The organism is Flavobacterium indicum GPTSA100-9 = DSM 17447 (genome assembly GCF_000455605.1).
Lineage (GTDB): Bacteria > Bacteroidota > Bacteroidia > Flavobacteriales > Flavobacteriaceae > Flavobacterium > Flavobacterium indicum.
The window spans coordinates 576715-634385 of sequence record NC_017025.1 but is presented as its reverse complement, the minus strand read 5'-3'; the positions used below and the strand labels follow the sequence as shown (position 1 = coordinate 634385).

50 protein-coding genes, 1 pseudogene and 1 riboswitch (1 of these 52 running past the window's edge) are annotated in these 57671 nt (G+C 31.1%); of the genes and pseudogenes, 17 read left to right on the top strand and 34 right to left on the bottom strand.

The features are described from left to right. Window positions 1-962, top strand: the 3' end of a protein-coding gene (locus KQS_RS02655; protein WP_014387668.1) for a M3 family metallopeptidase. 1063 nt of this gene lie to the left of the window's left edge; only the last 962 of its 2025 coding nucleotides appear in the window; its start codon lies beyond the left edge, outside the window; its stop codon occupies window positions 960-962. Between the two features lie 58 nt (window positions 963-1020). Here KQS_RS02655 and KQS_RS02650 read toward each other — a convergent pair whose 3' ends face one another. Next, entirely contained in the window at window positions 1021-3999 is a 2979-nt protein-coding gene (locus KQS_RS02650; protein WP_014387667.1) for a M4 family metallopeptidase, read from the bottom strand. A gap of 122 nt (window positions 4000-4121) precedes the next feature. Between KQS_RS02650 and KQS_RS02645 the strand changes: the two genes are divergently transcribed. The 5 genes from KQS_RS02645 to KQS_RS02625 are packed head-to-tail and all read left to right on the top strand — an operon-like array spanning window position 4122 to window position 6371. Further along, complete coding sequence (locus KQS_RS02645; protein ID WP_014387666.1) at window positions 4122-4625, top strand: GbsR/MarR family transcriptional regulator; 504 nt, start codon at window positions 4122-4124, stop codon at window positions 4623-4625. A 54-nt stretch (window positions 4626-4679) separates the two neighbouring features. Continuing rightward, window positions 4680-5123, top strand: a complete 444-nt coding sequence (locus tag KQS_RS02640) for a hypothetical protein (protein ID WP_014387665.1) — start codon at window positions 4680-4682, stop codon at window positions 5121-5123. A 2-nt stretch (window positions 5124-5125) separates the two neighbouring features. Beyond that, complete coding sequence (locus KQS_RS14155) at window positions 5126-5470, top strand: hypothetical protein (RefSeq protein ID WP_014387664.1); 345 nt, start codon at window positions 5126-5128, stop codon at window positions 5468-5470. 12 nt (window positions 5471-5482) lie between these two features. After that, window positions 5483-5869: a hypothetical protein gene (locus KQS_RS02630; RefSeq protein WP_014387663.1), complete on the top strand. Its 387-nt coding sequence runs from the start codon at window positions 5483-5485 to the stop codon at window positions 5867-5869. 52 nt (window positions 5870-5921) lie between these two features. Then, on the top strand, window positions 5922-6371 hold the full coding sequence (locus KQS_RS02625; protein ID WP_014387662.1) for an SRPBCC family protein: 450 nt from the start codon (window positions 5922-5924) through the stop codon (window positions 6369-6371). Here KQS_RS02625 and KQS_RS02620 read toward each other — a convergent pair. Next, window positions 6357-7121, bottom strand: coding sequence for a UbiA prenyltransferase family protein (locus KQS_RS02620; RefSeq protein WP_242400770.1), 765 nt, complete (start codon window positions 7119-7121; stop codon window positions 6357-6359). The genes KQS_RS02625 and KQS_RS02620 overlap by 15 nt on opposite strands. Window positions 7122-7345: 224 nt before the next feature. On the opposite strand from KQS_RS02620, the gene gcvP reads away from it, so the two are divergent. From gcvP to KQS_RS02585, 7 genes are all read left to right on the top strand, one after another. Further along, the gene (gene gcvP / locus KQS_RS02615) at window positions 7346-10189 is read left to right on the top strand and encodes an aminomethyl-transferring glycine dehydrogenase (protein WP_014387660.1); all 2844 of its coding nucleotides are present in this window, start codon (window positions 7346-7348) and stop codon (window positions 10187-10189) included. A gap of 113 nt (window positions 10190-10302) precedes the next feature. Next, a complete protein-coding gene (locus tag KQS_RS02610) occupies window positions 10303-10677 on the top strand; it encodes a group III truncated hemoglobin (protein ID WP_014387659.1) in 375 nt (124 codons plus the stop codon). A 131-nt stretch (window positions 10678-10808) separates the two neighbouring features. Beyond that, window positions 10809-11867, top strand: a complete 1059-nt coding sequence (locus tag KQS_RS02605) for a 3-oxoacyl-ACP synthase III family protein (RefSeq protein ID WP_014387658.1) — start codon at window positions 10809-10811, stop codon at window positions 11865-11867. 75 nt (window positions 11868-11942) lie between these two features. Beyond that, window positions 11943-12473: a class I SAM-dependent methyltransferase gene (locus KQS_RS02600; RefSeq protein ID WP_014387657.1), complete on the top strand. Its 531-nt coding sequence runs from the start codon at window positions 11943-11945 to the stop codon at window positions 12471-12473. Between the two features lie 18 nt (window positions 12474-12491). Further along, window positions 12492-13424, top strand: a complete 933-nt coding sequence (locus KQS_RS02595; protein ID WP_014387656.1) for a glycosyltransferase — start codon at window positions 12492-12494, stop codon at window positions 13422-13424. Between the two features lie 78 nt (window positions 13425-13502). Next, window positions 13503-14249, top strand: a complete 747-nt coding sequence (locus KQS_RS02590) for an MlaE family ABC transporter permease (RefSeq protein WP_014387655.1) — start codon at window positions 13503-13505, stop codon at window positions 14247-14249. Continuing rightward, a complete protein-coding gene (locus KQS_RS02585) occupies window positions 14249-15016 on the top strand; it encodes an ABC transporter ATP-binding protein (protein ID WP_014387654.1) in 768 nt (255 codons plus the stop codon). Before KQS_RS02590 ends, KQS_RS02585 begins: the two co-directional genes overlap by 1 nt. A 54-nt stretch (window positions 15017-15070) precedes the next feature. Here the strand turns inward: KQS_RS02585 and KQS_RS02580 are convergent, their stop codons facing one another. After that, entirely contained in the window at window positions 15071-17065 is a 1995-nt protein-coding gene (locus KQS_RS02580) for a LamG-like jellyroll fold domain-containing protein (protein ID WP_014387653.1), read from the bottom strand. Between the two features lie 356 nt (window positions 17066-17421). Between KQS_RS02580 and KQS_RS13940 the strand changes: the two genes are divergently transcribed. Both KQS_RS13940 and KQS_RS02570 read left to right on the top strand, forming a co-directional pair. Next, on the top strand, window positions 17422-20274 hold the full coding sequence (locus KQS_RS13940; RefSeq protein ID WP_014387652.1) for a sensor histidine kinase: 2853 nt from the start codon (window positions 17422-17424) through the stop codon (window positions 20272-20274). Continuing rightward, window positions 20274-21023, top strand: a complete 750-nt coding sequence (locus KQS_RS02570) for a LytR/AlgR family response regulator transcription factor (protein ID WP_014387651.1) — start codon at window positions 20274-20276, stop codon at window positions 21021-21023. The genes KQS_RS13940 and KQS_RS02570 overlap by 1 nt, the downstream gene beginning before the upstream one ends. Window position 21024: 1 nt before the next feature. Here the strand turns inward: KQS_RS02570 and KQS_RS14570 are convergent, their stop codons facing one another. The 8 genes from KQS_RS14570 to rsgA all read right to left on the bottom strand — a co-directional run bounded on the left by KQS_RS14570 (window position 21025) and on the right by rsgA (window position 32042). Further along, window positions 21025-24564, bottom strand: coding sequence for a gliding motility-associated C-terminal domain-containing protein (locus KQS_RS14570; protein WP_041251965.1), 3540 nt, complete (start codon window positions 24562-24564; stop codon window positions 21025-21027). Next, a complete protein-coding gene (locus KQS_RS02560) occupies window positions 24554-25834 on the bottom strand; it encodes a 3-phosphoshikimate 1-carboxyvinyltransferase (RefSeq protein WP_014387649.1) in 1281 nt (426 codons plus the stop codon). The genes KQS_RS14570 and KQS_RS02560 overlap by 11 nt, the downstream gene beginning before the upstream one ends. Continuing rightward, the gene (locus tag KQS_RS02555) at window positions 25831-26160 is read right to left on the bottom strand and encodes a DMT family transporter (RefSeq protein WP_014387648.1); all 330 of its coding nucleotides are present in this window, start codon (window positions 26158-26160) and stop codon (window positions 25831-25833) included. Before KQS_RS02555 ends, KQS_RS02560 begins: the two co-directional genes overlap by 4 nt. A 77-nt stretch (window positions 26161-26237) precedes the next feature. Beyond that, window positions 26238-26564, bottom strand: a complete 327-nt coding sequence (locus tag KQS_RS02550) for a nucleotide pyrophosphohydrolase (RefSeq protein WP_014387647.1) — start codon at window positions 26562-26564, stop codon at window positions 26238-26240. Between the two features lies 1 nt (window position 26565). Beyond that, on the bottom strand, window positions 26566-28575 hold the full coding sequence (locus KQS_RS02545; protein WP_014387646.1) for a DUF3857 domain-containing protein: 2010 nt from the start codon (window positions 28573-28575) through the stop codon (window positions 26566-26568). Further along, window positions 28572-30440 (bottom strand): DUF3857 domain-containing protein, encoded by a 1869-nt coding sequence (locus KQS_RS02540; RefSeq protein ID WP_014387645.1) that lies wholly within the window; start codon window positions 30438-30440, stop codon window positions 28572-28574. The genes KQS_RS02545 and KQS_RS02540 overlap by 4 nt, the downstream gene beginning before the upstream one ends. Window positions 30441-30532: 92 nt before the next feature. Continuing rightward, window positions 30533-30985 (bottom strand): D-aminoacyl-tRNA deacylase, encoded by a 453-nt coding sequence (gene dtd / locus KQS_RS02535; protein WP_014387644.1) that lies wholly within the window; start codon window positions 30983-30985, stop codon window positions 30533-30535. 76 nt (window positions 30986-31061) lie between these two features. After that, window positions 31062-32042, bottom strand: a complete 981-nt coding sequence (gene rsgA, locus KQS_RS02530) for a ribosome small subunit-dependent GTPase A (protein WP_014387643.1) — start codon at window positions 32040-32042, stop codon at window positions 31062-31064. Window positions 32043-32257: 215 nt separating this feature from the next. Between rsgA and KQS_RS02525 the strand changes: the two genes are divergently transcribed. Continuing rightward, entirely contained in the window at window positions 32258-32716 is a 459-nt protein-coding gene (locus KQS_RS02525) for a hypothetical protein (RefSeq protein ID WP_014387642.1), read from the top strand. 28 nt (window positions 32717-32744) lie between these two features. Here the strand turns inward: KQS_RS02525 and KQS_RS02520 are convergent, their stop codons facing one another. The 10 genes from KQS_RS02520 to KQS_RS02480 form a co-directional block, all read right to left on the bottom strand. Next, window positions 32745-33827, bottom strand: a complete 1083-nt coding sequence (locus tag KQS_RS02520; protein ID WP_014387641.1) for a bifunctional 3-deoxy-7-phosphoheptulonate synthase/chorismate mutase type II — start codon at window positions 33825-33827, stop codon at window positions 32745-32747. 42 nt (window positions 33828-33869) lie between these two features. Continuing rightward, entirely contained in the window at window positions 33870-34694 is an 825-nt protein-coding gene (locus KQS_RS02515) for a prephenate dehydratase (RefSeq protein ID WP_014387640.1), read from the bottom strand. A 199-nt stretch (window positions 34695-34893) separates the two neighbouring features. Further along, entirely contained in the window at window positions 34894-35580 is a 687-nt protein-coding gene (gene folE, locus KQS_RS02510; RefSeq protein WP_014387639.1) for a GTP cyclohydrolase I FolE, read from the bottom strand. An 11-nt stretch (window positions 35581-35591) separates the two neighbouring features. After that, window positions 35592-36275, bottom strand: a complete 684-nt coding sequence (locus tag KQS_RS02505; RefSeq protein WP_014387638.1) for an SDR family NAD(P)-dependent oxidoreductase — start codon at window positions 36273-36275, stop codon at window positions 35592-35594. A gap of 5 nt (window positions 36276-36280) precedes the next feature. Next, complete coding sequence (locus tag KQS_RS02500) at window positions 36281-36592, bottom strand: TIGR03643 family protein (RefSeq protein WP_014387637.1); 312 nt, start codon at window positions 36590-36592, stop codon at window positions 36281-36283. Between the two features lie 5 nt (window positions 36593-36597). Beyond that, a complete protein-coding gene (locus KQS_RS02495) occupies window positions 36598-38124 on the bottom strand; it encodes a cryptochrome/photolyase family protein (RefSeq protein WP_014387636.1) in 1527 nt (508 codons plus the stop codon). Then, window positions 38121-39434, bottom strand: coding sequence for a DASH family cryptochrome (locus tag KQS_RS02490; protein ID WP_014387635.1), 1314 nt, complete (start codon window positions 39432-39434; stop codon window positions 38121-38123). The genes KQS_RS02495 and KQS_RS02490 overlap by 4 nt, the downstream gene beginning before the upstream one ends. Then, on the bottom strand, window positions 39412-39525 hold the full coding sequence (locus tag KQS_RS14150) for a DUF2256 domain-containing protein (protein WP_449404063.1): 114 nt from the start codon (window positions 39523-39525) through the stop codon (window positions 39412-39414). The genes KQS_RS02490 and KQS_RS14150 overlap by 23 nt, the downstream gene beginning before the upstream one ends. Window positions 39526-39541: 16 nt before the next feature. Next, the gene (locus KQS_RS02485; protein WP_014387634.1) at window positions 39542-40849 is read right to left on the bottom strand and encodes an ABC1 kinase family protein; all 1308 of its coding nucleotides are present in this window, start codon (window positions 40847-40849) and stop codon (window positions 39542-39544) included. 82 nt (window positions 40850-40931) lie between these two features. Next, window positions 40932-41606, bottom strand: a complete 675-nt coding sequence (locus KQS_RS02480; RefSeq protein WP_014387633.1) for a TetR family transcriptional regulator C-terminal domain-containing protein — start codon at window positions 41604-41606, stop codon at window positions 40932-40934. 123 nt (window positions 41607-41729) lie between these two features. Between KQS_RS02480 and KQS_RS02475 the strand changes: the two are divergent. Beyond that, window positions 41730-42383, top strand: a pseudogene (locus KQS_RS02475) (ATP-binding cassette domain-containing protein); the annotation flags it as partial. Between the two features lie 35 nt (window positions 42384-42418). On the opposite strand, the gene KQS_RS02470 reads toward KQS_RS02475, so the two are convergent. From KQS_RS02470 to KQS_RS02410, 13 genes are all read right to left on the bottom strand, one after another. Beyond that, entirely contained in the window at window positions 42419-43150 is a 732-nt protein-coding gene (locus tag KQS_RS02470; RefSeq protein ID WP_014387632.1) for a head GIN domain-containing protein, read from the bottom strand. Then, entirely contained in the window at window positions 43150-44253 is a 1104-nt protein-coding gene (locus KQS_RS02465; protein WP_014387631.1) for an acyloxyacyl hydrolase, read from the bottom strand. Before KQS_RS02465 ends, KQS_RS02470 begins: the two co-directional genes overlap by 1 nt. Before the next feature lie 53 nt (window positions 44254-44306). Further along, window positions 44307-44693 (bottom strand): hypothetical protein, encoded by a 387-nt coding sequence (locus KQS_RS02460; RefSeq protein ID WP_014387630.1) that lies wholly within the window; start codon window positions 44691-44693, stop codon window positions 44307-44309. A 259-nt stretch (window positions 44694-44952) separates the two neighbouring features. Then, the gene (locus tag KQS_RS02455; RefSeq protein WP_014387629.1) at window positions 44953-45402 is read right to left on the bottom strand and encodes a tetratricopeptide repeat protein; all 450 of its coding nucleotides are present in this window, start codon (window positions 45400-45402) and stop codon (window positions 44953-44955) included. Between the two features lie 116 nt (window positions 45403-45518). Then, window positions 45519-46475, bottom strand: coding sequence for a methylenetetrahydrofolate reductase [NAD(P)H] (metF, locus tag KQS_RS02450; protein WP_014387628.1), 957 nt, complete (start codon window positions 46473-46475; stop codon window positions 45519-45521). Window positions 46476-46544: 69 nt separating this feature from the next. After that, complete coding sequence (gene metH / locus KQS_RS02445; protein WP_014387627.1) at window positions 46545-49253, bottom strand: methionine synthase; 2709 nt, start codon at window positions 49251-49253, stop codon at window positions 46545-46547. Between the two features lie 38 nt (window positions 49254-49291). Continuing rightward, the gene (locus tag KQS_RS02440) at window positions 49292-49609 is read right to left on the bottom strand and encodes a four helix bundle protein (RefSeq protein ID WP_014387626.1); all 318 of its coding nucleotides are present in this window, start codon (window positions 49607-49609) and stop codon (window positions 49292-49294) included. Between the two features lie 27 nt (window positions 49610-49636). Next, window positions 49637-50626, bottom strand: a complete 990-nt coding sequence (locus tag KQS_RS02435) for a homocysteine S-methyltransferase family protein (protein ID WP_041252179.1) — start codon at window positions 50624-50626, stop codon at window positions 49637-49639. Between the two features lie 61 nt (window positions 50627-50687). After that, a riboswitch (SAM riboswitch) is annotated at window positions 50688-50790 on the bottom strand. 128 nt (window positions 50791-50918) lie between these two features. Further along, window positions 50919-52094 (bottom strand): trans-sulfuration enzyme family protein, encoded by a 1176-nt coding sequence (locus KQS_RS02430; RefSeq protein ID WP_014387624.1) that lies wholly within the window; start codon window positions 52092-52094, stop codon window positions 50919-50921. 1 nt (window position 52095) lies between these two features. Further along, a complete protein-coding gene (locus KQS_RS02425; RefSeq protein WP_014387623.1) occupies window positions 52096-52515 on the bottom strand; it encodes an OsmC family protein in 420 nt (139 codons plus the stop codon). Window positions 52516-52593: 78 nt separating this feature from the next. Continuing rightward, window positions 52594-55002 (bottom strand): bifunctional aspartate kinase/homoserine dehydrogenase I, encoded by a 2409-nt coding sequence (thrA, locus tag KQS_RS02420; protein ID WP_014387622.1) that lies wholly within the window; start codon window positions 55000-55002, stop codon window positions 52594-52596. A gap of 11 nt (window positions 55003-55013) precedes the next feature. Beyond that, the gene (locus KQS_RS02415; protein WP_014387621.1) at window positions 55014-55991 is read right to left on the bottom strand and encodes an alpha/beta fold hydrolase; all 978 of its coding nucleotides are present in this window, start codon (window positions 55989-55991) and stop codon (window positions 55014-55016) included. 66 nt (window positions 55992-56057) lie between these two features. After that, window positions 56058-57350, bottom strand: a complete 1293-nt coding sequence (locus tag KQS_RS02410; RefSeq protein WP_014387620.1) for an O-acetylhomoserine aminocarboxypropyltransferase/cysteine synthase family protein — start codon at window positions 57348-57350, stop codon at window positions 56058-56060. Between the last annotated feature and the right edge of the window lie 321 nt (window positions 57351-57671).

Here is a 57671-nt window from a genome sequence, read left to right as displayed (position 1 = left end):
ATTTCAAATTAGAAAATGTATTGAATGGTGCTTTTACTGTTGCTCAAAAATTATTTGGTTTAAACTTTAATGAAATTCATAATATTGACAAATATCACGAAGACGTTCAAACCTATGAAGTGTTAAATGAACAAAACGAATTAGTTGCTGTTTTCTATGCCGACTTTTTTCCAAGAAAAGGAAAAAGAAATGGTGCTTGGATGACTTCATTTAAACCACAATATATTAAAGAAGGAATTAACGAAAGACCTCATGTTTCTATTGTTTGTAACTTCACTCCTCCTACACCAACAAAACCTTCATTATTAACTTTTAATGAAGTCACTACTTTATTTCATGAATTTGGACATGCGCTTCACGGCATGTTAGCCAATACAACTTACCCAAGCTTATCTGGCACATCCGTATTTTGGGATTTTGTAGAATTACCAAGTCAAGTGATGGAAAACTGGTGTTACGAACCAGAAGCATTGGCACTTTTTGCTAAACATTATGAAACTGGCGAAGTAATTCCACAAGATTTAGTCAATAAAATTAAAGAAAGTGCCAATTTCTTAGAAGGCATGGCTACATTAAGACAATTGAGTTTTGGTATTTTAGACATGGAATTCCATAGTAAAAACCAAATTATTAATAATGTAAAAGCATTTGAATTGGAAGCCATGAAAGTAGCCAATTTATATCCTGATGTTGCTGAAAATTGTATGAGCGTTTCTTTTTCTCACATTTTCCAAGGTGGTTATTCTTCTGGATATTATAGTTATAAATGGGCGGAAGTTTTAGATGCGGATGCGTTTGCTTATTTTCAAGAAAAGGGTATTTTCAACAAAGAAGTCGCAACCAAATTCAAAGAAAATATACTTTCAAAAGGTGGCACCGAATTACCAATGGAATTGTATAAAAAATTTAGAGGACAAGAACCTCAACCAGAGGCATTGTTGAAAAGAGCTGGACTACTTTAAATAAAAAAATCCCGTTAGAAAATTCTAACGGGATTTTTTATTCATTTCTTTTAATTATTTATTCTATGATTACTCTTTTTGAAATTTCTTTTCCTTCAGTTTTCACATTAATAATGTAAACACCAGATTGAATTGAAGTCAAATCAAGGTCTTTTGTAAACATAGTACCTTCAGATTCAAAATTGCTTTGATATACTTTTCTTCCTCTTAAATCAAATAAATCAACAGAAACTTTTTCTGAGGTTGGCAATGAAATCGTTAGTTTCCCTCCAGTAGGATTAGGATAAATTAGAAAATCTTCCAGTTCATTTGTAGCATTTGATGACAATGTCCCTTCAATAACAAAATTGTCAATCATAACTCCTTCTTGATTTGAAGCTTCATCAGAAATAAATGTAAATCTGAAAATAGCATTTGCAGGGGCACCTAAACTTGATAATTCATGAATGTATTTTCTTTTATTTCCATTCATACCATTTCCTCCTGTTGGAGCTGTATTAAAATCACCCGTCCATTGCTTCCCAATACAATTAAAGCAATCGGTTCCATCAGGCAATCTTGAACTATTATACCAAGTAGGATCAGAAGAAGTTCCTAATACATTCCATGAAGTACCATTATCCGTTGAATATTCAAAATATATAATATCCCAATTTGATTCTAAATCAAATGCCATATCAAAACTCACCGTTGGATTGGTTAGGTTGGTTAAATTATAACACTGTGAAACCAAGTAAGAAGTTGCACTATCTGGATAATTACCCGTCAGTTTTGTTGCATATACATTTGATCCTGCAAGTGCATTAGTAAGTAGGGTTTTACCAATAGCTCCTCTTTGCCAAACAGCATTCGTTTTACCATTACCATCAATTGAAATTAAAGCATTGGTAGCAGTATTAAATGTATTTATCACATTAGGAGAACCCGCATCATTTACTAAAATTAAAATAGATTTGGTATTATTTGTAGCATTTCCATCACTCGCAATTGTAGAAGTTACATTTAAAACATGCGTCCCTCTTGTTAAACCGCTAACTGGTATAGCAATACTTTGCACGGCGCAATTCGATAAGTTACCCGTCCAATTTATAGTTGAATTTGCTCCTCCATCAACATTATATGTTACAGTTACTGAAGTAATTGTATTAGTTCCTGCATTTTCTATTATTATACTTGGATTATAAGTCGCACCACAAGCCACACTTACATTACCACCTGTAATACTTTTCAATGAAATGTCATTCGCATAAGCAACATAATCTGCACCAACATTTACTGCTTTCCAAGCTTTTGTTACGGCTTGTACTTCTGGACTAGTGGCACAATATATCGAACTTGCTACAGCAATAGTAGCATTTCTCATATCCATAAAAGTAGCATTTGCTGTTAAATAATCTCGTTCTGCATAATAAGTTATTTGAGAAGATTTTGCCATTCCAATTCCTGTTACATTATAGGCAAAAGGTCCACCAGAAGCAGCAGGTGCATTATTAGTACCCGATTTTCCAGCAGTAACAATGTAAAACCAGTGATTTAAAACACCACTATTGGTATGAACACCACAATTATCGTTTCCTGAACTAGGAGTACAAGACCCATCATCCGCTGTAGTAATATAATATTGACCTTTAAATGTATCCGGATCTCCTTTTGTTCTAGGATAACTCATAGAACGTAAACCACCTGTTGTAATATCTTCACCCACTTTCCATACCCCCTGTGTACCTGGATTAACTGTATCAACTGGAGCATTTAAATTTCCATTTCTTCCATATTGCTCTATACAAGCACCCCATATATCAGACAAACCTTCATTCATAGCACCCGATTGATTTTGATACGCTAAGTTTGAAGTGTATGTACATATAGCGTGACCTATTTCGTGGCCGCAAACATCAATAGATGTTAAAGCATTCATACTGCTACCATCTCCATAAGTCATTACACTACCATTCCAAAATGCATTATTATATCCACTCCCATAATGAACATAACTCTTAATTTTAGCCCCTTCATCATCAAAACTATTTCTATTAAAAATATTTTTCCAAAAATCATACGTTTTTTCTGCTCCCCAATGTGCTTCTAAAGCCGCGTCGTCTTTTGCGGCATTATTGTATTCAGCGGCTGTCCAATTATTATCATTGTCAGTAAAATTAGTAGACGGATAGGATTGTGTAGATTGACAATTATAAGTGACCATTCCATTACCATTACCTCTTGCGTTTTCATCTAAAATAAATGAATTTGGCCCTGTTTGAGTCGTTTCAATTGTTCTTGATCCACTGTATCGTGTTGCAGCAGTTCCGGCAACAAAAGGTGTGAATAAAGCATTTTCTTTATTTAACGCAACTTTCTCAAACTTTTTAGCTGCCAATTCAATTTCATCATCCGAAACCAGATGATTAACGTGTTTAATAATGGGATTTTTATACAAAATTTCACCTGTCGCAGCATCAACAAAAACTTCATCTCTAGCAATAGGTTGTTTTGCATAAATATCAAATTTATAAGCAAGCCTTACCTCGCCTTTATTAACTAAAGGTAAAATCACAAGTTCCCCAGATGGTTTTTTATAATCCATTGCTTGAGAGGCCACAGGATCATTCCATAAATATTCTTGCGCATTTATAAAATTTATTGCTTTTTGGAAAGCTACTTCAGCAGATAATGAAGGTGTTAAATTTAAATCTTCAGCATTATACAATTCACCGTTGACATGAACTACGTTACCTTCTTTTTTATGGGTGATTACTGTTCCAAATTCGATTTTAATCCCTTTATAATACTGTTGAAACCTTTGATGTATAAAACCCGCTTCATCAGAAGTTTCTTTTTGAGGAGTAAATGAATTAGAATCGTTAAGTCGGTATAATTTCCCAAATTCCTTAATAGCCGATTGCTCAGAATGCATACCCGTAAGGTAAATTGTTTTTTGATACGCTAAATCTCCATTGTATTTTTCGTTTTTTTGAGAAAAAGCAAAATTGGACAAGAGAAGTGTTAGTCCAAGAACACTTAAATAATTGTTTTTCATGATTATAGTAGTTTGGTTTGCAAGTATACTTATTTTTTCTGAATAAAAAAACCCAAAATAAGTTTCATTTATTTTTGAAAGTTTAAAAACATTTCATACCTTTGAGGAGTAATTAATTGATAATGGAATTTAAAGAAGCTAAAAATAAATTCGTACAAACTTGGGGCGCGTTAGGCTCACAATGGGGAATTAATAAAACCATGGCGCAGATTCATGCTTTGTTGATGGTTTCGCACGAACCCGTTTCTATGGAAGACATTATGGAAGAATTACAAATTTCTCGTGGAAACGCATCAATGAATTTACGAGCTTTAATGGATTGGGGAATTGTGTATAAGGAATTCAAAGCGGGTGAAAGAAGGGAGTTTTTCACCGCTGAAAAAGATTTAGATGAATTAGCGGTAAAAATTTCGAGAGAAAGAAGTAAAAGAGAGATCAAACCTGCCTTGAAAGTATTAAAAGAAGTTTCTACAATAAAATCTGATGGCACCGAAGCAGAAAGACATTTCGTAGATCAAACTACAAAATTGTACGACTTTGTTTTAAAGGCATATAACGTACTTGATAAAATTACTGAATACAAAGACAATTGGTTGACTCAACTACTTATGAAATTTATGAAATAAAAAATTTTAATCAAATCTTTCAATTTTTTCTGAAAGTTTAAAAATAATAGAATTATGAATACAATACTTCCAAATTGGTTAATTATTTTAAGTGGATTGGGCCAAATATTCACCGCATTAATTTACCCTTACATTCGTCATCAAGTTTTCGATTGGTATAACGATGTCAAACAACTGAAACCTTTAAATCAAGAAATCGCAAAAACGTACGGAAGATACATCCAAGGCTTAAATTTTTCTTTCGGAATAATTGCCATTTCATTTACAAATGAATTGAAAGAACAATCTGCCTTGGCAGTAGCTTTAACTGGTTTAATAGCTGCATATTGGGTTGGAAAAGTAGCCACACAAATTGCTTACTATCCAATGTATGACATACCAAAAAGGAGGTTATTTAAAGTCGGAAGTTATTTTATGAATATGCTTTTTGTCTTGTTTGCCGTAGTCAACACCTTACTATTTTTACACAATATAGTTGGACATTATAAATTAGTATAATTATGAACCTTAACATACTAGCCTATATTATTTATCTCAGCATTACCAGTGTTATAATTATCAAAGTTGGAAAATTATGCTATGATAACGGAAACTTATTTGTATCACAATTAATTCCGAATCATGAAGAATTATGCCATCAAATAAACAAAATGTTACTGATTGGTTATTATCTTTTAAATCTTGGGTATTGCGCGATGACACTTATTTCTTGGGAAAAAATTTCAACATCCAACCAACTCATCGAAATCATTGCAACCAAATCGGCCATAATTATTCTGATTATCGGATTGATGCATTATTTCAACATCATATTATTAACTAAATACATTAAAAAATTAATTTAAATATTCAATTTTATGGAAACTACAAAAATTTTAATCGGATATGCAATTTATTTACCAATTGCCTTATTTTTAACTTATTACGTTAGCAAAACTTTATTTAAAAACAGTAAAATATTCATGTTAGACATTTTTAGAGGACGAGAGGAAATTGCCAATGCTACAAACACATTATTCGAAACTGGCTTTTACTTATTAAATTTAGGTTTTGCCTTGATGATTTTAGAAATGACATTGTACAAAGACGATTACCAAAGTTTAATTGAAGCCTTGAGTTATAAAATCGGCGGATTTGCTATCTATTTAGGAATCATGTTATTCATCAACTTGTATTTCTTTTTTAGAGGAAAACGCAAAGCAAGTCAGACTCAAGTTGAACCACGCGTTGTAATTAATGGGTAACAAACCAAACCTGACAGGTTTCTAAAACCTGTCAGGTTTAAAATTTCAAAAAATGACAACAATAACAATTAAAACAATTTATCAGGCACCTATTGAAACTGTTTTCAACATAAATCGAGACATAACCATCCATCAACAAACGGCGAGTAAAACAAAAGAAATAGCCATTGCTGGCACCACCTCAGGATTAATAAACAAGAATGAAACAGTCACATGGAAAGGAAAACATTTTGGTGTATACCTCAAACATCAGAGTATAATTTCTGAGATGATTTTTCCAACGTATTTTGTAGACGAACAACTCAAAGGACATTTTAAAAGTTTTAAACATCAACATTTTTTTGAACAAAAAGAAAAGTATGTAGAAGTCACCGATTTGTTAGAATATGAAACACCTTATGGTATTTTAGGAAAATTTTTTGATGTATTGTTATTGAAAAAACATTTGATTCAATTCATTATTCATAGAAATTCAATTTTAAAAAAATTAACTGAAAACTAAAAATAATAACCACCAAAAAATAGGAATTCCTTCTGCCCAAAAACTTGAATAATACCTAGATTTTGTTGCTTTAGCATAGTAAAGAAAAAAAGCAATGGTTACCGAAACGAGCAGTTTAAAACTCAATGCAACCCAATGAATTTGAGGCTGAAGAACATCAATAAGCACCAAAACACTTAACAACAAATACCCTAATATTTTGGTCTTATTAACCCCTATCATTTGTGGAACTGTTTGCAGGTGCGGGTCGTCTTTGGTGACATCAATAATCTCAAAGATTAACACCAAAACAAAAATTAAAATAAACCGTTGAATTGACAACCAAAATACAGAACCATTTAAATTAATTCTTCCAAATACAAGAGGAAAAAAAACAGTCATTAAAACCCAGCAAAAACTAACCATGTAAATCTTTACTCCTTTCCAATTTCGGGCATTTGCACGATTAGGAAAAAAAGGTAACGTATACAAAAGTGTTAAAAGAAAAGGGATTACTATAAATAGCTGAGTCCGCAATTGAAATTGAAAAAACGAATACAAACCAACTAATGACGCTACAAAACTTAACAACAAGATTAATTTTAATTCTACTCGCCAAGTATTTTGTTTAGTGCGAACTAGCGCATCATATTTTACAAAATTATACCCAACTAATGTACTACAAAATACAAACAATAAACAATTTAATGCCTGTGGAATACCATAGAATCGAACAGTCATTGCAGTTAAAGCAAGTGCTGAAAAAGCCACATGCAGACTACTGTTTATATAAAAGTCAAGTATTTTTTTAAAACTGAGCATTAAACAAAATTAATCAATCTGTTAATAAGTATTGGTTTTAGTTGAAAAAATCACAAAAATTCCAATTTTAAAAGCAGAATATTACAAGATTAATAATTACATTTGTTTCGCATTTGGGGTACCCAAATCAAATTTTATAAAACACAACTTTCGTTAGATATATTATTTACAAAATGAGAACAGATGCATTTGCTTTAAGACATTTAGGCCCTCGTGAAACAGACTTAAATGAAATGTTACAAACTATTGGTGTAGATTCATTAGACCAATTAATTTATGAAACTATTCCAGATGATATTCGTTTAAAAAACGATTTAAATTTAGAAGCTCCAATGACGGAGTTTGAATATTTATCTCATATTCAAGAATTAGGTAAAAAAAATAAAGTTTTCAAATCATATATCGGTTTAGGCTATCATCCAACTTGCATACCTGCAGTTATTCAAAGAAACATTTTTGAAAATCCAGGATGGTACACGGCTTATACGCCTTACCAAGCTGAAATTGCTCAAGGTCGTTTAGAAGCTATTTTAAATTTCCAAACAATGGTTATCGAATTAACCGGTATGGAAATAGCTAATGCCTCTTTATTAGATGAAGGAACAGCTGCTGCCGAAGCAATGGCCCTACTTTTAGATGTTAGGTCTCGTGAACAAAAGAAAAACAATGTAAATAAATTTTTTGTTTCTGAAGAAATTTTACCTCAAACGCTTTCGGTTTTACAAACACGTGCTACTCCATTAAATATTGAATTAGTAGTTGGAAACCACGAAACGTTTGATTTTTCAACAGAATTTTTCGGAGCCATTTTACAATATCCAGGGAAATATGGTCAAGTGTATGACTACGCTGGATTTATTGCAAAAGCTGCAGAAAAAGAAATTAAAGTTGCTGTTGCTGCTGATATTTTATCGTTAGCTAAATTAACACCTCCAGGTGAAATGGGCGCTGCAGTTGTTGTGGGTACTACACAGCGTTTTGGTATTCCGATGGGCTATGGTGGACCACATGCGGGTTACTTCGCAACGAAAGAAGAATACAAACGTTCGATGCCAGGAAGAATCATCGGTGTTTCTATCGATGCTAACGGAAACCGTGCTTTACGTATGGCTTTAGGAACTCGTGAGCAACACATCAAACGTGAAAAAGCGACATCAAACATTTGTACTGCACAAGTTTTATTAGCGGTTATGGCCGGAATGTATGCCGTTTATCACGGACCAAAAGGCTTACAATATATTGCTGATAAAGTTCATGCTTCTGCGGTTACTACTGCTGATGCTTTAAATAAATTAGGTGTTTACCAGACAAATTCTGCTTTCTTCGATACGATTTTAGTAAAAGCGGATGCAACTAAAGTAAAAGTAATCGCTGAAAAACACGAAGTAAACTTCTTCTATCCAGATGCTGAAACGATTTCGATTTCATTCAACGAAACGACTTCGGTAAACGACATCAATCAAATCATTGCTATTTTCGCTGAAGCGACTGGAAAAGATGCATTTGCTGTAAATCAATTAGCAAATGAGTCAATGGTTCCTGAAAACTTAGTGAGAAAATCAGCTTTCTTACAGTATGATGTTTTCAACAACAACCATTCTGAATCGCAATTGATGCGTTACATCAAAAAATTAGAACGTAAAGATTTATCGTTGAATCACTCAATGATTTCTCTAGGTTCTTGTACGATGAAATTAAACGCTGCTGCTGAAATGTTGCCGTTATCTATGGCAAACTGGAACAGCATTCACCCTTTTGCACCTGTTGAACAAGCAGAAGGTTACCAAATCATGTTGAAAAAATTAGAGCATCAATTAAATGTAATTACTGGATTCCAAGGAACTACATTACAACCAAACTCAGGTGCTCAAGGAGAATATGCTGGTTTGATGGCTATTAGAGCTTATCACCAATCAAGAGGTGATAACCACAGAAATGTATGTTTGATTCCGGCTTCTGCTCATGGAACTAATCCAGCTTCTGCAGCTATGGCAGGAATGGAAATCATCGTTACAAAAACCATGGAAAATGGAAATATCGATGTGGAAGATTTAAGAGCAAAAGCAATCCAACACAAAGACAACTTATCTGCTTTAATGGTTACTTATCCATCTACCCATGGCGTTTTTGAAAGTGCTATTATTGAGATCACGAATATCATCCACGAAAATGGTGGTTTAGTATATATGGATGGTGCTAACATGAATGCACAAGTGGGATTAACGAATCCAGCTACCATTGGCGCTGATGTTTGTCACTTGAACTTACACAAAACATTTGCTATTCCTCACGGTGGTGGTGGACCTGGGGTTGGACCAATTTGTGTGAACGAAAAATTAGTTCCATTCTTACCAACCAATCCAATTATTCCAACAGGAGGAAGTAAAGCTATCACGGCTATATCTTCTGCTCCTTATGGTTCGGCTTTAGTTTGTTTAATTTCTTACGGTTACATTGTAATGATGGGTGCTGAAGGATTAACAAACGCTACAAAATATGCCATCCTGAATGCGAACTACATGAAAGCACGTTTTGAAGGACATTACCCAATCTTATATTCAGGAGAAATGGGACGTGCCGCACACGAAATGATTTTAGATTGTAGAGCTTTCGAAGAAAAAGGCATTAAAGTAACGGATATCGCAAAACGTTTGATGGATTACGGATTCCATGCCCCTACCGTTTCTTTCCCAGTTGCTGGAACTTTAATGGTGGAACCAACAGAATCTGAAGATTTAGCAGAATTAGATCGTTTTTGCGATGCTTTAATTTCTATTCGTAAAGAAATTGAAGCTTCAACAAAAGAGGAAGAAAACAATATTTTAAGAAATGCACCTCATACTTTAGCAATGCTTACTGCTAACGAATGGGTTTTCCCTTACACAAGAGAACAAGCGGCTTATCCATTGGATTACATTGCAGAAAATAAATTTTGGCCAACAGTTCGTCGTATTGATGAAGCGTATGGTGATAGAAATTTAGTTTGTTCTTGTGCTCCAATTGAAGCATATATGTAATAAAAAACAAATAGCAAGAAGAAAGGCTCTGAATATTCAGAGCCTTTTTTATGATAATTATCAATTAAAACAAAATCAATGATAGTTATCTTTGTATCATTAAAATTTAAAATATGAGAGATATTGAAACCCGAGAAGATATCCTTTTAATAATGCGAAATTTTTACGATCGCTTATTAAAAGACAATTCCATAAATTTCTTTTTTACAAAAGCTACTGATGTAGACCAACATTTAGAAAAACACTTCGAAATATTAGCTGATTTTTGGGAACAAGGATTATTTTTAAAGGGAGGATACAGCAATAATATGTTTCAAATTCACAAAGATATTCATGACAAACACCCCTTTAGTCACGAACATTTTGAAATTTGGTTAGACCATTTATACACTTCAATTGACGAAAATTTTGACGGACCAAATTGTGATGTCATGAAAAAAATGAGTCTAAATATGGCTACTGTAATGCGAATAAAATTTTTTCAATAAAATTGAATTAAAATTTGAATTGTGTTTTTTTTACAATACTTTTTTAAAAACAATGCAATTCTGTAATAAAATTACAATTACTAAGATTACTTCTGCTATAAAATTGGTAAATTCACAAAAAATAAGTCCCAATGAATATTAAAATCACAGGCTCTGGAAGTTACATTCCTACAGAAGTTGTTACAAATTTAGACTTTGCAAAACATATCTTTTTAAATGAAGACGGATCTGATTTTCCTCAATCCAATGAAATTGTAGCACAAAAATTTCTTGAAATTACTGGAATTGAAGAAAGAAGATATGTAACTCATGATTTAAACACTTCAGATATTGCTACGATTGCAGCAGAACGTGCTATTGCTGATGCCAATATAGATCCAGAATCATTAGATTACATCATTTTTGCACACAACTTTGGAAATGTAAAACACGGTGCTATTCAAACAGATATATTACCTAGTTTGGCCAGTAGAGTAAAATATAATTTAAAAATTAAGAATCCAAAATGTGTTGCCTATGATATTCTTTTTGGATGTCCAGGCTGGATAGAAGGAGTGATTCAAGCACAAGCATATATTAAAGCTGGGATGGCTAAAAAATGTTTAGTCATTGGTGCAGAAACACTTTCAAGAGTAGTTGACAAACACGACAGAGATTCCATGATATATTCAGATGGTGCTGGCGCAACTATAATTGAACTTACGGATGAAGCTGGTGGTATATTAGCGCATGAAACGGCTACTTTTTCCCATGACGAAGCTTATTATTTATATTTTGGAAATTCATTTAATGACACCCACGATCCAGACATTCGCTACATAAAAATGCATGGAAGAAAAATTTATGAATTTGCTCTTAGTAATGTTCCGAAAGCAATGGCTTCTTGTTTAGAAAAAAGTGGCGTTCCAATAGAAAAAGTAAAAAAAGTATTAATCCATCAGGCAAATGAAAAAATGGATGAAGCCATAATTCATCGTTTTTTTAAAATATATAAACAATCTCCTCCCGATGGAATCATGCCAATGAGTATTCATAAACTAGGCAACTCTAGTGTAGCAACTGTTCCTACTTTATACGACTTACTTATAAAAGGTAAAATTGAAAACCAACAACTAAATAAAGGTGATGTTGTTATATTTGCATCAGTCGGAGCCGGAATGAATATTAATGCTTTTGTATATGAAATATAATTTTTTTTAGTTTATAATTTGTAGTTCCTTTGTAATAGTTAATTTTGCCAAAAACAAATCATAAACTGATTTTCAATGTACGAGAAAACATATCCAAGTAAACGCTTCAACATAACGTTAGAGTTTTTAAAAAAACATATAAAAACTAACGAAACCATTTTCGATTTAGGTGTTCCCAATCCGTTTTCCAAAATTATGGAGGATAATGGATATCAAGTAATCAATACAAAAGGTGAAGATCTAGACAATAACCAAGAAGCTTTACGTACTGAAAATTACAAGGTATTTACAGCATTTGAAATTTTTGAACATTTATTAAATCCATATACGATTTTAGAAAACGTAAAAGCAGATAAAATTCTAATTTCTATTCCTTTACGTTTATGGTTTTCTTCTGCATATAGAAGTAAAACAGATATGTGGGACCGACATTATCATGAATTTGAAGATTGGCAATTGGATTGGTTATTGGAAAAAACTGGTTTTAAAATTGTAGACCGAGTTAAATTTACGCATCCAGTAAAAAAATTGGGATTACGCCCTCTTTTAAGATGGTTTACTCCAAGATATTATTTAGTTTATGCTGAAAGAGTGACTAGTAATTAGTAAATAGTGATTAGTTAAATGAAATACTATATTATCATTCCGGCCTATAACGAAGAAGCTTTTATGGGCTTAACTTTACAATCGTTAGTTGAACAAACCGTTTTACCAACAAAATTGATTGTTGTGAATGATAATTCAACAGATAAAACGGCTGAAATTGTTTCAGAATTTGCTTCTCAATTTCCATTTATTCAATTAGTTAATAAAAAATCAGATGCGATTCATTTACCAGGCAGTAAAGTTATTCAAGCTTTTCAGGAAGGTGAAAAACATATTGATGAAAATTACGACATTATAGTAAAAATTGATGCTGATTTAATTTTCCCTAAAAATTATTTTGAAACTATTATCAAACATTTCCAATCGGATGATAGAATAGGAATGGTGGGTGGCTTTTGTTATATTGAAACCCGAAATAAACACATAAAATCCAATAAAAAAAATAGGGTTCCTGAACACCTTTGGCAAAAAAATGAAATCTGTGAAGAAAAAAATGGGGATTGGGTGTTGGAAAACTTAACCGATAAAGACCACATAAGAGGCGCCTTAAAAGCCTACAGAAAAGAAACATTTAAACAAATTGGTGGATTAAAACCACAAATGGGTTGGGATACCGTTGACGAATTATTATGTAAATTCTACAATTGGAAAGTTGTAACCGATGAAAGCTTACACGTAAAACACTTAAAACCTACAGGTGCCAGTTATAATCAAGCAGCAAGATACAAACAAGGTGAGGCTTTTTACACCTTAGGATATGGTTTTTTTATTACAGCTGTAGCCTCTATAAAATTAGCTCTTCGTAAAGGCAAACCATTATTATTTTTAGACTACATCAAAGGATTTTGGAAAGCTAAACGTGAAAAAAAGAACCTATTAGTAACTCCAGAACAAGCTCAATTTATTAGAAAATACCGTTGGAAAAAAATGATTCAAAAATTAAAAAGGTAAAAAATAAAGCAGTTACAAGTTTAATTTTACTTTGGGTTACTAGCCAAAAAACACTATTTTTGAAATTATTTTTAAACTATGATGTTAGTTCGTTATTTATCGCAAATTGGACGATACTTTATTATGCTCAAAGACATGTTGAACCGACCTGTTAAATGGAGTGTAATGAGACAATTAATACTAAAAGAAATTGACGATTTAGTGATTGATTCATTAGGAATTGTTTGCTTTATTTCATTCTTCGTAGGTGGAGTTGTAGCCATTCAAACAGCCTTAAACCTTACTAACCCACTGATTCCGAAATATTTAATTGGATTTGCAACACGTCAATCTGTTATTTTAGAGTTTGCTCCTACTTTTATTTCCATCATTATGGCAGGAAAAATGGGTTCCTTTATTACATCAAGTATTGGGACCATGCGTGTAACAGAACAAATTGACGCCTTAGAAGTAATGGGGGTAAATTCCTTAAACTATTTAGTATTTCCTAAAATTATTGCTTTATTTTTATACCCTTTTGTAATTGGTATTGCAATGTTCTTAGGTGTGTTTGGTGGTTATTTAGCAGGCGTTTATGGTGGTTTTGCATCAAGTCAAGAATTTATTGTTGGAATTCAAGAAGATTTTATTCCCTTTCATATCACTTATGCATTTATTAAAACATTGGTTTTTGCCTTTTTATTAGCTACTATTCCTTCATTTCATGGTTATTACATGAAAGGAGGCGCACTAGAGGTAGGTAAGGCAAGTACTGTTTCATTTGTTTGGACCTCAGTTGTGATTATTCTGATGAACTATATTTTAACTCAAATTTTGTTAAGCTAATGATTGAAGTAAATAACATTGAAAAAAGCTTTGGTGAACAAAAAGTTTTAAAAGGCATTACTACAAAATTTGATGCTGGACAAACAAGTTTGGTTATTGGACAAAGTGGTTCTGGAAAAACGGTATTCTTGAAATCACTTTTAGGAATTCATGAGGTAGACAGTGGTACCATTTCATTTGATGGAAGAATATATGGTCATTTAAATAAAGATGAAAAACGTGATTTAAGAACTGAAATTGGAATGGTTTTTCAAGGAAGTGCGCTTTTTGACAGTATGACCGTGGAAGAAAACATTGGATTTCCATTAAAAATGTTCACCAATAAAACTCCAAAAGAAATTAAAGAACGTGTTGATTTTGTGATTGAACGGGTTAATTTAATCAATGCACATCACAAAAAACCTTCTGAAATTTCCGGAGGAATGCAAAAAAGGGTAGCCATTGCAAGAGCAATTGTAAATAATCCGAAATATTTATTTTGCGATGAACCCAACTCAGGTTTAGACCCAAAAACGGCCATTGTTATTGACAATTTGATTCAAGAAATCACAAAAGAATACAACATTACCACAGTAATTAACACACACGATATGAATTCGGTAATGGAGATTGGGGAAAAAATTGTGTTTCTAAAAAATGGATTATTGGAATGGGAAGGGTCTAATAAAGAAATTTTCAAGACAGATAACGCAGCAGTTACCGATTTTGTTTATTCTAGTGAGTTGTTCAAAAGAGTTCGAAAAATGTATTTAGAAGACGATAAATAAAAAAGGGTTGACATAAAGTCAACCCTTTTTTACAACTAAAACTATTAATCCCAACTATCTTTTTACTATTTTTTGAGTTGTCATCGAATTATTTTCATCTGTAATTTTCACTAAATAAATTCCCGAATTTAATGAAGACATATCCACTTGATTTGAAGTTGAATTTAGAACTTTTTGCCCTTGAAGCGTAAATAGCTCTATTGATTTAATAGCATTATCAACATTTATATTTAATACATTTTGAACCGGGTTTGGATATAACGTAACTTCTAAATTGTTTTGATTAAAATTTTGATTGCTTAATATGGTATTATAATTGTATAAATTAGTTATTTCCGATTGAGTAAGAGCATAATTATAAATTTTTAAATCATCAACTACTCCATTAAAGCTATTTGATCCTTGATACGATCTTCCTAAATAAAAACTAGTTTCATTTGCCGTATTCCAATCTGGTTTGGCCGCACTAGTTATCAAAACTCCATCTAGATAAATTGATGCTAAGTCTGTTGTTGTATCAAATGTAACAACTAAATGTTTCCAAGTGTTTAATGGAATACTAGTAGTATATGATAAATCATTTGCCCATGCATAATTATTTATCATATTTGATTTCAAAGAAAAACCATAGGACTGATTAGCTGCTGGTGAACCATAACTAAACAAAAAGTTATCGAAAAAATAACTATTCATTTTAATCCAAATGGATATAGAACGAGAAGCATTACCTATTGGTAAGTTAGTTAAAGTTGCAACAGTACCTGCGCTATTTAACTGTAAAGCACTATTAATATTTCCATTTCTATCCGTTGTAAAATTTCCTGTAGCATTAAAACTATTTACAGAAGTTACATCATAATAAGAATTATTAAAATTAAAGGTATAAATTTCATTATTTGTTATTGGAACTAATGAATTATAAGTGTATAAATTGTTTATTTCTATATCTGTTAAAACATAATTGAATATTTTCAAATCATCAATTGCTCCATCAAAATTTAATTCACCGCCTACACCTACGCCTAATTTAAATATATTACTATTGTTTATGGTATTCCAAGTTTTTGGTTGACTTGCAATCATAACATTGTTTTTATAGATCTTGGCTGTTGTACCATCATAAGTATATACAAAATGGTACCAAGTGGAAGGATTATTACTAGAACTTGCATTAAAATTATTTGCATAACCAAAATAATCAACTGTAGTAGTATTAAAAGAACCACCGACTGCATTACTGTTAGAACTTTGTCCGTAAGAAAAAGTCATATTATATGGTGATTGCATGGTATTAACTTTAGCCCAAAACGAAATAGTTCTAGCAGAATTTCCATAAGGCAATCCATTTATTGTAGCAGAAGTACCTGTATTTTGAATATTAAGTGCACTATTAGAATTACCATTTCTATCTGTTGTGAAAGATGTACCAGTATTTGAACCAAAAGGTGCATTTCCAAGTAAATTATTGTAAGTATTATTAAAATTATATTCTGCTATTGTCTGATTTACAGTTGATACATTTTGAGTAATTTCTAAATCATCTACATTAACATAAGCATAATTCGCACTATGATTTACCTCAACTTTAAATCTGACTACACTTCCAGAAGTAATAACACCAGCCGCTATATTTCCTGTTATTTTTCCTGTATCACTAAAACAACTTGTTGGAAAACTTGTAGATGTAGCAAATTGAACAAAAGTTGCACTATTATTTACAGCATAATATAATTTTATATTTCCTGAAAAACTTGCAGAATTATTATTTTTATTGTAACCAACAGAAAAAGTAATTTGTTCCCCATTTGAAGTATAATTTTGTGTCACAAAATAACCCGTTTGAACTCCACCATTCCCTAATTGCGTTAAATTTATTCGCAATGAATATGTTCCGTCACAAGAAACTGATCCATCATTAACAATATTAAAACTATTAGTTGCCCAACTTGAAGGAACTGAACCCGACTCAAAACTCTCTGTCACATTAATTTGAGCACTTAACACACTGCAAAACAGCATAAATAAAAAAGAAAATAATTTTGTTTTCATAATTGTAGATTTATAATTATCAAACAAAACTAGTAGTCCAATTCATATTAATTTTAATCAGTTAACCAAAAGCATTTTTGAGTTAACGAAAATCATTTTAAAAAGAAATAGAAAATAAAAAGTCCGAGTATTAAATACAGAACAGTTAACAGCAACTCCAATCGATAGCATTTTAAAATTTTCATCAGAATAAATTTTAATTCAAAACTATCTTTAAATTCAAAAATAACATTTTCTAATTTACCAATACCAAATTAGAGTTAACCAAACCCTACTTTTATAAACTGAACTGTTTGTTTTGTTAATTACACTCTATTTAAAGCTTTCTTTTTCATATTTTTGATAAAAACAATCAATTGAACAAGATCTTCCTAGTTTTAATTTTAGTATTCATCCAAAAACTAATTGGGCAAAACCCGTATTACAATACAATTGATAAATCACAAGGATTGTTAACCAATAGTGTTTACGACATTTTTGAAGATAAAGACAATTTTATGTGGTTTGCCACCGATAAAGGTTTGTGTCAATTTAATGGTTATACTTTTCAATATTTTAGTCAAGATGGCATGACCTCAAAAGCAGGTTCTTGTATAAAACAAGATGCTTTTGGAAGAATTTGGTACGAAAACTTTGATGGTTATTTGTATTATGTTGAGAAAAATCAATTGAAAAAATTGAATCAAAACAAATCTATTGGTTATTTTAAATACGGAATTATTCAAAACCAATTGTATATCATTAACAAAAACACCGTTGATATTTATGATTTAAAAACACTTTCACTTATTAAAAAGATTGAACTTAATACAGAGGATAATAAATACATTTTTTTTAGTGATAACACTATCTATGTTTTTGCAAATCAATTGATTGTTATCCATGATGATCACATTCAGCAAAAAATTGATTTACCAAAAGACTTTTCAGAAAACTTTAATTCCATACTCGTAGAAAAAACAAAAAATGGGTTACTTATTGGTTCTAAATTTTCAAATTATTGTTATCTATTTTCTAACAATCAATTTATTAAAAAAGAATTAAATCTAGAAAATACAATTGTTCAAAATTTGAGTTGGTGTAATAATAAAAATTGGCTTTGTACTACGACAGGAATTATAGAAATGGATTATGAATTAGGAACAAAACGTACTTTTTTTGACGGAACTAATATTTCCTACATCTACAAAACCAAAAACAACAATTATTGGATTTCTACTTTAACTGAAGGTTTATTTTATATTGAAGATTTCGACACCCAATTAATTAGCTCTCAAGAAAGTTTAACTACTTTGTGTTTTAAAAACGAGCAATTAATTGTCGGGACCAAAAATGATAAAATTCTCGCTTTAAAAAAAAAACAGTTTAAAACCATTTTTACTGGAAAAGACAACCATCAAATGGGACAAGTTTTTTATGATAAACTTTCAAACCAATTGTATTTTACTTCTTCCAAGTTTGGTGTTTTAAATTCGGAACTAAAACTAACCAAAGAATTACCCATTGCTGTTAAAAGTGTTTGCGCTGTTGATCATAAATATATTGCGTTTGCTGCCAGTAGTTCTTCAGGTTTAATTAAAACGAATGAAAATAGCAAAAGTGAGTGGGATTTGGTTTATAAGGCTTTTATCGAATTAAAAAACCTTAATTACAACAATATTGTTATTAATGCTAAAGGAAAATCAACAGCTTTTGACAGTATTAATAAAACAATTTATTTTGCCACAAACAATGGTTTGTTTTATATTGGTCAAAATGGTTTACTTTCTGAATTAAAGTATAAAAACACTTCATTAAATATCACCAAACTTTCATATGAAAAAGGGAAAATATATGCTTGTAATGGTGATTTGAATTTATATCAAATTAATAAAAATATAATTTCAGAAATTAATTTTCCTACGATTATTCAAAAGGACAATGTTGAAAAAACAATTCTTAAAGACAGACTTCTTTTTATCATTACCAATAAATACATTTTTGAGTACGATTTGTCCTCTAAAAAGCTAAAACAAATTATTCATATCAATAGTAATATTGAAGTGAATGATATTATCATTAAAAACAACTGCTATTACATTTCAACCAACAGAGGTTTAATCATTAGAAATCAAGAAGTTTATAATCGTTCCAACCCAACTTTTGTTATCAAACACATAACCGTGAACAATCAAGTTATAAAAAAATTTAAGCTGAATGATTTGTCTTATAACGAAAATAACATTCATATTATCTATCGTTTTTTATCACCAACACCTTTTGAAGAACACGAATTGTTATATAAAATCAACGAATCGCAATGGCAAAAAGCAGATGTTTTAAATCCAGAATTAGTTTTAAACTCATTAAATCATGGTAGTTATACCATTGAATTTGTACTAAATTCAGATTTTAAAAACACAACGAAAATTCATTTTAAAATTAATCGTCCATTTTGGCTACAATTCCCTTTTATTTTTGGTGCATCACTAACTATTTTAGCTTTGTTATATTGGCTATATCGTAGTAATATCAAAAAAATCCAAAAACGAAACCAACTTATTTTAGATAAAATTAACTTAGAAAAAAATGTAAACCAAACGAAATTGAAAGCCATCAAATCGCAAATGAATCCACATTTCTTTTATAATGCATTAAACACTTTACAATCCTATATTTTATCCAACGAAAAGAAAGAAGCCGTGGAATATTTGTCTAAATTTTCTAATCTAACCCGCACAATATTAGAAATGACAGAAAAAGACTGGATAACTATTTCAGATGAAATTAAAACTTTAGCACTTTATCTTGATATAGAGAAAGCCCGATTTGAAGGCGACTTAACATATACAATAACTATTGACCCATCCATTGATACTGAACTTATTAAAATACCTTCTATGCTCATACAACCGTATGTGGAAAACGCCATAAAACATGGATTACTTCATAAGAAGGAAGAGAAAATTTTGACTATTGAATTTTTAAAAATCGAAAATAATTTAATAATTAAAATTGATGATAATGGTATAGGAAGAGTAAAAAGCAATGCTTTAAATAAAATAAAAAATAAGAATCATCAATCTTTTGCAACAGATGCACTACAAAATAGAATATCTTTATTAAATCAATATACAAATAAAAATATTTCAATAGAAACAATAGACAAATACACCATTACGAAACAGGCTTCTGGCACAACTGTTATAATTAAATTACCTTTAGAATAATGATACGAGCAATAATAATAGATGATGAAAAAAGAGCAAGATTAAATTTAGCATTGCTTATTAATGAATATTGTTCCGATGTGACTATAATTGCTGAATGCGAAAATTTACCTGAAGGTGTTAAGGCAATTCGAAAAAACAAACCTGATTTGGTTTTTCTAGACATTGAAATGCCTGGTCATAGTGGATTGGAACTCTTAGATTTTTTTGATGAAAACGAAATAGGTTTTAAAATAATTTTCACTACTGCTTACCAAGAATATGCCATTCAAGCTTTTAAATTTTCTGCTGTAGATTATCTATTAAAACCAATAAATCCAACAGAATTAACTGAAGCTGTAAATCGTTTTTCAAAAGAGAAGGAAAAAATTGAAAAATATACACTTCTAAAAGAAAATTTAAAACAAGACTCTATAAAAAAAATAGCAATTCCAACAGGTAATAGTTTAGTATTCATCGAAACTGAAAAAATAATTTACATCAAAGGTGAAGGGGCCTATTCTGAAATATTTTGTTTGGACAATGAAAAATTGCTTGTCAGCAGAAACTTAAAAAACTTTGAAGACATTATGTGTATTCATCAAAATTTTGTTAGAAATCATAAATCGTATATTGTCAATACAAATTTCATAAAAGCTTATATTAAATCTGATGGTGGAAGTTTAGAACTTAAAAATGGTATTCAAATTCCTGTTTCTAATGAAAAAATTCAAACTATTTTAGAAGCCATTGAAATAATTAAAAGGTAAATTATCGTTGCAAATACACCCAACCTGTCTTAGATTCCCCAGTTGTTTGTAAAATAACATAATAATAGGTAGCTGCCGGCAATACATTACCTTTAAAGTCTTGTCCGTACCATTCTTTTTTATAGGCTGATTGTGAATACACTTCTAGACCATATCTGTTGAATATTTTTAACTCTTTTACATCGAATCCGCTTAAATCGAAATAATCATTCAACCCATCATCATTAGGGGAAATTCCTTTTGGGATAGCACATAATAAATTCAAAACTGTAATGGTCTCATTTAAAACGCAAGTCCCATTATCTACTGTAACTGAATAATCACCAATTGCTTCTTCATTTATTTGAATTGGATTACTATTACTTATATAGCCATTTGGACCTGACCAATTATAAGAAACATCTTCTATATTGAATGAATTATTAATTGGTACAACTTGAAGTGTTTTCACATTGTCACTACATAAATCTTGAATATAAAATTCTGGAGAATTTGCAATCAATACATTAACAACATAAGGAACTGAATTACAAATGCCATTAGATATAATTAAAGTATAATTACCACTCTGTTCTGGTTGTGCGTTTAAAATTTCAATATTTGGATTATTTGAAATAAATCCATTTGGACCTGTCCATGTGTAAGTATATGAGATGTTATTTTGATCGCCAACTATTTGAACAGTGTCATTTTCACAAACCGAATAATTAGGTATTAAATTTAAAACCTCTGGATTTTGATTAAAATTAATTGTAATTATAGCTTCATCACTATTTGAACAAAAACCATTTACTTGATACGAAAATTGATAGGTACCAAAACTAACATTTGTAGTATCCCAATTAGAACCTATTAAACTGCCGTTTGAATTACTAAGTTCTATCCAAAATCCATTGTTATCAAATGTTCCACTCAAGAGATTTTGCAAATTAACAGTCCCTTGATTTCCACAATAAGTAATCGTATTATCATTACCTGCATGTGGATTATTTAAGGCATCAGAAATAACAAATGTTAATTCTGTATTTAAACATGAACTCGAGTTTAAAGTATTTACAATTCTAACATGATAAACTCCAAAATCATTAGGATTATTAAAAGGTATAAAATTTAATGCATTCGTTGTGCTTAAAATTGTAGTTGTTGCATTATCTTTCCACCATTCATAAGTTAAAAAACTAATATTGGGCACTGCTAAACTTCCATTTTGTGCATTACAAAGAATAGATGAAGTAATATGTAATGGTGCTAAATTAGTTATTTCAATTATTCTATTAACTAGATTTCCACAAGAATCTTCAGCTTGAAAATTATATATTCCTGGTGCTAAATTTATAAAATAATTTGAATTCCCATTATTTATCAAAAATGGATTTCCGTCTTTTGTGGTAATCCTATATTGAAACGGAGGTGTACCAATTACATTTACAACCGCTTCTGAATTACCATTACTACACCCAAATTGATTTACAGAATCTATAATAGGATTTGGATCAACTTCGAAAGAATAAATTTCTTTAACACAATCTATACTTCCCCCATTAGCTGAAAAAGTTTGAAATGATTTTAATATTCTAAATTGTCCTGAAAAAGCCAAATTCAAATTATTAACTGAAGCATTTAGTAGTAATGAATTACCCGTATTAGGATCTGAACCATTAACATAAATTATACCTGATGAAGGATGAACCCAATTTCCAGTTGAAACATCTAACTTTTGCAACCAATATAAAATAGTACCAGACGCATTACTAGCATGAGTAAATTGTAAATTAAACGAACCACAATTTCTTTGAATTACAACATTTGAAGTTGTTTGAGTATATCCTGAAATTGCAATTGTATCAGTTCTTGAAACTCCACATGAATTAATAGACTGAATTACATAATTACCATCAGGAACGTTAGACAAATAAAATGAATTTGCTGAAATTATAGATAAATTCAACGGTAAAGTACCAGTATAACTACTTGGAGCATTGATTAAGACTGCAGAAACTACATTTACATCAGAAATCATTCTTGCCGAACCAAATCCTAGATCACACCCTGGTCTTTGTGTGATTGAAAAACTATTGGGTATATAAGGTGGTACAATCACATTTAAAGTGTATTCAATTCCACAAATATCAACAATATGAAAAATATAATTACCCTCCATTAAACCTGTCATAATTAAATTATTAGAAACAGGATCAATAAAAGAAGTTACATCATAAGGCAGCGAATTGGGGAATCCATTAGGAGCAGAAATTATAGAAACTGATTGCATTAAAACAGTACTTAAAGTCACCATTACTTTACCACAACCGTCTGAAGAAGCTATATAAGTTGACATAGCTGGAATATTTTGAACATTTATCGATTTTGATGCAGTTCTGCCACACGCATCTGTAACTGTTATGGTATAACTTCCTAAAGGGATAGAGTTTCCAACACCGCCATAAGCTGTACTATTTCCTAAAAAAGGCCCTGGATGTAGTCCATTATATGCAATTGGATTAAAGCCAGATGGAAATGAAGTAAAATTTATTGTATATGGTGCAATAAAATATGATGGTGTAATTTCTATTTGTTTTGTTGAACAATTCAAATTATTTACACTTAATGCAATATCAAATTTTCGATTAACTGGGTTATTATTTAAGGTATAAACATTTCCACATGCATCTGTAGCAACTAAATTATAATAATATTGCTGACCATTATGAAATGGAATATTTTGTAAAACAACATTACCTGAATTAACACTTTGATTTAATACTACAGGTGTACCTCCTCCAGGAGGAAAGACAGTGTATTGAAAATTAATAGGATAGGCAATTGTAAAACCAGATAAAGCTGCAAAATAATTGGATACTTTTAGGGTATTACAATCAATTAATGGAGGAACAACCGTGCCAAAATCAATATTTAAACCCGGTAAACTTTGTAATAAGGTATAAGTTTGAATTACCGCATTTCCACATGCATCTACAACTCTAATTTGATACTGCCCAACGGGCAAATTATTAAAAACATTTGTATTTTGAATTCCAGTAGTAATAGGACCATTTATAATTTGATACGTAACCGGGTTTCCCGAATTAACATTTACAGTTAAAACGCCTTCATTTCCACATATTGGTTTTACTCCAGAAATGGTATAAGATAAATTTTGAATGGTATTTATTATTGTTGCGTTTTGCTGTTGTGTCCCTGAATTTGCTCCTAAAGTTTGAGTTGCAACAACCTGATACACCCCTGAATTTAAACCAGTTAATGTAGTATTTGTAGTTACTGCTATAGGCGTAGTTATATTAGGCAATAAATAAACAGAATAAGTTAGAGCAGCACCAGGTGTCGTATTTGTAACCAAAAAATTTAAACTCCCATTTCCTAAACAAGTTTCATTAGAAGCATTAACTTGAAATGTAAAATTTGATAATTGAGCAAACAATGATTGTATTGACAATAATGCTACTATGAAAAAAGCTCTAAAACACATCGAAATATTTATTACAAGATGCACATATAATATAATAGTTGCGTTAATTTTCAATTATTTTTATACCCGTTTTTTGTAAATCTTCCCAAAACATGGGATACGATTTACTTACCACTTCTGCATCTTGAATTACAATTGGCACTTTTAAAGCTAAAGGCGCAAATGCCATTGCCATTCTATGATCTTGGTAGGTTTTTATAGACACATTCTCATTAATACTGTTTGAACTTTCCAAATGCAATGAATCTTCTGTTACAGCAATTTTTGCACCTAATTTTGTTAACTCAATTTTTAAAGCTTCAAGTCTATCTGTTTCTTTAATTTTTAAGGTGTGTAAACCGAATAAATCACACGCAATTCCTAATCCAAAACAAGTAACGGCAATAGTTTGAGCAATATCTGGAGAGTTTCTAAGTTGATAGTTGACAGTTGACAGTTGACAGTTTTTTACTTTTGAAATAGTAATTGTATTTGTATTATCATTATTAAAAAAAGTTTCCACTCCAAAATCTTGATAAATATTTGCTAAAACTACATCACCCTGTAAACTATTTTTTTTATAACTCGATAATGTAATTGTTGTTCCTACTTCCGAAAGTGCAACCAATGAATACCAGTAGGAAGCAGAACTCCAATCTGATTCAACGGTTAATTGAAAGACAGATTCGAGTGGAGCGAACTGGTGTAAACCAACGCGTTCAGCATGACCAACAGTGATTGTATTACCCACAAATGAAGTTTTCACACCTAGTTCATTTAATAAAGCCAACGTCATTTTAATGTAGGGAACAGATGTAATTTCACCTTCCAAATTTAACGCTAAACCATTTTTCAATTTGGGTGCAATTAACAATAAAGCCGAAATATATTGACTACTTACATTGGCAGGTAATGAAATTTTATCCTGAATGAGCGATTTTCCCTTAATTTTTAAAGGTGGAAAACCTTCTTGCTCTAAATATTCTATCTCGGCGCCTAATTGTTTTAGAGCCTCGACTAAAATTTTTATTGGGCGTTCCTTCATTCGTGAAGAGCCTGTTAAAACCACTTCCCTACCTTCTTGAATTGCGAAAAAAGCAGTTAAAAAACGCATGGCAGTACCTGCATGATGTATATCCACATGCAACGGTACATAGATATCATTTGATGTAACCAAATCTAGCGCCTTCAACATCACTTCTGAATCATCTGAATTTGAACAATTTAGAATTTCAATTTCAGGATACAAAGCTTTTAATAGAATTAAACGATTGGTTTCCGATTTACTACCTGTGATTGCTAAAACTGTAGATCTAAGTGTTGATTTTTCTAATTTTAAATTCATGAAACAGCAACGTATTTTAAACCAATGATTGAAGCGATTAATGTGAAAAGAAAAAATATTCTCCAAAAAGTAGCCGGTTCATTAAAAAAAACAATTCCAGCTATCACACTTCCTACCGCGCCAATACCGGTCCAAACGGCATAAGCAGTACCAATAGGAATTTCTTTTGTCGCTTTGACTAATAATACCATGCTTATAGTCAAGCAAATTAAGAAACCAGCGTACCAAATCCACATTTGATGTCCAGTGGTTTCTTTAGCTTTTCCTAAGCAAGTAGCAAATGCTACTTCAAAAAGACCTGCAATGATGAGTAATATCCAGTTCATATTTTTAATGGTGAGTTATGAATGGTGAATTATATTTTTTAATTCATAATTTACAATTCATAACTCACAACTCACCTTTATTTCAGTTTATCGTTATTGTGATGACGATCGTGATCGCGCTTTGTTTTTAAATCCATTTTTTTATCGAAAGCAGCTTGTAAATCTACGCCTGTTTGGTTAGCTAAGCATAAAACTACAAAAACTACATCGGCAAGTTCTTCACCTAAGTCTTTGTTTTTATCACTTTCTTTTTCTGATTGTTCGCCATATCTACGAGCAATAATTCGGGCTACCTCACCTACTTCTTCAGTAAGTTGGGCCATATTAGTTAATTCATTGAAATAACGAACTCCGTGTTCTTTAATCCAATTATCAACTTCTTGTTGGGCGTTTTTCAGATTCATTTTATATCTTTTTTAAAACTATTTTCTCATTCATTTTTAAATAAACCTTATTAAAGAACTCTTTTAATTCCTCATAATATTCAGGGTTAAAAATGGGAGTAAAAATACTTAAATTTGAGGATATTTGAATATTATCACCATTTTTAGCTATGTAAAATGTGAATTTTGCAAGACCATCGCTCATTTGTAAATTAATTTGTGTTGGTAACGATTCAATTTCATAACCTTGTGGAATTACATAATGCATGGTATAATTATCAACCATTGGAGTCATGAAATCTACTGGATAAGTTCTTTTTTCAGCTTTAAAAGGATTTTCATTTAATTTGAAAAACATAAATGGGTTAAAATAAATTTTATTACTTATGATTTCAGAAGCATTTGTGTATTTAAACTTAATTACTTTATTAACATTTAAATCTACATCTTTTTTATTTTCAATTTTATAATCAATTACTTCAATTCCAGTATAATCTTTCTCAAATTTTTCTAAATAAGTTTCATCAGTTAAATTTGCATAATCTCTTCTAAAAATATAGGCACCCCTTTGAATTAAAGATTGATTTAAAGTACCCTCAACATTCCCTTCGTTTGTGATAGTCCCAGAAATAGTATTGTTTTCTTTTGCAAAATTAGAAGGTGACAAATTTACTTGAGACGAACTTCCATTATTTCTAACAATTATACCTAAATAATTTAAAGCTCTATCTGGCAACATATCAATTTGAAGGTATGGATCGGTAATATCTAGTAGTAAAACTTTATTTTCTAATTCTACACCACATACAACATAATTGAATGCACTTATTGAAGGAAATATTGGAATTGCTCTACTTCTTGTTGATAATAGTACAGGGTTTGCATCTACACCCGAACTTCTTAACATTGAAACTAACATCAAATTTAAATCGGCAACATTACCTGTTTTCTCCTCATAAATTTTACTTAGTTTTTTTGAAGTTTTATATCCATAATTTTCGTTCCATTTTAATTTTGATTTTAAAAAATTAAATATAGCGTTGATTTTATCTTGAGTAGAACTATTATTAATTGCTAATTTATTCAAATCATTTGAATAATAATCAGTTAAGTCAATTTGTTTTCCAAATTCATCTTCTTCATAAATTTTCTTGACTACATCTTCCCAAGTTTCAGAAATTAATTGAAAAGGTTTATTTTTAAATTGAATAGACGCTAATTCGAATTCTAAACTACTAAGGTAATTTTTATAATCATTTGAAAAAGGTTCTTCTTCAAATGCGGGAACATTTATTAAAGACATTTTCACTATATTATCAATATAATTAATTTCCTCGTATTCTATAGTTGAAGTTGGACCTTGTCTTGTTGAAAGAGAAGCACCTGTTCTTACTTTATTTGATAACGTAATTTTTTTGTCTTTTTTTTCTTTTATAATTTCAGGATTTAAACCTCCTCTGAAATGATTATTGTAAACATAAAATTCAGGAACTTCAAAAACATATTCTGAATAATCTACTGGTATAGTAGATTGAAATTCCCATTTATTTATATTCTGAAAATATTTTGATTTTATTACATATTTATATTCAACAATACTACCTACTTTAACATTAGGCATCGAAATTGATATTTTTCTCCAATTCTCGTTAATATTTTCATTGAAATTTCCATCTGAATTCAACTTTGTTTTTTCAATTTTACCATTTACTAAATTATAAGTAATAGCTTTTGAAAAATTTATTGTTTCATCGGATTCACCTTTATATAAAGCAATTTCAAAATTCGCAGCATCTAATCCTTCTTTTTTATAAATTTTCATTTTAACTTCAACTTCTGTATACAAAGAAAAACCATCCGAACCATAGTCAAAATACGATCTCCCTTTTTTAAAAAGATAGGCCGCAACAGCTGAAGTATCTTGAGAGTGTTTAGTTTGTTTTAATTCTTCAATTGTAACAGTACCTAATTCTCTTTTTTGAGCACAAAGTAAACTCGGCAAAAAAATAATTAACAATAATAGTTTTTTCATTTCTTTTCTAATAAAATTTTTAAATTATCTAATTTGGAGATTAATTCGGTAAATTGTTTAAAATCTTCATATTCTGACGCCATATAGTTACCATCAAAAAAATTAAATTCTCTTTCATAAATCAATTCATCATTTACGACTTTTAAATTAATGATGTAATTTCCAAACTTTGTTTTAATGTTAACATTATCAGGAAGATTTTTAATTGTATAAGTAACGGGTATTTTAATTTTTATATTTTCTTTTTCAGAATATCCATAATTAATTTTAAAAGAAAACTTTCTATTTCTAACTTTAGCAACTGGAGATTTTCTTTGAAAAATATTAGGTGTTACAATTAAATTTTCACCATCTTTTGACAAATAGTCACTACAAGTAAACTCAACTGTTTCAATAAATTTTTGAGCTTGTTTATCATCATTAAATTTAAACTTTTCGATTTTAAGATTATTTAGATGACTGTATTTTTCTTTATAATGATTTTTAAGATTATCTAAATTTAAATTTGATAATTTTTTTGCACTATCATAATTAATTCCAAATGATTGTAAATTCATAGTTGCATTGATAGAATTATCCTCATTTAATAAAACCGTTATTTCATTATGTTCTAAATTAGTTAAATAATCATATTTCTTGGTCTCAATTATTTCTGCTCCATTTGGCTTAAACACAATCGCATTTCTGTTGGAAGTAAATTGCCCTAAATAACCAAGAGGAGCATCTAAATCTGTACATTCAACAAACATTAATTCATTGTCAAATGGTATAGCAAGTATCATATGATTACCTTGAAATGAAATATCTTTTTCATCAATTAATTTTCTAGTTCCACCATATAAAACAGCACAATAAGATTCTATACCAACTTCATTTAAAAGCGCTCGCATATAGTTACTTAAACCTTTACAATCTCCATAACTATATTTTTCTACATCTTCAATTGGCATAGGACACAAACCTCCTTCTTTGACTTGTATACTCACATATCTCTTAGAATTTTGAAGATAATCATATAACTTTTTAATTTTATCAATTTTGGAATCAGTCGGTTGAACTATTTCTTTAATTTTTAATTTCGTTTTATCATTTAAAACAATGTTATCTTTTAAAAAATTAGCATAATAATCTATTCCGAAATTTTTCCATGAATCACATCTAAATTCAAAACCTTCATAATTTATTTTTTCGAGATAGGGATTAACTTTTAAAATTTCATTATCATAATCCATCAAATATTCTAATTTTAAAGCTTTAAAATTTGACATTTCATAACCATTAGAAATTTTTTCCACTTGAAATTTGTCAAAATTTTTTTCTATAAAATTCAACTTTAATCCAGACTGATTATTTACTACGTAACTACTTTTTAGAACTGCTATATTTGAGTTTTGAATAGGAACCCAAGAAGAAATAAAAGAAGTGTTTTTAGAGTTAACTTGGTAATTATATTTTAAAATAAATGGATAGAATGTTGGAACATATTGAAATGATTTTACCCGATTATCACTATAAATAGAAACTCCATCAGAGGCTGAAGTATCTGTAAAATCATTTGAAGAAAATTTTTTAAATAAGACACCCTTAGTGTTATAAATTTCAACACCTATGTTGTTTATTTTTTTAGATTTATCATAAGTTTCTTCTAATGTTAACTGTTTAAAACCCGTTTCATTTAAAACTAAACATTCTAAATTATAATTTTCTTGATAAGCATTAATAGATTTAATGTTAATCAATAAATTTTCATTTAAAACAATTACGTTAGCATGTTCTTTAAATTCCTCAATATTACCTGGTAATGAATGTTTTTGTGAAAATAAAATATTAATAAAAAACAGTAAAACTAAGCCAATTTTATTCATGATAAAACGTTAATTTTCGAATTAAGAATTGGCGTAAATGTAATAAAATTTTCTAAAAAAATACAAAAACCGAATTTATAATTTTATTACTATTAATCTTTATTTTTGGTATCAATAATAATAGTTACGGGGCCGTCGTTAATTAAAGCGACTTTCATATCGGCTCCAAATTGACCCGTTTGTACTTTTTTACCTAATTCAATTTCCATTTGATGAACAAAAGATTCATACAATGGTACAGCAATCTCAGGTCTTGCTGCTTTGATATAACTAGGTCTGTTACCCTTTTTAGTAAGTGCATGTAATGTAAACTGACTGACAACAAGCATTTCTCCCTTAATGTCTTTAACAGATAAATTCATTACTTGGTTTTCATCTCCAAAAATTCTTAAATTGGCTATTTTAGAAGTAAGCCAATCAATATCTTCTTTAGTATCAGCGTCTTCAATACCAACTAAAACTAATAAACCCTGTTCAATTTGGGCGACTATTTTTTGATCAATGGTTACTGAAGATTGTAAAACTCTTTGTATTACAGCTTTCATAAATAATAAAACTTTATAAAATAATAGAGATTCTGAATCGAGTTCAGAATGACAAACTGTGACTTAAAACTGTAAACTAACTTTTCCTTGTTTCATCACTTGCTTTTCGATCGGCATCATAAATATCATTTCGATAGGTTTCTTCGTCTCCTTCCAAAATTTTAAGATAGCTGTTGTATCTAGACCAAGCTATTTCGTCTTCTTCTAACGCTTTTTTAACTGCGCAATGGGGTTCTTCTTTGTGTAAACAATTATTAAATTTACATTGGTCTTTTAAAGCAAAAAATTCAGGAAAGTAATCTCCAATTTCTTGTTTTTCCATATCTACCACTCCAAAACCACGTATTCCGGGAGTATCAATAATTTTTGCTCCAAAAGATAAGTCAAACATTTCTGCAAAAGTCGTAGTATGTTGGCCTTGACTATGTGAATCGGATATTTCCTTTGTTTTTAAATTTAAACCTGGTTCTAATGCGTTTACCAAAGTTGATTTCCCAACCCCTGAATGTCCGGAAAACATACACACTTTATCTTTCATTACTTCTTTTAATTCCGCAATTCCTTTACCCGTTGCAGCCGAAACACGCAAACATTGATAACCTATTTGAGAATATATATATTGCAAGTACAATTGTTCATCTTCTATCTCTTTAGTAAAGGTGTCGATTTTATTAAAAAGCAAAACCGCTTCAATTCCGTATGCTTCAGCAGTAACTAAAAACCGATCAATAAAACTCGTTGTTGTAACAGGATTATGAATGGTAACAATTAAAAAAACAACATCAATATTTGAAGCAATAATATGCGTTTGTTTGGATAAGTTCACCGATTTTCGAACAATGTAATTTTTTCGATCATGAATGGTGTGAATTTGACCAATTACCTCATCTGTTGTTTCATCTAAATCAAAATCAACTAAATCACCTACCGCAATTGGATTGGTACTTTTAATTCCTTTCATTCGGAATTTTCCTTTTATTCTGCATTCCACAAAATCACCTGCCTCTGATTTTACGGTATACCAACTTCCTGTAGATTTATAAACGGTTCCTGTCATTTAAAGTTAGAAGTAAGAAGTTAGTCCTTCAAAACTAAGGATAACTAATAATTATTTAAACAAAGATAATATTTCTTATGAAAAAGAATAAATAAAAAAACAATTCATATTTAATGATGTAGTTAGAAATTTACCTTTTAATAATTCTGATAATATTTAATATAAATTAATATTATTATTTTTGTTTGAACCATTTAATTAAAAATTATAATCGTATGAAAAAATTTAATTTTTGTTTGATATTTTTTTTAACAATATCAAGTGCCGTTTTCGGGCAAATATCTGAATTCAAAATTGTAACAACAATCGAATCTATTGTACCTGGAGGAGCGGGAAGATCTAGAATTATTGAAAACGGAACTGAAGTTGACTACACTGAATTTACAACTGTAAGAAGCAAAGAAGGAAAAGACAAAACAAACAAGGACCGTTCTGATGTTAAAATTGATGATTTAAATGAAACTACTCTTGTAAATTTTTACAGTATGGTAGGTATAAATTTTCAAAATATTGCCTCTAATGACGCTATGATGACCTCACTTTTAAATAAATACAGCAAAGATGGTTGGGATTTAATTCAGATTACAAGCGCAGCAGAAAGTGATGCCGGAAAAGATGATGGTAACGGAATATTTATTACAAGATACTTCTTTAAAAGAGCAGTTAAAGAATAAAAAAACCTCTTCAAATGAAGAGGTTTTTTTATTCTTTAAACACTTTTTCTTGGTGGCTAATACTTTCTTGATGAATGGCTTTAAATAATTTCAGCCAAAACCCCTCACTCAATCCTTTTTCTTCGCCATCTAATATCATTCTGCCCAATACCTCATTCCATCTATTACTTTGCAATACTGCAACATTTCGTTCTTTTTTCAACATTCCAATTGCATCAGCAATTTTCATTCGCTTGGCCAGTACATTAATTAACTTAGCATCCAATTCATCTATTTGTGTTCGTAATCCCGCTAATTTCTGATTGTACTCATCGGCATCATCCGATTCTTTTCTCACTTTTAAATCAACACATAATTGTTTTAATGCGGTTGGTGTAATTTGTTGCGGTGCATCACTCCATGCTTTATCTGGATTACAATGTGTTTCAATGATTAATCCGTCATAATTTAAATCTAAAGCTTGTTGTGATACTTCTTGAATCATGTCTCTTCTGCCTGTAATATGCGACGGATCGCAAATCAAAGGCAAATCGGGGAATTTACTTTGAAGTTCAATTGCTATTTGCCATTCTGGATTGTTTCTGTATTTTGTTTTTTCATAAGTAGAAAAACCTCGGTGAATGACACCTAATTTCTTGATTCCCGCATTATACAAACGTTCTAAACCTCCCAACCACAAGGATAAATCAGGATTCACCGGATTCTTAAGCAATACAATTTTATCAGTATTTTGAAGTGCATCTGCAATTTCTTGAACTGCAAAAGGATTTACAGTAGTTCTTGCGCCTATCCATAATACATCTATATTGTGTTCAAGAGCCAATTTAACATGTTGTGCATTAGCTACTTCAACCGCCATTAACAAACCTGTTTCCTCTTTTGCTTTTTGCAACCAATTCAACCCTATTTCACCCACACCTTCAAATCCGCCTGGTCGTGTTCTAGGTTTCCAAATTCCTGCTCTAAATATACTTACATCAGAATTTTTTAATTCTCTTGCAATTTCTAATACCTGTTCTTCTGTTTCTGCACTACAAGGTCCAGCAATTACTAATGGATGCGATAATTTAAAATCATCTAACCAAGTGCCTAATGCTTTACTATTTTCCATAGCTAATTTTATAATGTTGTAAATTTAAAATTTATTTTCCGTTTATATTTGATTTCCTAGAGGATATTCCCCTAATACTTTAAATTGTTTAGTCATCAATTCCATTACTTTTTTTGCTTTTTCATAGTGAGGGTACTTATCAAAAACAACATCAATAAAAAAAGAATAGTGAAATGGTGTTTCAATTATTGGTAAAGACTGAATTTTTGTAACATTCAACTTGCAATTATGCAACACATTGAGCACCGTTGCCAAACTACCGGGCGTATCGTCTAATTGAAACTTTAAAGAAGCTTTATTGATTTTTTTAGACTGATAATTGGTTATTTCTTTTTCTAAAATCATAAAACGAGTAATGCTACTTTCCACCGATTGAACTTCAGGAGCTAAAATTTCCAAATTAAAAATTACTGCAGCTGTTGGTCCTGCAAGTGCCGCAACGCCTTTTGTTTGATTTTCAAAAATATTTTTGGCGGCAATAGCCGTATCATCGCTTTCAATGATTTTAATATGTTTATGCTTTTCTAGAAATTTAGCGCATTGTAACAAGGCAATTGGATGCGAATGAATTTCTTGAATTTCCTCGATTTTTTGTCCAGGTAAAGCCATTACATTCAAGCTTATTTTTAAATAATATTCGCCTACAACATTGAATTGATACGTATCAATTAGTGCATAATTAGGCAATAAAGCTCCAGCAATTGAATTTTCTATAGCCATAATACCAAAATCAACTTCATTTTTTGCCAATTGTTTGGCTACATCTTTAAAAGTTTTACATTCCACCACCTCTATAGTTTCATCAAAATACTGATGTGCTACTTGCTGATGAAAAGAACCTTGAATACCTTGAATTGCTACTTTCATAAACTTATTTTAAAAAAAAAATCCCGATGTAAGCTTACACCGGGATTATATTATATATACTTTTACCAACTTTAGTTTACACAATAACAATCCCGTTTCTGGCACCAGAAATAGAAAAAGAAATTGTTGAAATAAGTAAATAAGTTGTTCATTTTTTTGTTTTATGAAAGGCAAATATATAAAAAGTTTCAGTTCTTCACTACATTTTCAAATAATTATGTAGTTCCATCATTTTTTGCTCGTTTTGAAATATTCCTCCATAGTAACTGGTTACCGTAGCCGAACTTTCATCTTTAATGCCTCGAGAAGACACACACAAATGTTTTGCATCGACAATTACGGCGATGTCTTCTGTTTCTAAAATCTGTTGTAATTCTATACCAATTTGTATTGTAAGACGTTCTTGAACCTGTGGTCGTTGAGCAAAATATTGCACAATTCGATTTATTTTTGAAAGCCCAATTACTTTTCCTTTTGAAATATACGCCACATGTATTTTACCAAAAATAGGGACAAAATGATGTTCGCAATTAGAATAGAACGTAATATTCTTCTCTACAAGCATTTGGTTGTATTGGTATTTATTTTCAAAAAGAGCCACATGAGGTTTGTTCGCTGGATTCAAGCCACAAAAAATCTCATCGATATACATTTTGGCCACACGTTGTGGAGTCCCTTTTAAGGAATCATCTGTTAAATCGAGTCCTAAAACTTCCATTATTTCCTTAAAATGAAAGGCGATTTTATCTTTTTTCTCATCATCAGACAAGAGAAAAGCATCCGCTTTCATGGGAGTTTCTACAGAAGTAAATAAATGGTTATCTCCTATTTCATCAATAGAAAAAGAGACTAATTTTGATGTATCAACTGTTGGGTACTTTGTCATAACTATTTTTTTTAGTTGCTGATTGAAATCAGTCCGTTATCTTGAATAAATATTTGTCCGGTTATACCATTTGAGGAATCATTAAGTAAAAAAACAACCGTTTTGGCTACATCCTCAGGTTGTAAAATCCGTTTTAATGGATGTTTTGCTACCATATTTTCTTTTACAGTTTCATTTCTTAGGATTCCGGCTGCAAGAGGTGTATCAACAATGGAAGGAGCAATAGCATTTACTCGTATTTTAGGCGCCAATTCAGCTGCCAAACTCTTTACCAATCCTTCCACAGCACCTTTAGCTGCACCAATACTGGCGTGAAATGGCATACCGCGTTGTGCTGCCACCGAACTAAACAGAACCACACTCCCTTGATTGGCAAGTTTTAATTGAGGTAAATAATGTTGCATCACTTTAACAGCCCCCATTACATTCACTTGCCAATCATTTGCAAAATCATCCATAGTAAGTCGATGAAACGGCTTTAAGTTAATTGTCCCTACTCCATATACAATACCGTCAATAGCATCTATAGTTGGCAATTCGTCTGTTAGCACATTCAAGGCAAAATGAGTTCCGTTAAACGGAAAATCGGGTGCCGTCCTTGAAACAACGTAACAAAAATCGCCCTGAGCAGAAAGTTGCTGCACCACCTCTTTTGTTATTCCTTTACTTCCCCCAATAATTAAAAATTTTTTCATAGCTTTTATCTTTTTGATATTTTATTTCCTGTGATTTGTCTTTGTAAAGTACATTTAAAGCGATTTATTTCGGGGTTTCGCTTCTGTGCATGTTTTTGACTAACCCCCGAATTGACACGCTTTCTCCACAAATTAAAAGACGAACGTTTCAATTCTTTTCGCATGATTTGAATGACCTCTTTTTCAGGAATACCAAATTGGTACTCAATAGCCTCAAAAGGAGTTCGGTCTTCCCAAGCCATTTCAATAATTCGATCTATTTCAGTTTCTGAAAATGCAGCATTCGGTCTTAACGCTATAATTTTTGTTCCACTCATACACTCTATAGGTTTCTTTTTTCAATTAAAAAATGTGCGCGTTCATTTATTTTACTCAATTCTTGTTGGTCCATTTTATTCATCATAGCATACATCATTTTCATACGTTGATTGGATTCCAACCGATTTCTATTTCGATCTAAAAAATGCCAATACAGACTATTGAACGGGCAACTATTTTCTTCCGTTTTGGTTTTTTTATCAAAAGAACAAGAAGCACAATAATTACTCATTTTATCAATATAGTTGGCCGAAGAAATATAGGGCTTAGTAGCTACAATACCTCCATCTGCAAACTGACTCATACCTCTAGTATTTGGCAATTGAACCCATTCTATTGCATCAACATAAACGCCCAAATACCATGCATCTACTTCATCTGGATGAGATTCCATTAAAAGTGCATAGTTTCCTAAAACCATTAATCGTTGAATGTGATGTGCATAAGCATGATCTAACGAATTTTGCGCACAAGTTGCTACACATTTCATTTTCGATTTTCCCGTCCAGTAAACTTCGGGCAATGCGCGTTCATGTTCTAAAAAATTGCCAGATTTCAACTCATTAAATTTATTCCAATACACCATTCTTACAAATTCTCTCCAACCTAAAATTTGCCGAATAAATCCTTCTACTTGTGCCAAACCTACCTTATCTTGATTAGTTCCGTAATAATCTTCTACTTTTTGAACCACTTCATTAGGGCTCAACATTTTTACATTCATGGCAAAGGACAAATTAGAATGAAACAACCATACCTCATCAGTATGCATGGCGTCTTGATACGTTCCAAAATGAGGCAATAAATGTGTTATAAAATAGTCTAATTGCAACAAGGCCTGTTCTCTTGACTTGGGATAGTTCGAAATAGAAGTAAATTTCCCAAAGGTTTCAATATTCATAGCCTTTAAATCCTCAACCACATCTGAAACATCATTTTTGAAGTGGACTACATGAGGAATAGGAACTTGATTTTTCCATTTATTTCTATTTTCTGCATCAAAATTCCATTTTCCTCCCAACGGTTTATCGTTTATTACAAGAACTTGGTGTTTTTTTCTTAGGTGCCGGTAAAAGTTTTCAAGCAAATAGTATTTTTTTTCTTTACCCAATTCTGCAATTTCAGACAAACTACAGAAAAAATGTTCCGTTTCAAAAGCCTTAACTTCAAGAGAAAATATCGATTTAAAATTTTTAAACACTTGGTATAATCGATATTCATCGGGCAATTGATAGTGTATAGCCGTTATTGAAAAGGATTCAATTAGCCCCTTTATATTTTCTTCAAAAGAATGCTTGTTAAGCGAATCATTAATTTTTATATAATATACCTGACAACCTTTTGAACTTAAAGTTTCTGCAAAATTTCGCATAGCAGAAAAAAAAGCGACAATCTTTTGTTTGTGCTGTTTTACATAATTCGTTTCCGATTGCACCTCCATCATTACATACAAGTAATTCGACTGATCTTGTTCCTGAAACCAAGAATGAGCATCATTCAATTGATCACCTAAAAGCAAGCGCAAAATCATAATTCTACCGCTTTTTTAGTTAACCAAAGATTGCGAAAAACATAATAATTATCGTAGTTTTTAGCTTGTAATTCTATATTAAACTTACGGTCTCGCGGATCATTTCCAACACCAGCTAAATAATTCCAGTTCCCATAATTGGAATGCACATCATAATCTATCAAAAAAGCTTCAAAATAACTCGCCCCAATTCGCCAATCTTGTTCCATTTCTTTTGCAAAATAACTCGCTACATTTTGTCTTCCTCGATTACTCATCCATCCCGTATTTTTTAACTCCAACATATTCGCGTTGATAAAATCATAACGGGTATTCCCATTGATCCAATCAGCAATTACTTTTTCATTTCTTTTCCAATTATAATTTCGGTTTAAAATCCCTGAAAGTTGAAACAATTGATTTCCGTATTTAATACTAACACATTTAAAAAAGTCGCGCCACAACAATTCGAATAAGACCCAATAGGTTGAATCATTTTCTAAGACTTCCTGTTCAAACTTTCTCACTTCATGATACACCGTTCGAACGGAAAGCGAGCCATTTGCTAGCCAAGGAGCCAATTTGGTACTGTATTGAATACCCACCAATTCATTTCTGGTATCCTTATAAGTTTTTATTTGTTGGTGTTCCCAAATGTATTTTTTCAGATGTTGTAACGCCTCAGATTCACCGCCTTTGAAAGGAAAAGCCGAACGTTCATCTACCTGTAAAGAAGAATACCCCAATTCTTCAACAGTAGGTACAGCAGAAGAAAAGGGTAAATCTATTTTTTTAAACAAATAATTTGCCTTAGGAATCACTTCATTAACAGCCCATTTTTGTTCCACTTTTTTGCGGTAAGACGTAAAAACATTGGGTAAATCGTTTAGAGAAAAAGGCAATTGAGCAGGTTCAATTAAAAATTGGTCGTAATCCGTTTTCAAGCTAACGTTGGGGAAAGCAGTTCTGACTTTATTTTCAACCTCAACTTCTTCTTGAGTCCATTCATTTTGTGTAATGATAGTATCAAATGGAAAACTAGTATAAATTTCTTCAAAAGCCTGAACCGCCTGACATTGAAAAAAATAAAAAGAAATATTATTTTTAGACAATTGTAGTTGTAAGTCTCGCAACGTTTCTACTAAAAATTGAGCCCGAAAGACTTCCATTTTTTTCCAGCCAAAAGAAGTAGGTTTTAACCATTCTGGTTCCAAACAATAGAGTGCAATTACCTCATCCTCTTTTTGAATATGATTCCAAAAAGCAGCATCGTGTGTACGCAAATTATTCCTAAACCAAATGATTTTTTTACTTCCTTTTTCTACAAGCATCGCTACAATATTTTACTTCATCCCAATTTTTCTCCCATTTTTTTCTCCAAGAAAATGGTTTCTCACAAGAGGCACAAATTTTACTTGGCAAATAAGACTTATTCCCTTTATGATAAGTATTTTTCAAAATCGTTAATTTTAATTTTGGCTTTGATATCAAACATTAAATTATACAAACCAAAAAACGTTCGATTAACATAAATAAAATGCTTAGAACCTCGATTCCCATTCATTTTACGCAATTGCTTGTCGTTTGCAAATTTTTCACTTAGCGCTGCTATTTTTCCAAAAAATACAGGATTGGCAAAATCAAATTCAGGTTTGTGAATGGGTTCTGTAAAAACCGTTAACAATTCATGAAACATTGCGGTAAAAAATTCAATTTCTTTAGTACTATCCGTTGGTTTTAAAATTTCTAATTCAACTAATTTCTCCTTGAAATAGTCTGCATTTGCCAAAGCACTTGGTGTAGAGACTTCAAAATAAGGTTTATAAAATGAATCTGGAATTTGTTTCATACAACCAAAATCAATCGCAATTAAATTGGCTTGATCATCGACTAAAAAATTACCTGGATGCGGGTCAGCATGAAACTTTTTTAATTGATGAATTTGAAACATATAAAAATTCCAAAGCGTTTGACCTAGTTTGTTTCGTTTATCTTGAGAAACTTCCGTTTTGCAAAATTCAGATAAATGCACACCTTTCATCCAATCCATTGTAATGATTTTATCCGAAGACAACTCAGGATAATAACTTGGAAATTTTAAATTTTCGATCACTTCACATTCCTTACGAACAGCTTCACTTTGTTTCAATTCTAATTGATAATCCGTTTCTTCTGTTAATTTATCCTCCACTTCTTGAAAATATTCATCTGAAGTACCTTGCAAATTAAACATTCGCACCGCGATAGGCTTCACCAGTGCGATATCAGTACTGATACTTTCTCTTACACCAGGATATTGAATTTTTACCGCTAAATCTTTCCCATATTTTTTGGCTTGATGTACTTGACCAATACTCGCTGCGTTAATAGAATCGGGCGCAAATTCATCAAACAATTCCTCTGGATATTTTTTAAAATAATTTTTAAACGTTTTGCGAACTAAGGGTGCCGATAAAGGCGGAACAGAAAATTGCGACAACGAAAATTTTTCAACATAAGACTGAGGCAATAAATTTTTCTCCATGCTCAACATCTGAGCCACTTTTAAAGCACTGCCTTTTAATTCTTTTAATCCGTCATAAATATCAGCAGCATTATTCTCATGCAATTTATCCTTTGTTAAATTTGGATTAACCACCTTTTCGCCGTAGTATTTTAAATAATTCCCACCTACTTTAACACCGGTAGTAACTAATTTAGCTACACGTTCCACTTTATTCGTTGGAATAGAATCTATTTTTTTCATCTGTTTAAGTTATATTTTTCAGTGGAAACCTATAGAATCCCCTTATTTAACAATAGGATATTAAAATTTATTGGTTGGGATATCATTTTTTTGAATTAAAATTTCCAAATCGTTCTTTCCAAATAAATTTTCCAAAATCGAGAATACTTTCAATCGGAACATTATACACCACATCAAAACTAGCTTTCACTGATTTTTCAATAAACACATCCGTTTTTTCAAAACTAGTTGATGTATCTTCTATCCAATACTTAAGGACAGACATGAATTGCAACCAAGCCCCTTCATGCACCACTCGATTTTGAATATCTGTTATTTTTTGATTTTCAATTCTATAAGGGGTTTCCAAAACCGTTTTAACATAAGACAAAAACTCTTTACGAAGTTGTTTTAGCTTCATAAGATTCTTCAGCGGCATTTTTTCTTGTTTAAGCAAGTACACAACAAAACTTCTATTGGCAGTAGCTATTTCAAAAAATGTAAAATAAAAACAAGACAATTTTTGTGCAGCATCATAATTTTCATATTCAGCCGTTTTATTTAATAATTCTAATGTATAATGAAACATATCAGAAAAAAACTGTTCTTCTAACGCCTCGAAAGAAGCAAAATATTTATAGAACTCCGATTCTTCAATACCATTAATCTTAGCAAACTCATATACTGAATGTGGCTTGTGACCTTTTAAAAGCACATGATCCATATAAAAAGACACCACAGTATCTTTATTTATTTCGGTTATTTTTTTCTTTGCCATAATTTAAGTTATTTTTTTGTTTAACAAATTTACAAAATATTTAAACAAAATGAATATTTCTTAACTTTATTTTATCTATACGCTTATAACTTTATTTTATTATTTTTGCTAAAAACACAAATCATGTCAATCGAAGTAAAAAATATTACTAAAGTATACGGAGAACAAAAAGCTTTGGATTCCATTTCATTTTCTGTAAACAAAGGTGAAATTGTTGGATTTTTGGGTCCGAATGGTGCTGGAAAATCAACTTTAATGAAAATATTGACTACTTATTTGACGGCTGATGAAGGAGAAGCATCAGTAAATGGATTTGATGTGCTTTCTCAAACCAAACAGGTTCAACAATCAGTTGGTTATTTACCGGAGCACAATCCCTTATATTTAGACTTATATGTTAGAGAGTATTTAGAGTTTAATGCTGATTTACATAAAGTTTCAAAATCTAAAATTGAAGAAGTAATTCAATTAACAGGTTTAACCCCAGAAAGTCATAAAAAAATTGGTGAACTCTCTAAAGGGTATAGACAACGTGTCGGTTTAGCTACTGCTTTATTACACAATCCAGAAGTATTAATTTTAGATGAACCAACAACAGGATTAGACCCTAATCAATTAGTTGAAATTAGAGAATTAATTAAAAATATTGGTAAAGACAAAACCGTATTTTTATCCACCCACATCATGCAAGAAGTAGAAGCCATTTGTGATCGCATTATCATTATTAACAAAGGTAAACTTGTTGAAGACGCTTCAATTTCTGAATTAGGTAAAAATTTAGAAAAAGTATTTAGAGAAAAAACCAAGTAAGTTTAGTTCAAAATTAAAATACCCGTAAACAATTGTTGAACATCAATAATTGGTGGATTATTTTTTAAAATTACATTTCCAGTACTTTCAATTTTACCAGTTACACTTTGAATTGGTTTTATAATCATATCGTTAGATCCACGATGAAAAACTTTAATATTTTCAACTTCTAAATTTTCGCCATAAAAACGACCATCTCCAAAATAGAAATTTAATAATAATTCATTTGAATATCCATTTAAATAAAAATTTGCTATATAATTACTTTCCACCACAGTTTGCCCATTATTTATAGTAAGATAAAAATCACCAGTTCCTGACTCTCCAGAGCCATCTAAAGAAAATAAGCGGAGAATTGGAAATGATAAAATACCATCTGAACGAATATCTTGTTCTGTTTTACTATGAATTTCAATTAAATTAGGAGTTGTAACATAAACCGTTGCGGCCTTATAATCACGTGTCCAATTACAGGTTGTATTACCCTTTACTATTAAAAATTCTCCTTCTTTAGATACTTCAATATTATCAATAATGTTTTGTCCCGATTCAATTCTGATATTATAATTAGCACCTTGTTTAACAACTAATTCAATTCCAGAATGAACTCTAATTTTATCAAAATCAGCAATTGAAAGGTTTTTATTTTGTATCGATCCAGAATTTTTAAAACAATCTTCTGAAACACCACAACCAGTCATAACCAGTGCGGTCAATAAAAGTAAATATTTCATCATAATCTAGTTCCTAAAGTTACTTCAATTCCTTCAGCACGTGCTCCATGAGATTTCAAACCAACACCTGTAAAAATATTTTTATGCAAATAATATTTTAATCCCAAACGTTGGTATATGTCAATTTCATACTTAAAGGGCTTATAAACATAATACCCAACTTGTGTTTCAATAGTTAATTTATTAATAATCAACTCATGCCCAACAAACAAACCAACTCGCTTATAATCAACATCTGGTTTTACAATTTGTCCCTTTGGTTTAGCTACAACTACATACTTAATATAATCCCGTAAATACCTTGAAAAGAAAACGTCTGTTCCTAATTGAAGTGTACTTTTTCTACCAATACGTTTATCAGCATACAAACCAATATGATAAAATTGTCTTTGCCCCAAATTAACAACTGGGCCTTCAGAGCGACCTGTTCGAAAAGCTAGGTTGTATTTGATAGGTTCTCTAAACGATTTTTTACTAGGTAAAGAGTCTGATTTAATAAATTCATTTTCTTTATCAAAATTATAATTCAACCCAAAGTTAAAACTATACGTATTTAAACCACTATTAGGTGCTTTAAATCGTCCATTCGAAAAATGAGACAACATAAAACCAGTTTGAATTCCAATGGGGCCGATTAAATTTTTCTTTTGATATTGTAATAAGAAGTAATTATTATCGAGGACTTTAGTCCCAAAAGCATTATTTTTATTATTTGATTCCTTATCATAAGGATTCGTAGTCATTCCAATTCCCTGAGAGATTCTTAATAGCAAATGACGCTTTAAAAAATAAAAGTTAAAATGCGCACCAATGGCATAATTAGTACCTAAGTACTTCATGTTATAATTCATTGAATGCAATGAAAATCCAAATTCCGGGTAATTAAAATAGTGATGCCATTCTTTGGATCCATTTGTTTTCCTATTAAAAGACAACAGAAATCCATCTGGATGTCCAGTGGCCAAATGTGCTACATCAGGTGTATGTTTATATATATTTCCCCTAAATAATTGAAAATCTAAATTGTAATCATTATTAGAAATTTGACCAAAAACTGCAAAACAATTTAATAAAGCTATTAAATAAAAATAAAAATTCCTCATATCTAGTAACAAATATATAGATTATGAGGAATTTTTAACTAATTATTTTATTTTTATTGATTAGCCAAATACCTGTCTCTTAAAATAAAATAATCATCATATATTGCTGCCCAAGCTTCATCAGACAATTTTTCATTTAAAGTTTTATTAAAAATAAAATCTTGTTCGACAAAACCATATTTTTCAATTGCAACCCTGATAGTTTGTATTGCTTCTTTCTTTTGTTTATTTAAATAATAACTATTTGCAAACTCAATATAAACTTCTTTCAAATCTTTATTTGAAGTTTCCTTCAAATATTTTTTGTAACAAATAATAGCCGAACTATAATCCTTCTTTGTACTAAATTCTCTTGCTTGATTTAACAAAGAATCATTTTCTATTGCGGAGCTTAGCTGAGCAATGAAAAGCATAACTGTAAGTAGTAAAAATCTTTTCATGTCAATTTAATTAGTAGATTATATTCTAAAATTAGTAATTTTAATTTTAATCACCAAATTAAATTGCGATATTTTCAAAAAAACATTTAAATTAATGAATACTTAATACTATAATTCACTAATTAATAATAAGTTAACATGAAATCTAAAAATTCATTAACAAACTGATATTTTTAAATAATTGATTCTTAATTATTTACAATAAAAAACCCGTTTGAATTAGTTATTTCAAACGGGTTTTCACAAAAAATCTCTTTAACTATTTTTTTTCTGATGGGGTAACAATATTATTTTCTACATATTGATCCACATCACCAACTCTGTTAATGTACTTTTTTCTAAGAAAATTATAATCAGGATAAATATCAGACCATACAACTTGATACGTTTCTTTGTTTAAAACGGTGCTGTTTTCTAAATCTTCTTTAGTTGCGCCGTATCTATAAATTGTTTCTCTAATAACTTTAATAGCCATGTCTTTTTTTCCATGTAAAAAATAACAATTGGCTACTTCATAATAAATATCCTTTAAGTTTACAGCTTCGTTACTAAACAATTTAATATATTTTATATAGGTCTTTATTGCATTTCTGTAATCTTTGTTTTCAGAATAGGTTCTTGCTTTTGTTAAAACTTCATCTCTATCATTCGCAGAAAAACTAATTTGGAAAAATAAAAATGCAATCAGGAGTAGTGTTGTTTTTTTCATAAATAACTGGTTTAAAATTATTTACAAACAAAAATAGCCAAACTCAAATAACTCGCACAAAAAATCCGATAAAAACAATAAAACCTCGATAAATAACACAAAAAGTAGTGAATTTGTTAAAAAACCTCACTAGCTATTGCTTTAATATTATCCGATTTACCCATTGAATAATAATGCAAAACAGGAATTCCTGCAGCTACTAATTCTTTACTTTGTTGAATACACCATTCAATGCCAATTTGACGAACAGCATCATTATCTTTTGCTTTTACAACTTCCATAATCAAATCATCAGGCATTTCTAAACTAAAGCGATGAGGAATTAAATTCAACTGCTTTTTGGTTGCAATAGGTTTTAATCCCGGAATAATTGGTACGGTAATTCCAGCAGCTCTAACTTTAGCAACAAAATCGAAAAACTTTTTATTATCAAAAAACATTTGGGTGATAATATAATCCGCACCATTTTTTATTTTTTGTTTTAAGAAATGAATATCACTATCTAGACTTGGTGCTTCCATATGCTTTTCTGGATAAGCAGCAACACCAATGCAAAAATTAGTTTGGGCTGTATTTTGCAAATCTTCATCCAAATACACCCCTTCATTTAGATTACTGATTTGTTTTACCAAATCTGAAGCATATTCATTACCTTCTTTTTCAGGTTTAAAATAAGTTTCAGTCTTTAGAGCATCACCTCGCAAAGCCACTACATTATCAATACCTAAAAAATCCAAATCAATTAAGAGATTCTCCGTATCTTCTTTTGTAAATCCTCCACAAAGAATGTGTGGTATAGCATCAACATTGTATCTATTTTGAATACCCGCACATATCCCTACAGTTCCGGGACGCTTTTTTACAATTTTCTTTTGCAACAATCCATTAGCTAACTCTTTAAATTCATATTCCTCCCGATGGTATGTCACGTCAATAAAAGGTGGGTTAAATTCCATTAATGGATCGATTCCATCAAAAATGGATTGTATATTTTGACCTTTCAAAGGTGGCAATATCTCAAAAGAAAACAATGTCTTTCCTTTTGCATTTTCAATATGTTGTGTTACTTTCATTTTTTAAGTTGTTGGTTGTTGGTTGTTGGTTGCAGACTTATTCTATCAACTAATAACCATCATCTATTATTAATCTGCTAAATTAGGTGAAAGCCATTTTTCAGCTTGTTCAATATTTATTTTTCTTCTTTTAGCATAGTCTTCCAATTGGTCTTTTTGGATTTTTCCTAACCCAAAATATTTACTTTGAGGGTTTGCAAAATAATATCCAGATACAGAAGCTGCTGGCCACATTGCCATACTTTCCGTTAGTTTTACACCTATTTCTTCTTCTACTTTCAATAGCTTCCAAATCGTTGGTTTTTCTAAATGATCAGGGCAAGCAGGATAGCCTGGAGCAGGTCGTATTCCTTTGTAATTTTCTTTGATTAATTCTTCGTTTGAAAAATTTTCCTCTGCAGCATACCCCCAAATTTCTTTACGAACTTTTTCATGCAAATATTCAGCAAAAGCCTCTGCAAATCGGTCGCCAAGCGCCTTTACTAAAATTGAGTTATAATCATCTAATTCTTTTTCAAATTCTGCAGCTTTTTCATCCACTCCAAATCCGGTTGAGACACAAAAACAACCTATATAATCCTGTATATTAGACTCCTTAGGCGCAATAAAATCAGCCAGAGCAATATTGGGTGCACCAACTGTTTTTTGTGATTGCTGTCTTAAAGTTAAAAAAGTTGTTGGTTGCTGATTGTTAGCTAAAGGTTGCACCAGTATATCATCATCATCAATAGAATTCGCAGGAAAAATACCTAATATACCTTTTGCTTCAAACCAATTTTCTTTAATAATTTTTGCAATCATATGTTGAGCATCTGCAAACAAATGTGTGGCTTGTTCACCTACCACCTCATCGGTTAAAATTGCGGGATATTTTCCGTATAATTCCCAAGATTGAAAAAACGGTGTCCAATCGATATAATCAACCAAATCCTTAACTTCAATTTGAATCTTTTTAGTTCCAATAAAATTTGGCTTACTAGGTTGATAAGTAGACCAATCTATTTTAAATTTATTTTTTCTTGCCTCTTCAAGAGATAAAAAATTCTTTTCTCTACTTCTGTTCAAATAGCCTTCACGCAATTGGGAATATTCTTCTCTTAAAGCCGATGAATAGCTTGCTTTTGTATCGGGTTGTAATAAATTACTAGCCACCGTTACTGCTCTAGAAGCATCATTAACATGCACAACAGTAGATTGGTATTCAGGCGCAATTTTAACTGCAGTATGTGCTCTAGATGTCGTTGCCCCACCAATCATTATTGGAATTTTGATATTTAATTTTTCCAATTCTTTAGCCAAATACACCATTTCATCTAATGACGGCGTAATTAAACCACTCAATCCAATTACATCTACATTTTCTTTAACCGCCGTTTCAATAATTTTTTCAGGAGGCACCATCACTCCTAAATCAATGATTTCAAAATTATTACAGGCTAAAACCACCGAAACAATATTTTTACCAATATCATGCACATCGCCCTTAACTGTCGCCATTAAAATTTTCCCTGCGCTAGAAGATTTACCGTCTTTACTTGCTTCAATAAATGGTAACAAATAAGCGACAGCTTTTTTCATTACACGAGCTGACTTTACTACTTGTGGCAAAAACATTTTACCTGAACCAAACAAATCGCCTACGACATTCATCCCGTTCATTAAATGATTCTCAATTACTTCAATAGGTTTGTCTACTTGCAATCTTGCTTCTTCAACATCGAGCTCTATAAATTCATCTAACCCCTTAACCAAAGAATATGTCAAACGCTCTTGAATAGAACCATTACGCCATTCTTGCACCACTTTTTCATTTGTTTTGAAATCACCTTTATAGCTTTCCGCTAATTCTAACAAACGTTCTGTAGCATCATCTCTCCTATCCAACAATACATCTTCAACATGTTCTAATAAAACAGGGTCGATTTCATCATAAATCTCCAACATTTCAGGATTTACAATTCCCATCGTCATGCCATGTTTGATCGCATGATATAAAAAGGCCGAATGCATAGCTTCACGTACTTTATCATTACCTCTGAACGAAAAAGACACGTTACTTACCCCACCACTAATATTAGCATAAGGCAGATTTTCTCTAATCCATTTGGTAGCCAAAAAGAAATCCAATGCATTTCTTCTATGCTCCTCCATACCTGTAGCGACTGGAAAAATATTGGGATCGAAAATAATATCCTCAGCAGGAAAACCTACTTTATTTACTAATATATCATAAGAACGTTTACATATTTCAATACGACGTTCATAAGTATCTGCTTGTCCAACTTCATCAAAGGCCATTACTATTACAGCAGCGCCATAACGTTTTATCAATTTAGCATGATGAATAAAAATAGCTTCTCCTTCTTTTAAAGAAATGGAATTTACGACTCCTTTCCCTTGAATTACTTTTAGCCCAGCTTCGATGATTTCCCATTTTGAAGAATCAATCATAACCGGAACACGTGCGATATCGGGTTCAGCGGCGATAAGATTTAGGAATTTTGTCATGGCAAACACACCATCTAACATACCTTCATCCATATTAACATCGATGATTTGCGCTCCGCCTTCTACTTGAGCACGAGCAATATCTAATGCTTCATCATATTTTTCTTCTTTAATTAATCGAAGAAATTTTCTTGAACCTGTAACATTTGTTCGTTCTCCAACATTAATAAAATTGGATTCGGGTGTAACAATTAAAGGCTCTAAACCTGATAATTTTAAAAATCGGTTGATAGTTGATGGTTGATGGTTGATGGTTTTATCAGTTTCCATAATTAAAGTTTTTTGTAATAATTGATAAATCCATTTATTTATTTTTTACATGTTTCTATTTGATTAATAATAATTTCAAAATCATTTGCCGACATATAATTTTGGTCTAAAGACAAATAAAACTGAGTTTCTAACTCATATAACGAACCTCTTGAAATATGCAAAAAATGCAATGTTTCTTTCGAAGATTGTCTTCCAATACCTTCAGCAATATTTGAAGGAATAGAAACAGCACATCTTCTAATTTGATTAGTTAATCCGTAAACCTCTTCTTTTGGAAAAACTTTTGTTTTGTTATAAACCAAGTTAGTTAATTTTCTTGTCTCAAGCCAAACCTCTAGTTCTGTATATTTCATTTTATTTAAACTTTTAACCAACAACTACTAACTAACAACCAACAACTTTCTTGGTTTAAATTCTTTAGCTACCTCAGCAATAAGTTTAATATGCTCAGGTGTAGTTCCACAACAACCTCCAATAATATTCACTAAGTTTTCTTGCAAATATTCTCGAATTAATTGTTGCATTTCTTCTGGAGTTTGATCATATTGACCAAATGCATTGGGCAAACCGGCATTAGGGTGTGCGGAAATATTTAAACTGGTATTTTGGGACAACCTTTTTAAATAAGGTTTCAATTGATCTGCGCCTAATGCACAGTTAAACCCAACACTTAATAATGGTATATGTTCTATTGATATCAAAAAAGCTTCTACAGTTTGACCCGATAACGTCCTTCCAGAAGCATCAGTTATAGTTCCTGAAACCATGACTGGAATGTCAATTTTACGCTCCTCTTTTACCTCTTCGATTGCAAACAAAGCTGCTTTAGCATTTAATGTATCAAAAATCGTTTCCACTAAAAGTAAATCACTACCACCGTCGATTAATGCCTCAACTTGTTGTTTATACGCTAATTTTAATTCATCAAAAGTAACTGCTCTGTATCCAGGATCATTTACATCAGGAGACATCGAGGCTGTTCTATTCGTTGGACCAATAGACCCAGCTACAAATCTTGGTTTATCGGTGAATTCATCGGCTACTTCACGGGCTATTTTTGCAGATTGATAATTCAATTCATAAACCAAATCTTCCATATGATAATCAGCCATTCCAATTGTAGTCCCTGAAAACGTATTGGTTTCTACAATATCTGCACCAGCAGCAAAATAGGCTCTGTGCACCGCTTTTACCGCTTCAGGTTGCGTGATGGATAACAAATCGTTATTTCCTTTTAGTGGATGTGGAAAATCTGCAAATCGGTTGCCACGAAAATCTGCTTCTTCAAATTTATTGCGTTGCAACATTGTTCCCATTGCTCCATCAAGGACTAGTATTCTTTTTTTAAGTTCTTCTTGAATTTTTGACATAATTTTGATAACTCTATACGATGATTTCATAACGTTATCAAGAAAAATGAAGAGAATTTTCAAGTTATCTTTTTCGCAAATTGCGAATAGAATGTAGCACCTTCTATTTAATAGGGTTGCTAAGCTTTCATTGGGTCTATTCCCTCCAGCTTTCGTGATAACAACATTAATTGTATGAACGTTGCAAATGTAAAACAAAATAATTAAAAATGAAATATTTTCTAAACATTAACCTATTTAATCATTTTTATAGATGTTTTAACTGTATTTTATTCAAATCTTAAAAAAATAATCAACCAATACTAGCTAAAGCTTGTTTTAAATCATTAATTACATCATCAACATGTTCCAAACCAACCGAAACCCGAACCAAACCATCAGTAATTCCAACTTTTAAACGTTCTTCTTGAGACAATTTACTATGCGTGGTTGAAGCTGGATGCGTAACTATTGAACGAGTATCTCCTAAATTAGCCGATAACGAACACAATTGAATGGCATTTAAAAATTTTCTTCCTGCATTTATCCCACCTTTGATTTCAAAAGCTACGATATTCCCTCCTAACTTCATTTGTTTTTTGGCTATTTCGTATTGAGGATGAGAAGGCAAAAAAGGATATTTCACCACTTCCACTTGATCGCTTGATTCTAAAAATTGGGCTACTTTAACTGCGTTTTCACAGTGCTTCTCTACTCTAATAGGCAATGTTTCTAAACTTTTTGACAAAACCCAAGCATTAAATGGAGATAATGCCGGACCTGTATTTCTTGAGTACAAATAAATTTCTCGTATTAATTCTTTTTTACCCACTACAACTCCTCCTAAAACACGCCCTTGACCGTCCATTAATTTTGTTGCAGAATGAATCACTAAATCCGCACCAAATTTGATGGGTTGTTGCAAATAGGGCGTAGCAAAACAATTATCTATGATTAAAATTAAATTATATTTTTTAGCAATTTGTCCTAATAATTCTAAATCAATGACATCAACCGCCGGATTGGTAGGAGATTCGGCATACAAAATTTTTGTATTTGATTGAATAACATGTTCTATTGTTTCTGGTTGATTTACATCAAAATAAGTGGTGGTAATATTCCATTTCGGAAAATATTTAGTAAAAAGTGTATGTGTAGAACCAAACACACTGCCTGCAGAAACGATATGATCGCCTGCATTCAACAAAGCAGCAAAGGTTGAATACACAGCGGCCATTCCCGTAGCAAATGCAAATCCGTCTTCAGCTTCTTCCATTTTACAAACTTTATCAACAAATTCAGACGTATTTGGATTGGAAAAGCGACTGTAAATATTTCTATCTATTTCCTCTGCAAAAGACGCTCTCATGTCTTCAGCATCTTCAAAAATAAAGCTTGAAGTTAAATATAAAGGAGTTGAATGTTCTAAAAATTGTGTTCGTTCTGTTTGCGAACGTATAATCTGGGTTTCAATATGATTGGTTGACATGCTATTTTTGGATTACGTTAACTTGATAATTAATTTCTACTGAAGGGGCAAAAGTTTTAGACACCGAACAATATTTTTCAAAAGACAATTGTGCTGCTTTTTGTGCTTTTTCCTCTGAAATTTCTCCCTCTAAAAAAATAGTCACCTTAATATCCTTAAAAGGTTTAGCTTCTTCAATTGGTACACGAACACCTTCTACTTCTGCGAAATAATTCGTAACAACTTGCCTCTGTTTTTTTAAGATAGTAATGATATCAATTGCGCTGCAACCGGCAACTCCCATCAATAAAAGTTCCATTGGACTTGGCGCTAAATCCTGACCTCCAAATTCAGCTCGATTATCTAAATATACTTTATGACCGCGTTCATTTTGTAATTCAAAATGATAGTCTTCATCAATTCTTTTTAATGTAATTTTCATGTATTTCTTAAGTTTGTTTTTAATAAAAATAACCCGCAAGCTATAAAAAAGCTCACAGGTTAAGTAGTAGTGGTTGGGTTACCCTTTATCTGCCAAGCGCAGTATATCTCCAAAAACACCTCTTGCCGTCACCGATGCACCAGCACCAGCACCTTGAATAACAATTGGACGTTCACCATAGGATTCAGTATAAATTTCAAAAATAGAATCAGACCCTTTCAATTGACCCAAAGCTGAACTCTCAGGCACGGAAACCAATTTCACTTCTAAATCCCCTTTATCTTGTTGTAAATCTCCAGACAATTCACCAATATAACGAAGTACATTTCCTTTTTCTTGACTTTGTTTTATTTCAGAATAATAATCATCTAATTTATCTAAACTAACCAAAAATTCTCTTGTACTTAGTGTTCGTAAGGATTCTGGAATTAAATTTTGAATTTTTATTTCATCAAATTCATTTTGTAAATCCAACTCTCTAGCTAAAATTAATAATTTTCGAGCCACATCATTTCCACATAAATCTTCACGAGGATCTGGTTCTGTATAGCCCTTCGCAATTGCATCTTTCAGCACTTCACTAAACGGCCTGTTTTCAAGTGAATAGTTATTAAAAATAAAGCTTAACGAACCCGAGAAAACACCTTTAATTTTGGTGATGTTTTCACCAGAAAGATGCAACAATTTAATCGTATCAATTAAAGGCAAGCCTGCACCTACATTCGTTTCGTATAAATAATTTTTTTGATTTTTAGCAAGTGCTTTACGCAGTTTTTTATAGAAATCATAACTCAACGTATTGGCCACTTTGTTAGAAGAAACCACATCAAAACTGTTTTCAATTAATTCAATATAATTTTCCACAAAATCTTTACTTGCCGTATTGTCTACAGCGATTAAATTTTCGAGATGATTGTTTTTCGCATATTGAATGATCTCCTTTACAGAATATTTTTGACCTTGTTGCTCAATTTCAGTTTTCCAATTTTCAGAAATCCCACGTTTATTGATAATTAATTTAGATGAATTCGCTACAGCAAAAACATTCAATTTAATCCCTTTTTTAAATTCAATATTTTTTGAAGACGAAAGAATTTGATTAATAAGTGTACCTCCAACTAAACCATGACCAAACACAGCGATATTAATTTTTTTAGTTACGCCAAAAATTTCACCATGTATTACGTTTAAAGCTCTTTTTAAATCGTTCTTTTTAATAACCAAACTTATATTTCTACCTGTAGTTGTATTGTTAAACAAAATTGGAACAATTTTATTTCGGATTAAAGCAGTATACGGTTTGTGAAACGTACTTAAATCTTGACCTATAATTGAAATTACCGAAATATTATCATCTACAGAAATTCGGTTTACATCTCGAGTATAGAAATCATTTTCAAATTCTTTCTCCAGTCCCACTAAAGCTTCCGAAGCTCTATCAGTATTTACAACCAACCCTATACCTCGTTCAGAAGAACCTTGAGAAATGATACTTACACTAATACCATTGTCAGCCATAACCTTAAAGATTCGAGCATCAACACCTGTTTTACCCAACAACCCGCGACCTTCTAAATTAATTAAAGAAACATGATCTAAAACCGACAACGATTTTATTCCCTCATCTGTTTGTTCTGCCGTGATTAATGTTCCATCATTTTCCGGATTAAAGGTGTTTAAAATTCGTAAAGGAATGTTTTTTTCCACTAAAGGAATAATCGTTTTCGCATGTAATATTGTAGCACCAAAATTGGCCAATTCATTTGCTTCATTGAAAGACAAGCGTTCAATTTTTTTGGCATCTTCAACCAATTCAGGATTTGCAGTATAAATACCGTCTACATGAGTAAAGTTCTGAAATTCAGCTGCATTAAGATAATTAGCCAATAACGATGCTGTATAATTACTACCATTTCTACCTAAAGTAGTTGTTTCACCAGTAGCAGTAGCACCAATAAAACCTGTAACAACAGAAACAGCAGTACTGTTTTCAAAAAACTTTTGAACATTTTTCTTAGAAATAGAATCGATGGGTTGTGCATTTCCAAAATTAGAATCAGTTACTATTAATTTTCTGGCATCAACAAAAACTGCTGACAGACCTTTTTCACTTAGTTTATAAGTCAAATATTTTGCCGCTATAAGTTCACCAAAGGCTAAAACTTGATCTTTTATTTTATCACTAAAATCACTCAATAATTTTACCCCTTCAAATAATTTAGTTAGTGTATTAAATTCTGCTTCAAAAAAATCTGCTGCAACTCCTTCAGATTGATACACTTTAAAATCATGAAATAGGTCTTCATAATTAAATCCTTGCTGAGCAAAATTTAAAATTGCTAATAATTCGTCTGTTGCATTGCCTCGTGCTGAAACCACTACTGCCACCTCTTCATCTTTATAATAACGATTAGCAATAATTTGTATGACTTGATTTATCCCTTCCCCATTTGCAAGAGATTTTCCTCCGAATTTTAAAATTTTCATGTTGTTTGTTTTTAGTTGTTTGTTGTAAATATTGGTTTAAGTATGTCGTTTAATTTTTCATATTCAATTAAAAAAGCATCGTGCCCGTGAATTGAATTTATTTCATTATACGTTATGTTATTAGTATGTTTACTTAATAAAAAATGCATATCTAAATTAGAATCGGATGTAAAAAAATAATCAGAATTTATGGCAATTTGACAAATTTTAATATTTGAATTTTTCAAAATGTTAATCCAATCAATTTCTGAATAAAAACTTCCAATTGTTTTTAATAAATGATTCATTAATTTATAAGCTTGTAATTGAAACCTATTTTGCAATTTTTCGCCATGATGAAGCAACCAAGATTCAACTTTAAAAACATCTTGTTTCTCTTGTTTTTTTCCTTCAAACTTTAGTGTCAAAGACTGCGGGGTTCTGTACAAAAGCATGGCATGTAATCGTGCATCGTGAATTGGATTTATGGAATTATTCAAAATTGCATCTTGCACTAAAACATTACCGATAATCCAATCTGATGCTTTCCAGTTTGTTGCGATTGGTATTATATATTGTATTGACTTCGGTTTTATATACGCCATTTCCCAAGCAATAGCACCTCCCAAGCTCCCTCCAATTACAGCATACAATTGATTTATCTTCAAATACTCGAGTCCTTTCCAAAAAATAGCAGCAATATCTTTAGTGGTTACCTTTTTATAATTTTGAATTAAGTTAGCATTTTTACCATCAAAACCATTGCCCGGTATATTAAAAGCGATGACTGAATATTTCCTTAAATCAATCACTTTATTTTCCCCAACTAAATTATTCCACCAGCCATTTTCTCCCGACACATTCGAGTTACCTGTTAGCGCATGATTCACTAATACAATAGGAGCCATTCCTAGAGGTTGCCCAAAAGTTTGATAACTCAATTCAAACTTTTCGAGATCACCACATTGCAATAAAAAATTTGAAATACTTATAAATTGTAATTTATTCATCTCATTTTTTTAAAAAACTGTCCTCGACCAAAAATTTAGCCGAAGACAGCTAAAAACAAACTAAACTTAATTTAACACCGATACTGGTAATTTTTCAAAAACCCCTTGTAAATCAGCCTTAATATCTTCTATATCTTCTAACCCTACCGATAAACGAATTAAATCTGCGGTAACCCCTGTAGCTTTTTGTTCCGATTCATTTAATTGTTGGTGTGTAGTACTTGCCGGATGAATAATTAATGATTTAGTATCACCAATATTTGCTAATAACGAAAACAGTTTTGTTTCATTAGCTACTAATTTAGCCGCTTCAAAACCACCTTTTAAACCAAAAGTAACGATACCACTTTGTCCATTTGGTAAATAAACATCCGCCAATTGTTTATATTTAGAGGTAGTTAAACCTGGATAATTCACCCAAGCAACTTCTTCTTGTTCTTCTAACCATTGCGCAAGTGCCAAAGCATTTTCACTGTGTTTTTTTATACGAATTTCCAATGTTTCTAGCCCTTGAATGATTTGAAAAGCATTAAACGGACTTAAAGCAGCACCAAAATCACGCAAGCCTTCAATTCTCACCTTAGCAATAAAAGAAGCCGCTCCCAATACTTCATAATATTTTAAACCATGATAACCCGCTGAAGGCTCCGTAAACTCAGGAAATTTTCCATTATCCCATTCAAAATTTCCAGCATCAATAATTACACCTCCTAAAGAAGTTCCATTTCCTGAAATATATTTAGTCAATGAATGAATTACAATATTTGCTCCATGTTCTATTGGATTTAATAAATAAGGTGTGGCTACAGTATTATCAACTATAAATGGAACGCGAAATGCTTTTGCTTCTTGAGCAATTCCTTTTAAGTCTAGTACATCCAATTTTGGATTACCCAAACTTTCTACAAAAAAGGCACGAGTATTTTCTTGTGCTGCTTTTGTAAAATTTTCTGGATTTGAAGGATCTACGAAAGTAGTTGTTATTCCCAATCTAGGTAATGTAACACTTAATAAATTATAAGTCCCCCCGTATAAGCTACTAGAAGCAACTATATGATCTCCAGCCTTTAACAACACCAATAATGTAGTAGCAATTGCAGCTGTCCCTGATGCTGTAACGACTGCACCAATTCCGCCTTCTAACGCAGCTAAACGTTGTTCCAACACATCATTTGTTGGGTTATTCAGTCTTGTATAAATATATCCACTTTCAGACAAGTTAAACAGATTAGCTGCATGATCAGCATTATTAAAAACATAAGATGTTGTTTGATAAATTGGAACTGCACGGGTTCCTGCATTTTTAGTTACATCATAACCAGCGTGTAATGCTTGTGTTGCAAATTTTTGTGTACTCATTTTTATAAATTTAATAGTTAGAAATTGTCAATAAAAAAACCCTTTTGATATTTACCAAAAGGGTTACTTGATTATAGCATATAACTTGATTAAGTATAAATCTTTTGGTAATAGACATAAAAACAACACATGCACATTGTCATGATAAACATCGTTGTATGTAAAATGAAAGTTGTCATACCTGTTACCTTTAGAATATTTTTTTGTTACTTGATTAAATCTGATGCAAATTTAGAATATTTTTCTAAATAATTATATTTTTTAGTTTATTTTTCTAAATTTTGTTATTTATAGATTGTTTTATAGATTATTTTTCTAATT

Coding starts and splice junctions, on each gene's coding strand:
- KQS_RS02650 (WP_014387667.1), bottom strand. CDS start 3,999: ATGAAAAACAATTATTTAAGTGTTCTTGGACTAACACTTCTCTTGTCC.
- KQS_RS02645 (WP_014387666.1), top strand. CDS start 4,122: ATGGAATTTAAAGAAGCTAAAAATAAATTCGTACAAACTTGGGGCGCG.
- KQS_RS02640 (WP_014387665.1), top strand. CDS start 4,680: ATGAATACAATACTTCCAAATTGGTTAATTATTTTAAGTGGATTGGGC.
- KQS_RS14155 (WP_014387664.1), top strand. CDS start 5,126: ATGAACCTTAACATACTAGCCTATATTATTTATCTCAGCATTACCAGT.
- KQS_RS02630 (WP_014387663.1), top strand. CDS start 5,483: ATGGAAACTACAAAAATTTTAATCGGATATGCAATTTATTTACCAATT.
- KQS_RS02625 (WP_014387662.1), top strand. CDS start 5,922: ATGACAACAATAACAATTAAAACAATTTATCAGGCACCTATTGAAACT.
- gcvP (WP_014387660.1), top strand. CDS start 7,346: ATGAGAACAGATGCATTTGCTTTAAGACATTTAGGCCCTCGTGAAACA.
- KQS_RS02610 (WP_014387659.1), top strand. CDS start 10,303: ATGAGAGATATTGAAACCCGAGAAGATATCCTTTTAATAATGCGAAAT.
- KQS_RS02605 (WP_014387658.1), top strand. CDS start 10,809: ATGAATATTAAAATCACAGGCTCTGGAAGTTACATTCCTACAGAAGTT.
- KQS_RS02600 (WP_014387657.1), top strand. CDS start 11,943: ATGTACGAGAAAACATATCCAAGTAAACGCTTCAACATAACGTTAGAG.
- KQS_RS02595 (WP_014387656.1), top strand. CDS start 12,492: ATGAAATACTATATTATCATTCCGGCCTATAACGAAGAAGCTTTTATG.
- KQS_RS02590 (WP_014387655.1), top strand. CDS start 13,503: ATGATGTTAGTTCGTTATTTATCGCAAATTGGACGATACTTTATTATG.
- KQS_RS02585 (WP_014387654.1), top strand. CDS start 14,249: ATGATTGAAGTAAATAACATTGAAAAAAGCTTTGGTGAACAAAAAGTT.
- KQS_RS02580 (WP_014387653.1), bottom strand. CDS start 17,065: ATGAAAACAAAATTATTTTCTTTTTTATTTATGCTGTTTTGCAGTGTG.
- KQS_RS02570 (WP_014387651.1), top strand. CDS start 20,274: ATGATACGAGCAATAATAATAGATGATGAAAAAAGAGCAAGATTAAAT.
- KQS_RS02560 (WP_014387649.1), bottom strand. CDS start 25,834: ATGAATTTAAAATTAGAAAAATCAACACTTAGATCTACAGTTTTAGCA.
- KQS_RS02555 (WP_014387648.1), bottom strand. CDS start 26,160: ATGAACTGGATATTACTCATCATTGCAGGTCTTTTTGAAGTAGCATTT.
- KQS_RS02550 (WP_014387647.1), bottom strand. CDS start 26,564: ATGAATCTGAAAAACGCCCAACAAGAAGTTGATAATTGGATTAAAGAA.
- KQS_RS02545 (WP_014387646.1), bottom strand. CDS start 28,575: ATGAAAAAACTATTATTGTTAATTATTTTTTTGCCGAGTTTACTTTGT.
- KQS_RS02540 (WP_014387645.1), bottom strand. CDS start 30,440: ATGAATAAAATTGGCTTAGTTTTACTGTTTTTTATTAATATTTTATTT.
- dtd (WP_014387644.1), bottom strand. CDS start 30,985: ATGAAAGCTGTAATACAAAGAGTTTTACAATCTTCAGTAACCATTGAT.
- rsgA (WP_014387643.1), bottom strand. CDS start 32,042: ATGACAGGAACCGTTTATAAATCTACAGGAAGTTGGTATACCGTAAAA.
- KQS_RS02525 (WP_014387642.1), top strand. CDS start 32,258: ATGAAAAAATTTAATTTTTGTTTGATATTTTTTTTAACAATATCAAGT.
- KQS_RS02520 (WP_014387641.1), bottom strand. CDS start 33,827: ATGGAAAATAGTAAAGCATTAGGCACTTGGTTAGATGATTTTAAATTA.
- KQS_RS02515 (WP_014387640.1), bottom strand. CDS start 34,694: ATGAAAGTAGCAATTCAAGGTATTCAAGGTTCTTTTCATCAGCAAGTA.
- folE (WP_014387639.1), bottom strand. CDS start 35,580: ATGACAAAGTACCCAACAGTTGATACATCAAAATTAGTCTCTTTTTCT.
- KQS_RS02505 (WP_014387638.1), bottom strand. CDS start 36,275: ATGAAAAAATTTTTAATTATTGGGGGAAGTAAAGGAATAACAAAAGAG.
- KQS_RS02500 (WP_014387637.1), bottom strand. CDS start 36,592: ATGAGTGGAACAAAAATTATAGCGTTAAGACCGAATGCTGCATTTTCA.
- KQS_RS02495 (WP_014387636.1), bottom strand. CDS start 38,124: ATGATTTTGCGCTTGCTTTTAGGTGATCAATTGAATGATGCTCATTCT.
- KQS_RS02490 (WP_014387635.1), bottom strand. CDS start 39,434: ATGCTTGTAGAAAAAGGAAGTAAAAAAATCATTTGGTTTAGGAATAAT.
- KQS_RS02485 (WP_014387634.1), bottom strand. CDS start 40,849: ATGAAAAAAATAGATTCTATTCCAACGAATAAAGTGGAACGTGTAGCT.
- KQS_RS02480 (WP_014387633.1), bottom strand. CDS start 41,606: ATGGCAAAGAAAAAAATAACCGAAATAAATAAAGATACTGTGGTGTCT.
- KQS_RS02470 (WP_014387632.1), bottom strand. CDS start 43,150: ATGAAATATTTACTTTTATTGACCGCACTGGTTATGACTGGTTGTGGT.
- KQS_RS02465 (WP_014387631.1), bottom strand. CDS start 44,253: ATGAGGAATTTTTATTTTTATTTAATAGCTTTATTAAATTGTTTTGCA.
- KQS_RS02460 (WP_014387630.1), bottom strand. CDS start 44,693: ATGAAAAGATTTTTACTACTTACAGTTATGCTTTTCATTGCTCAGCTA.
- KQS_RS02455 (WP_014387629.1), bottom strand. CDS start 45,402: ATGAAAAAAACAACACTACTCCTGATTGCATTTTTATTTTTCCAAATT.
- metF (WP_014387628.1), bottom strand. CDS start 46,475: ATGAAAGTAACACAACATATTGAAAATGCAAAAGGAAAGACATTGTTT.
- metH (WP_014387627.1), bottom strand. CDS start 49,253: ATGGAAACTGATAAAACCATCAACCATCAACCATCAACTATCAACCGA.
- KQS_RS02440 (WP_014387626.1), bottom strand. CDS start 49,609: ATGAAATATACAGAACTAGAGGTTTGGCTTGAGACAAGAAAATTAACT.
- KQS_RS02435 (WP_041252179.1), bottom strand. CDS start 50,626: ATGTCAAAAATTCAAGAAGAACTTAAAAAAAGAATACTAGTCCTTGAT.
- KQS_RS02430 (WP_014387624.1), bottom strand. CDS start 52,094: ATGTCAACCAATCATATTGAAACCCAGATTATACGTTCGCAAACAGAA.
- KQS_RS02425 (WP_014387623.1), bottom strand. CDS start 52,515: ATGAAAATTACATTAAAAAGAATTGATGAAGACTATCATTTTGAATTA.
- thrA (WP_014387622.1), bottom strand. CDS start 55,002: ATGAAAATTTTAAAATTCGGAGGAAAATCTCTTGCAAATGGGGAAGGG.
- KQS_RS02415 (WP_014387621.1), bottom strand. CDS start 55,991: ATGAATAAATTACAATTTATAAGTATTTCAAATTTTTTATTGCAATGT.
- KQS_RS02410 (WP_014387620.1), bottom strand. CDS start 57,350: ATGAGTACACAAAAATTTGCAACACAAGCATTACACGCTGGTTATGAT.